Origin of the sequence: Lactiplantibacillus sp. 30.2.29, assembly GCF_018991255.1 — a bacterium.
GTDB classification, from domain to species: domain Bacteria; phylum Bacillota; class Bacilli; order Lactobacillales; family Lactobacillaceae; genus Lactiplantibacillus; species Lactiplantibacillus pentosus.
In genome coordinates this window covers 1-42700 of record NZ_JAGYGU010000026.1, presented here as the reverse complement: position 1 = coordinate 42700, position 42700 = coordinate 1, and the positions used below count along the sequence as shown (strand labels likewise).

The window sequence follows — 42700 nt, the reverse complement described above, 5'->3', positions numbered from 1 at the left end:
AGTAGTTATCTAGTCTTGGTTATTTGGCGAATGTTGGCTGGTGTTGGTATCGGCTTGACGTCGCTTATTACACCGCTGTATATTGCTGAAATGGCGCCTGCTGACGTACGAGGAAAGCTAGTTTCAGTAAATCAATTAGCAATTACCATCGGAATCTTTATTGTCTATTTTATTAATGCAGCAATTGCCTCAGGATCTGGTAATGCTTGGAACGTGTCTACTGGTTGGCGGTGGATGATGGGGATAGGCGTTATTCCGTCTGCGTTATTCCTTATTGCATTGATACCAGCAGGTGAAAGTCCTCGTTGGTTGGCACAGCATGGGAAAAAAGGCGAAGCACTAAAAGTATTAAAAAAAGTAGAATCGAACGAATTAGTGGCTAAGCAACAATTTGAAGAGATTCAAAAGGCTGAAACAGCAGTTGATGATACGAAGTTTAGTGATCTGTTTAATAAAACGTGGCTTCCAGTCTTAATTATTGGTGTTCTCTTAGCGCTATTTCAACAGTTTTCTGGCAGTAACGCGATTATGTACTATGCACCCGAAATCTTTAAAGGTGCTGGTTTTGGTCAAAATGGTGCGTTTATGGCGACGGTATCAATTGGAGTCATAAACATGGTGATTACGGTAGTTTCTTTGGGACTAGTTGATCGAATTGGCCGCAAAAAATTACTTGGTTGGGGCTCACTTGCCATGTCACTGTGATTGTTAGTTGTAGCAATTTGCTTCTTTACTCGAGCGTCAACAGCTATCACATTAACATTTATTTTGCTGGCAATTGCATCATATGCAATATCCTTAGCGCCAGTAACTTGGCTCCTTATTTCTGAAATATTCCCGTCTAAAATTCGAGGACGTGCGATGTCAATCTGTACAGTTGTTCTATGGTTAAGTGATTTCACACTCAGCTATACTTTCCCAATTTTAACTCAAAATATTGGTGAGGGATGGACATTTATGTTGTATGTGGTAGTTACGGCCTTGTCAGCTTTGTTTGTTTGGAAGATGGTACCTGAGACACAAGGGAAGTCGTTGGAAGAAATTGAAGGTTATTGGAATAATCGAGAAATGAAATAAACATTGGTACTAAAAGTGGATGACTTAATTTACCTGAAAATATTTTTCGTTCGCTAAACTAAAGAATTCATGGTAAAGTTTGACATGTTAGGGATTATAACATTTATGTGAGGGATGAGTTTCGTGCTTCACTTACAATTTAAGTAAATAATTCGCTAAATAAGTGTAAAATGTTTACAATAGTTAAAAATTTAGCAGTAGAATAAGAAAAATAGAATCAGGGGGCCAATCCATGGCGGCAACGCTAAAAGATATTGCGAATAAAGCCGGGGTATCGTTGGCAACGGTATCGCGGGTGTTGAATAAGGATCAATCACTGTCAGTCAGTGAGACCACGCGGAAGCGCATCCTCGATGCCGCAGAAGCGTTACAATATTCTAAAAATAAGCGGCATACTATTACGACCGCACGTAAACGACTCGCGATCGTTCAGTGGTATTCCGAATCTAAGGAACAAGACGATTTGTACTATATGTCAGTGCGGATGGGAATTGAACGGCGCGGTCAGGATAATCAGTTCGAAGTTACCCGGATTTTCCAAAATAACTTGCAGGAACTGGGCCCGGACGTGGATGCAGTGATTGCGGTCGGAAAATTCAGTCCGACTCAGGTTGATGATCTCGCTGCGGTGACCGACAACTTGGTCTTCGTTGATGACGACCAGTTTGACGCCGGCTTTGACAGTGTCATAACCGATTTTCGGCTAGCAACGGAAAAAGTTGTTGATTATTTCTGGCAACGCAACTTTCATCACATTGGCTTTATTCACGGTTCAGAAATGACGACCGACCATCAGCAGACCGTCGTCGACCGGCGAATGCTCGGCTTTCGGGCCGCGATGGAGCGCCGGCACGCCTTTGATCCCAAGTTTGTCTTTAAGGGCGACTACACCAGTGAGTCTGGTTTTAAAATGATGCAAAAGGCGATTCGAAGTCTGGGTGACCAATTGCCAGGCGCGTTCTTTGTTGCTAATGACCCGATGGCGGCCGGTGCACTGAAGGCCTTGCAAGCTAGTGGGATTCAGGTTCCAGAACGGGTCAAGCTATTTAGTTTTAATAACACGTCGTTAGCGACCTTTGTCTATCCTGAGTTGAGTGCGGTGAACGTGGATACCGAGCTCATGGGAGCGACTGCCGTGAGCCTGGTGATGAGCCGTTTAGCTGGGCGAACAACGACGCAACGCGTGGAATTAGGGACCAATCTAGTTGAACGTGCAAGCACTAAATAATCAGAAGTGAGACGTGAGCCGAATTATCGGCTCACGTCTTTTTAAGTAAAACTTTTACTCATCAGATGAAAAGTCTGGTATACTACTAAATGAAAGCGGTTTAAATAACACGGAGGTGGCATGTTTTGGAAACTAAAAAAACAGTATTTGATCAACTCGATGGCCAAGATGTCATGCGTTATACATTAGTTAATGACAAGCAGACGCGGATCTCAGTCTTGAGTTATGGCGGGACTTGGCAAGAATTTGTCGTTAACGAAGATGGCGTCGAGCATCCCCTGATCTGGGGCCTCGACAATATGGCCGATTATCAACGGGTCGGCTTCTGCCTTTGCCAATCAATCGGCCGGGTCGCTGGTCGGATCGGTGGCGCCAAGTTCAAGATCGACGGTCAGGATTACAATGTCGATATGAATGAACAGACTCATTCACTTCACGGTGGTAATCATGGTTTTAATACCTTGAATTTCGATGGTGAATTTAGCCAGGATGATGATAGTGTCAGCGTGACATTATCCAAGCATATCAAGTCAACTGACGATAATTACCCGGGAAATATGGACGTTAAAATCAAGTTTACCTTAGATAATCAAGACCAAGTCTCGATTGCCTTTACTGGTGATACTGACGCCGCAACGCTCTTCAACCCAACGAACCACGTTTACTGGAATACGACTGATGACCGGACGAGCTTAGCACAACAACAACTTCAAATTACCAGTGCTGCTCATCTCGAATTCAATAATGAAAAGGTCCCAACTGGCAAGAAGTTGGCAGTTAAGGGCACGGCCTATGACTTTAACCAAATTCAACCAGTCGAAAAGGCGTTAGCCCAATTGAAAGCTGAAAATGGTGGCATCGAATTCGATGATGCTTATGAAGTAACGCCGAGTGCCACGGAACCAATCGCAATCGTCGGTGATACTGCGGGTAAACGCCAAGTGAAACTTTACTCTGACCGGAATAGTCTGATTATTTTCACGGCGAACCCATTCGATCCAGACAAGCAAGACGCGCATGAATACAACGCGTTAGCAACTGAAGCGCAAACCTTGCCAGATGCCATTAATCATCCTGATTTTGGCGACATCGTCTTACGTCCTGGTCAACCAGTGACCCACACGATTCGTTACCAATACGAACGCTTGAACTAGAATTAACTCCTTGTGTGAAATCACGAGCGCCCTCAATCGTCGGGGGCGCTTTTTTGCATGCGTGAGTGACTAGTTTATCAAGTGGTAAACGTTGTTTAAAGCCGTAATGCTCGCTTGCCAGCACGGCCCTGATGACTAATTGGTAAATTTAATTGCCAGTCAGCGAATTGGACTAAACAAGTGATAAAAATTCCAATATTTCACGGGATTTAGTTGGTATTGGCTGAGCATTAAAATTGATACTATCAGGTGATTACTAAAACAATTAAGCAAATTTTACTAAAAATCATTGACAATGTCCTTGAAAACGATTACATTTAAACATGTAAATTATTCAAGAAAGATGTGAGGCGAGATTATGGATGCAGAACAAAAGCAGAGCAAAGGTCGGAAGATAACATCACGACTTGCTTATTCATTCGGGGCGTTCGGGCATGATGCCTTCTACGCAACGTTATCGACATACTTTATTATGTTTGTGACCTCCCACTTATTCGATAAGAGCAGTGGGGCACAAGGGACACAAATGATTGCATGGATCACCATGATTATTGCGGGCTTGCGGTTCGTGGAACTAGCAATTGACCCACTGATTGGGAACGCCATCGATAACACCAATTCACGTTGGGGCCACTTTAAGCCATGGATCGTGGTTGGTGGGATTATCGGTTCCGTCGTTCTAGCACTGTTATTCACGAGTTTAGGCGGCTTGAACACGTCAAACCCAATTTTATATTTAATTATTTTTGCAATTTTATACATCACGATGGATATCTTCTATTCATTTAAAGACGTGGGTTTCTGGTCAATGATCCCAGCGATCTCATTTGACTCAGCTGAACGTGAAAAGACGGCCACATACGCCCGGGTTGGTTCTAACATTGGTGCCAACATTGTTGGGGTTATCGTTATGCCAATCGTTCTGATGTTCTCTGTTAAATCTAACAGTGGTCAGGGTGATAATCGTGGTTGGATGGCCTTTGGGATTATCATTGCCGCCATCGCCTTGATTTCTGCCTTAGTCGTTGCATTAGGAACTAAGGAAAATGATTCTGAATTACGTAAGAACACTGAAAAGACGACTTTCAAAGAAGTCTTCAAAGTGTTGGCACGGAATGATCAATTAATGTGGTTATCACTGATGTATGGGATTTATACGGCAGGGATCGCCATCACTAACTCACTTGAACTTTACTACTTCACCTACATTTTAGGTGATGCATCGAAATTCACGATGCTTGGCTCTTTGAACGCCGTTATCGGGATCTTTGCCGTATTGGCCTTCCCACCATTAGCTAAGAAATTTAGCCGGCGGAAAGTGTTCTTCTTAGCCATCGTTATCATGATGATTTCATTGATCATGTTTGCTTTTGCTGGTCAATCATTACCAATGATCTTGGCTGCCGCTGTTCTGTTCTACATTCCACAACCATTGATTTTCTTAGTTGTTTTGATGGTCTTGAGTGATTCCGTTGAATATGGTCAATTGAAGTTCGGTCACCGTGACGAATCTTTGACCTTATCCGTTCGGCCATTGCTTGATAAATTAGGTGGCGCGATTTCTAACGGGGTCGTTGGTTTAACTGCCGTTTGGGCTGGGATGACTGCTGGTGCAACTGCCGGCGACGTGACTGCTCACGGACAAGCCATCTTCAAATTAATGATGTTTGGGGTTCCAGCTGCCATGATCCTGATTGGGACGTTCATCTTCTTCAAGAAGGTCAAATTGGACGAAAAGATGCATGCTGAAATCGTTGATGAACTTGAAAAGACTTGGTCAACTCACTTGGAAACTGATGAAACACCTGCCGAAGTTGAAGCCGAAGCTGATACTAAGACGACTGTTTATCAAGATCCAGTTGCTGGTCAATTGATCAGTTTAGATGAAGTCGCTGACGAAACTTTCGCTAACGGTAGCATGGGTAAAGGCTTTGCAATCAAACCAACTGATGGTCGCGTTTTAGCCCCATTTGATGGTGAAGTTGTTGCCACCTTCCCAACTCGGCATGCGATTGGGCTACGTTCTGACACCGGTATTTTGACGCTGATTCATATCGGGATTGGCACGGTCAAGATGCGCGGGACTGGCTTTGTTCAGTACGTCGAAAAGGGTGATCATGTCACACAAGGCCAAGAATTGATTGAATTCTGGCAACCAGCAATTGAAAAAGCTGGCCTGGATGATACCGTGATGGTCGTTATTACGAACTATAAAGATATGCCTGAATTTAAGTACCTGAAGACTTCAGGAACCACCATCCATGATGATGAAGATATTTTACAGTTATCGAATGTCGGCTTACCGGATCAAGCATAGTTTCTTGATGAGAAGAGCTATTAATGACGCGAGCCATTAATAGCTCTTTTTTTCAGTAGTCGTAGGGAATCGTGAAAGGAAGTATTTGATATGGCAGTGACGTTGCAGCAAACTTTGATTAATATTGACGAACAGCACCTGGTCTTTCATCTGCATAACGATCAGATTTCGTATATCTTAGGCGTTGAAACGGGTGGGGTCCTCGCACACTTGTACTTTGGCCCGCGGGTCCGTGGTTATCACGGCGAACGCCAGTATCCGCGAATTGACCGGGGATTTTCAGGCAATTTGCCGAACACCACGGACCGGACGTATTCGAAGGATGATCTCCCACAGGAATATGGTGGCAACAACACCGGTGACTACCGCCAACCAGCTGCGATTATTCGCGCCGCAAATGGGGCCCGGACCGTGGACTTTCGGTACCAAGATTGTCGGCTGGAAGCGGGTAAACCCGATTTGAAAGGCTTGCCACAGACGTACGTTGAAGCGGAAGATGAAGCTCAAACGTTGATCGTGACGATGCGTGACGCGACGTTAGGGGTGACCGCGGAACTGGCATACACCATCTATCGTGATCGGCCCGTCATCACGCGCAGTGTCCGTATCATCAATCATAGTGAGCAACCCGTTGATTTGGAGAAAGTTGCTTCAATGCAGATGGACCTGCCAACGCAGCCACTGGACGCCATCTCGTTGCCTGGTAGTTACGCGCGTGAGCGTCAAATGAGTCGTGAACGGCTTCATCGCGGCCTCACTCAGTTTGAAAGCCGCCGGGGTGCCAGTTCTCATCATATGAACCCGTTTGTGGCACTCGCTGATCCAGATACGAACGAATTTCGGGGCAACGTACTCGGGGCCTTGTTGATTTATTCTGGTAACCACCAATTCAGTCTGGAACGGGACCCAATCGGTCAGACCCGTCTGACGGTCGGCATCAACGAATATAACTTTGATTGGCAATTAGCGGCTGGTGACAGTTTCCAGACGCCAGAAGTGGCGATGGTTTATTCAACGACCGGCTTGAACGGCATGTCGCAAGTCTATCACGACTTATTGCGGGAACGCGTCGCACGGAGCCGTTACAAGCACGAACCACGGCCGATCCTGATCAATAACTGGGAAGCGACCTACTTTGACTTCGATGCGGATAAGATTCAGAGCATTTTGGATGCGGCCGCACCGTTGGGAATCGAAATGTTTGTGTTGGATGATGGCTGGTTCGGTCATCGGAATGATGATAACAGCTCACTGGGCGACTGGTTCGTCAACCGGGAGAAATTACCGGCGGGCTTAGCTGATATTAGCAAACGGACCCATGATAAGGGGATGCGTTTTGGTCTGTGGTTCGAACCGGAAAATATTTCGGCGGACTCGACCCTCTATCGGCAACATCCCGACTGGGTCTTAGGCGTCCCTGATCGTGGCCGGACCTTGTCACGGAACGAATATGTTCTTGATTTTAGCCAACCGGCAGTCGTTGACAACTTGTTTGAACAGATGACCGCGGTGCTGGATAAAGTGCCAATCGATTATATCAAGTGGGACATGAACCGGAACCTGACGGAAGTCTATTCGCCGCATAGCGCTTCTGAACATGAAGGTGAGACCAGTCACCGCTTTATTCTGGGCGTTTATGACCTGATGGAGCGTTTGACGAAACGCTATCCACAGATTTTGTTTGAAGGTTGCTCCGGTGGGGGTGGGCGTTTCGATGCCGGGCTAATGTACTACATGCCACAAAGCTGGCCATCAGATAACAATGACCCCATCGAACGCTTGAAGATTCAATACGGGACTTCGTTAGTTTACCCCATCTCTGCGATTACGGCGCACGTCGGGACGAGTCCTGACGAATTATTAGGTCGGTCGACCTCGATGAAGATGCGGAGTGCGGTCGCAATGAGCGGCACACTGGGCTATGAATTGGATGCGGCCCAGTTGAGTGATGCGGATAAGGCTGCCGTTAAGGAACAAGTGGCGTTCTACAAGCAACACCGTGATTTGATCCAATACGGCACGTTCTATCGTCTTGAAAGTCCATTCGACTCCAATACCGTGGCTTGGCAATTTGTCAGTCACGATCAACGTGAAGCCTTGTTGTTCACCTTTGTGATTTTAGGCGCCGTTCAGCCAGAACCCCATATTACTAAGATGGCGGGACTGGATCCTGAACAGACTTACGTTGAAGCCGACAGCCAGCGCACTTATGGCGGGGATGAACTCATGCAACTGGGACTCTACACGACGCCAGTTCAGACCAGCGATTTCACTGCTCAGATTCACTACTTCCGGGCAAAAGATTAGTGTGTGCATGATGGATTTGCACGGACGGCATGACGGCTGGACGAATAATTCCTAATCTGGCTGCTTGTTGGTCGTGAGGTAGGTCAGTAAAAAATTTCAAAATAAAATGGTCATTTACAGGCAGTTAATCCCTGTAAATGGCCATTTTTAGCTAGCGGAGCATTCCAGCTAGCCCATCCTAAACAACGCAAAAATGGCAGCCATTATCGAAAATGACTGCCATTTTAGTACCCTGATTTAGTTGTCATAGCAAGGCGAGCTAGCTATTACATTCGGTATCATCAGCCAATTTTAAAAATGGATATTGAAGCTGAAATCGATATCCTGATCAGCTGGAATGTGGTACTGGGATTCGACGTCGGTTCCCCAACTGTCGATCCCACCGACACCACGAACGGCACCGAAAATCGAGAGGACGGTCCGCCGAGCTAACGGTAGTTCTTCCATATGAGTGGCGTTTTCCAGTTCTGCGGCGGTATAAGGTAAGCAACTGAAGGCGAAGGGTACGTCAACTTGACTGAACGTCAGGCTGAAGGGTTCGCTGCTATGGTCAGCGTTGTTTTGCGTCGTTGACCGCGTCACCGTGACTTCTTCCGTCTGCATGTGCATGCCGCATTCTTGTGGCACCAGATAAGGGGTGACGGGTAGACTGTCAACGTGGAACTGGCCATGACTAGCGCCGGCTAAACGGTCAGGATAGGTTTCGCCTGATAGTCCGGTGTAATCGAAGCCGTTTGCGGTCGTTGGCATGATGAACCGCAACCCGAATGCTGGTAACTCCGGTAAGCCAGCTTTGCCAGCATAGTGCGTCGCCACGTTGATCTGACCATCGGCCGTCACGGTGTAGGTGACTGTGACCGTCGTGCTAGGAACGGTCGTCGTCACGAATTGATAAGCCAAGGAGACTTTCGTTGCCGTTTCATGGTCGGTGTAGCGATTGTTGAGCGGTGCGATCGGTAATGGCGTGATGGCTTGGTCATCAACCGTCAATTGAATGTCTTGGCAGGTTGAGAATTTGTCAGCCGCGTACCACTGCGCTGATTTAGTCGAAAAACCGCTCCCGTGATCATTGTCGGTGGTTGCGCGCCAGAAGACTGGTGTCGGCGTCCGATAAAGCCATTCCTTGCCGTTGACGAGTAGTGATTCGAGACCACCGCGCTCGTAACTGAATAGGTAGTGGAAGTTATCGCCGGCCAGGCCTAAGCTGCCATCACCGTAAATAACGTGTAACTGATTATTTGTGTAAGCCATAGTAATATTTCACCTCTTGCATTGCTGGTTTTGGCGACCGGTCGGCAAACATTAAGCCGTCACCGGAAAATTCATAGTCAGAATGGCGTTCATCGAAGTCGCCACCGTAACGAAGGACGTCTTGGTCAGTGACTGGATCATGAACGAACAGGGCTTGGTCGATAAAGTCCCAGATAAAGCCGCCTTGATACATTGGGTATTTATCAATCAAATCGTTGTAAGACTTCATGCCACCGAGTGAATTCCCCATATCATGCATATATTCGCAATCGAGGAATGGCTTGGCCGGATTGTCGTCCAAATAAGCGGCGATCTCGTCCGGCTTTTCGTACATCCGACTTTCGACATCTGAAATCCGGTCTTTTAGTTCAGGCGTGTGCACCACACCTTCGTAATGAACGAGTCGTGAATCGTCGTGTTGCTTGTAGAAGACTTGCATTGCGGCAATGTCTTCGCCAGCGAATGATTCGTTACCGAGTGACCAGAAAATGATGGATGGGTGATTCTTGAACCATTCGTAATTCGAACGGGCCCGGTCCACCACGGCTTCAAGCCAGTGTGGATTGTCGCCAGGGACGTTGTAGGACGGTTCGATTGCGCCCATCTTTTGCCAAGAACCGTGTGATTCCAAGTTGTTTTCAGCCATTAAATAGATGCCAGCTTCATCACAGAGTTGATACCATGGCAATTGGTCTGGGTAGTGGCAAGTCCGATCAGCGTTGATGTTATTCGCTAACATCGTCTGGATATCAGCCTTCATATCGGCCATCGTAATCACCCGACCAGTATGCGCATTCCATTCGTGTCGGTTGACGCCGTTGATGACCAGTCGTTGATTGTTGACGTAAATGACCTTGTCGTCACGGAGTTCAACGGTCCGGAAGCCAAACTTGTAAGGAACGACTTCTAAAAGCTCGTGATTAGCATCGTAAACTTCAATCAGTAATTGATAGAGATACGGTGAAGCTGGTGACCAGAGCTGAACTTGGTCAAAAGCCATTGCGTCAAATTTCACGGTGTCACTGCCCGTTTGGGTTTGCGTTGCAACAACTTGACCGTCCTGATCCTTAACGGTGAGTGCCAAAGTGGCCGCATCGCCAGTCAGCTTAGTGGTGACATTCAAGACACCGCTTTCAAAATCATCGTTGACGGTTGGACGCAGATCCAAGTCGTTGAGGTGAGTGGCAGGTTCAGCCAATAAATTGACGTTGCGGAAAATCCCGGAAAAGCGGAACATATCTTGGTCTTCGATAAAGGATGCCGTGCTTCGTTTGTAGACCCGAACGGCCAAGACGTTGTCGGTGTCTTGGATGTAGGGGGTTAAGTCGAATTCAGATGGTGTAAAACTATCTTCGGCGTAACCGACAAAGTGACCATTCAACCAAACGTATAGGGCTTCTTCAACCCCTTGGAATTGAATGATGACCCGTTGCCCTTTGAAGGTATCGTCTAAATCGAATGTTTTAAGGTATGAGCCGACAGTGTTGTCGTCAGCATCACTGAATAGGCCAGGCGTTAACTGATCCTGATTCAGGGTGTATGGTGGGCGCCGGTAAATTTTACCTTCCCACGGATAGAGCGTATTGATGTATTGAATCTGACCGTACCCGGCGAGTTCGATGTGGCCGGGGACTTGAATCGTGTCGAAGTCACTCGCATCAAAGTCCGGTTGATAGAAGTCAACGGGGCGTTCGGCCGGTGTCTTGGCAAAGTTGAAGCGCCAAGCACCATTTAAGGACTTAACGAAACGACTGCCAGTTTTGATTTCAGCTGCGTCGTGATAATAGTGATGGTCACTATGCGCAGGTAATTGGTTAACCCGGAACACTTCCGGGTCGTCTAACCATTGAAGATTAGCTTGCATGAGGAAGCTCCTTTCAAAATCGTTAATAAAAACGCTTACAACTATGATGATAAAACATTGTGGGGTATTTGTACACGATATTTTAGTTAAAATTTAACTAAATCAATTGATGGTAACGGGACAATAACATCGGAATAAATCGGAAATAAAGCCTAGATTCAGATAAAAAGGTAAAGCGTTACCATTTTTGCTATAAAAGGATTGTTAAGGTATTGACAGCGACCGCTAAAAGCATTATAGTCAAGTTAATAAAATTTTAGTAAAACTATTTACGGAGGGATTTTTCATGAAAACTAGCGACTTAAAACAGGAGTTTACCGAAGCCTTTGATACCACACCAGAACGGGTCTTCTTCTCACCTGGTCGGATTAACTTGATCGGTGAACATACTGATTACAACGGCGGTCACGTCTTCCCATGTGCGATTACGATTGGGACATACGGGGTCTACGCACCACGGACGGATACGACGGCTCGGATGTATTCCGCAAACATTCCAGATGCGGGCATCGTGACTTTCGACGTTAATGATTTAGCCTATGATAAAGCCGCTGGTTGGACGAACTATCCTAAAGGGATGATGAATGAAATCGCCAAGACTGGGGTCAAATTCGATCACGGGTTCGACTTCTACGTTCATGGCAACATGCCAGATGGCGCCGGCCTGTCTTCATCCGCTTCAATCGAATTATTGACCGGTATCATGTTGAACACTGGTTTTGACCTCAATATCAGCCAATTAGACTTAGTTAAGATTGGCCAAAAGTGTGAAAACAACTACGTGGGCGTTAACTCCGGGATCATGGACCAATTTGCCGTTGGAATGGGTAAAAAAGATCAAGCAATTTTACTAGATACCAACACGATGGACTATTCCTATGCGCCAGTTAAGCTTGGTAACAACGTCATCGTCATCATGAACACGAATAAACGCCGTGAATTAGCAGATTCCAAGTACAACGAACGTCGCTCAGAATGTGAAGAAGCACTGCGGCGCTTACAAACTAAGTTGGACATCAAGTCTCTCGGCGATTTGACCAACGACCAATTCGATGAAGCAGCTTACCTCATCAATGACGAAACCTTGATCAAACGCGCTCGTCACGCAGTCTTCGAAAACCAACGTGCGATTCGCGCAACTAAGGCGTTAGCTGATGATGATTTAACTACCTTTGGCGAATTAGTAACGGCTTCACACGTTTCATTACACTTTGACTACGAAGTAACTGGGAAAGAATTGGACACCTTAGCTGAAACGGCTTGGAAACAACCTGGCGTATTAGGTGCGCGGATGACTGGTGCCGGCTTTGGTGGCTGTGGCATTGCCATCGTTGACAAGGATAAGGTCGATGATTTCAAAGCTAACGTCGGCAAAGTTTACCGCGACACGATCGGCTACGACGCTGACTTCTACATCGCAGAAATCGCTGACGGCCCTAAGGAACTTTAATCGCGACGATTGGGACGTTAATCGTTAGAAAGTTAACGTTAATTTAGAAGATGCGCGTTAATCGCCAAAAAGTGAACGTTAATTTAGAAGATGAGCGTTAATCGTCAGAAAGTTAACGTTAATCAGAAGATGAGCGTTAATTACTAAAAAGTGAACGTTAATTTAGAAGATGAGCGTTAATCATCAAAAAATGAACGTTAACAGCATCATGATTTAAATCAGTTATATGCATTGAGAAATTTGAGGAGGAATTAGAATGGCAGTTTTAGTTTTAGGTGGTGCCGGTTACATCGGTTCACACGCGGTTGATCGGTTGATTGCAAAAGGGTACGATGTGGCGGTTGTTGACAACCTGGTCACTGGGCACCGAGCAGCGGTCAACGATCAAGCTCGATTTTATGAAGGTGATGTGCGGGATACGGCGTTCATGAATACCGTATTTGACCAAGAAAACGTTGAAGGTGTCATTCATTTCGCCGCATTCTCAGTGGTCCCAGAATCGATGAAGGATCCGCTCAAGTATTTTGACAACAATACGGCCGGCATGGTCAAGTTGTTGGAAGTTATGGCCAAACACGACGTTAAGCGGATCGTCTTCAGTTCAACGGCGGCAACGTACGGCGAACCTAAACAAGTGCCAATCAAGGAATCTGATCCCCAAGTGCCAACCAACCCTTATGGTGAAAGTAAATTGGCGATGGAAAAAATCATGCATTGGTCCGACTTAGCATACGGTATCAAGTTCGTGGCGCTTCGTTACTTTAACGTGGCTGGCGCTAAACCAGATGGCAGTATCGGTGAAGACCACGCCCCAGAAACGCACTTGGTTCCGATTATTTTACAAGTCGCTGCTGGCGAACGGGATCAATTACAGATCTTCGGTGATGACTATCCAACGCCTGATGGGACGAATGTGCGCGATTACGTTCACGTGGTCGATTTAGCAGACGCCCATATCTTGGCACTCGAATATCTCAATCAAGGTCATGACAGTGATGCGTTCAACCTCGGTTCTTCAACTGGCTTTTCTAACAAACAAATGCTGGATGCTGCGCGTGAAGTGACTGGGAAGCCAATTCCAGCCGTCATGGCACCGCGGCGTGCGGGTGACCCAAGTACCTTGGTTGCCGCTAGTGATAAAGCGCGGAAGGTCTTGGGCTGGAAGCCACAGTATGATGACGTCAAGGAAATTATTAAGACGGCTTGGACTTGGAAAGAAAGTCATCCAGCTGGCTATGACGATCGGGGAGGCCAGAACTAATGACGAGTTTAGATCAATTTGTTGATGCTGTGATTGCCTCACCATCACAATATACCGCGATGGACCGCATTTACGTGCACAATCGGGTCTTAGGACTCGTTGGTGAAGGCGAACCAGTCGCTGCGGCGGATGACCAGTTAACGAGTTTGACGGATGCGTTGGTCGAAACGGCGATCCAAAATGGCAAGATCGAAGCGTCCCAGTCGGATCGCGATATCTTGGCTGACCAGTTGATGGACTTAGTGACACCGTTGCCATCAGTCCTCAACCAACGTTTCTGGGACAAGTATCAAGACAGTCCCAAAGCGGCGACGGATTACTTCTTTAATTTGAGCAAAGCCAACGACTACATCAAGACGCGGGCGATTGCCAAAAACGTGGTCTTCCCAGCTAAAACGGCCTTCGGTGACCTAGAAATCACCATCAATCTCTCGAAGCCTGAAAAGGATCCCAAAGCGATTGCGGCCGCGCGGAATCAACCACAAGATAGTTATCCACTGTGTCAGTTATGTATGCAAAACGAAGGCTACTTAGGTCGCTTAGGTTATCCAGCACGGAGCAATCACCGCATCGTGCGGTTGACATTAGGTGGGGACACATGGGGCTTCCAATACTCTCCATATGCCTATTTCAATGAACATTCGATCTTCTTGGATCAAGAACACCGGCCAATGGTCATCAACCGGCAAACGTTCACGAACTTACTCGAAATCGTTCGTCAATTTCCACATTACTTTGTGGGCAGTAATGCGGACTTGCCGATCGTTGGTGGTTCGATGTTGTCACACGAACACTATCAAGGTGGTCGGCACGACTTTCCAATGATGAAGGCGCCAATCGCGCGGTCGATCGACTTAGGGATCGCCGGCGTCAAAGCGGGCATCGTTAAGTGGCCAATGTCGACGATTCGGTTATCCAGTCCGGACGTCTTGGCGTTGACGGATGCCGCTGTCAAGATTCATGACACGTGGATGAACTACTCAGACGAAAGCGTGGACGTCCGTGCCTATACGGATGGTACTCGCCATCACACGACGACACCCATCGCCCGTAAAGTTGGCGACGATTACGTCCTAGACATCGTGCTACGCGATAACCAGACGTCCGCTGAATTTCCTGATGGTATCTTCCATCCACATCAGGATGTGCAACATATCAAGAAGGAAAATATCGGTTTGATCGAAGTCATGGGCCGTGCTATTTTACCAGCACGTCTTAAGACGGAATTGGCCGAAGTGGGCAAATATTTGTTGGATCAACCAAATGAAATGGTTCCAATGCATCAAGCATGGGCCGACCAATTGAAGGCTGATAACACGATTACTGCTGATAATGTCACCACGGTGATCGACAAAGCAGTCGGCAATGTCTTTGCCCGCGTGCTGGCAGATGCCGGCGTCTTCAAGTGGGACGATCAAGGCGAAGCAGCGTTTGACCGGTTCATTGCGACACTCAAAGACTAAATTGTAAATTAAGCAAATAAAACGTGGGGCAACGGGGTGTTGCTATGTCACTGGCCAATCATCATTGGTCAGTGGTGCCAGTCCCCCGCGACCCCACGTTTGTCATTAGAAGGAGGCGAGACGATGGCCGTCACGTTAAAAGATATTGCCAACCGGGCGGATGTCTCGCTGGCAACGGTCTCGCGAGTGTTGAATTATGATCGCACGCTATCTGTGAGCGACCAGACGCGCCAACGGGTGTTTGCCATCGCCGCAGAGCTACGTTATAGCAAGCGCAAACGGCGAGACGTTAAAACGATGATGCGTAAGAATATTGCGGTGATTCAGTGGTATTCCAAGACGCAGGAGCACGATGATTTGTATTACTTAGCGATTCGCAAAGGAATTGAACGTCAAGCCCAGGTCTACGGTTTCACCACCACGAGCATTTTTCAAAACAAATTGGATCAGGTCGGTGATGATATCGATGCGGTGATTGCGGTGGGAAAGTTTAGCCCGACGCAAGTGCGTCAGTTGAGTGAATTGACCCCGCAACTCGTGTTTGTGGACGATGACCAGTTTGCGCAGGGCTTCAGTAGCGTCGTCACGGACTTCACGTTTGCCACGAGTCGGGTCGTCGACTATTTCTGGCGGCGCGGGATTCAAGATATTGGCATGATCTATGGTCAGGAGTGGTCGACGGATCAACAAGTTGAGATTCCAAATCAGCGCCAACAAAGCTTCAAGCAAGCGTTAGAGCGCCGCCATGCCTATCATCCTGAGTATGTCTTGGCTGGCGACTACACGAGTCAGTCTGGCTATGTAACGATGAAACGGGCGATTGCTGCGCTAGGGCCGCGTTTGCCACACGCTTTTTTCGTGGCGAATGACCCAATGGCGGCGGGGGCTTTGAAAGCCTTGCAGCAAGCCAAAATTGCCGTTCCTGGACGCGTCAAACTGTTTAGCTTCAACAACACCTCGTTGGCGGAATACGTATACCCTGAAATCAGCTCGGTCAACGTTGAGACCGAACTGATGGGCAAGACCGCCGTTGATCTGTTAGTCAGCCGATTCCAAGACGCCCACCAAGCGGCCCAACGAATCGAACTGGGAACGACACTGGTGGAACGGGAGAGTACGAAATAACGAAAAACATCCTGAGCTGTACTGCGGATTGCAGAGCGGCTCAGGATGGTTTAGTTTTAATGTTATTAATTTTATTATTCCGAATAGCGGATGCCGTAGTATGGGCGCTTAATTCGGTGCTGTTTTCGGGAGCGCTAATTTCATTTTTGCTCGTTGGCAGTAGCAACTGGCTTGAATTGGTGGCAGACTGTTAATACGTTCAAGGAACGTTAATATAAAGAATCTTAACGTTAAAGTTCATCATGCAGTATTAGGGGACAGGGACTGGTATAATGACGCTACTAAGTGTGAAATCTGTTAAGCAGAAATCCGGGGAACAGTTAGTGTTGGCTGGTGGGTAAATGTTGAACTGCTAAACGAGAAAGACGGACCGATTGACGATGACACAGGATATTACCATTCATTTTGATGGAAACCACTGAGACGTTATTGAGTGCGTATACGGCAGCGCATTATATCAATAAATAGCAAGCAGTTACTAAGAAATTGGCGGATTGGGTCGACGTACAGGCTGCTGATCACGCTTAACAGGAATGGAAGAAGAATCATTTTAAAATGATGAGTTGGCCAGAGACGGCGCAAGACCTCGGCCTTTAAATGTTGCAATTTGCAGTTTGGAAAATGAGATTAATGTTATTCGATTAAAAAATGGTTAGCGCGGATGAATTGCGTATCTATAAATTAAGAAGGCCCTGTTTACGATGGTTGATGTGTTCAGGAGAGAAAACTTGTAAGTCGAACAGTGCTACTGTTGAAGGGCACAATTTCAATGAGGTGATGATGAATGGAACAGTTCAAAAATATGAAGATTGAGACGCTTTCTCAGCATAATGCAGAAGCAATCGCCAATGATTGGCATTATGAGGGCGTCTATTCATTTTATGATATGACCGAAGACCCCGAGGATTTTGAAGAAATTATCTCGCCAGACTTAAGAGGAGACCGCTATTTTCAGGTTGTCAATGATGATGAGTTGACCGACTACTTTTGTATTGAGCCGTTATCAGCACGAAAGGCAGAAATCGGGTTGGGGCTTAAGCCTGATCTAACAGGTCAGGGGTTCGGGTTATCGTTTCTGAAGTTGATTGAATATTTTGTTTTGCAACATCAGAAGTATCAAACATTAGTTTTATCAGTGGTGGCGTTCAATGAACGAGCCATCAAGGTCTATATTAAGGCCGGTTATGTGAAAGTTGGTACTGAGATGGTTGCTTCTAATAATTCGGAATATGAATTTATTCTGATGGAAAAAAACGTCTCAAGGCAAGTTGATGAAATGAACCATTGAAATGGCCGCAAAGTCACTAATCTTTAGTGGCTTTTTGTGCCAATCGTTAAACATCGACAATGAACTAGATTTTATTCGATTTAAAAAATGGCAGCACCAATGAATTGCGTATCTAAATAATATGGCTTGCTTGTTATGAGTGGTGTGCTGGGGTGGCGCAAGTTCGTAAACAGGACGGATCTACCCTTGAAGGGTATAATAGTGGTGAGGTGATGGAAATGAAATCGACAGCGGCAACGCTCAAACAAATTCGGCAACATTACCGAATTAGTCAAGCCCAACTGGCGAAGCTACTCAACACATCAGTTCGAACGGTGCAACACTGGGAACAAGCAGACTATCAACCAAGTGGCGCCGCGGTGCGCTTGATTCAAATTTTGGCAGCGGATGATGCAGTTTTTCCTGCATTGACACAATTCAAGGAGGACGATCAAATTATGTATCTAGAACACGATGATCAAAAGCTGACGATTATGGACGTGCCATTTCGGAATCGCAAGGAGTATCGGGCAACTCTTAATGCCATTATCAGTAATATGTATGAGGGCTTTGAACCAACGAAGCGAGATATTGAGGATGCGAGTCGTTTTTATGAGGAAGGGCCAATCAGTGCACAAGAGATGCTAGCAGCAATTCAAGCCTCCGCCGAACGTAAAGCTGAATGAGAAAAGTCTGGGCGGACTACCTTCAACCAAATGGCACATTGCGTAATTTGTTGGGAATAACCAACGCGGCAACGTTACAGAAAATCGAGTACAAGATAAGCACGCAACAGCAACAAGCCTTGATTCAAAATCAATACAGGTTGCCCAATGGTCAGCAGTTGACCGGACGTAAGATTGAAGAAATGAAGCTAATCAATGCTTATTTACTGGATCAAATTTACGATTGGGCCGGCCACTATCGCGAAGTTGATTTCAACAAAACGATGGACGGGGTCGTCACGTTTTTTCATCCTGTTGCCTTGTTCGGCAATGCCGAATTAGATATTCAGCGCCAACTCGACGATTATGCACAATTGCCCGACGACCGTGAAAAAATCGCCCAGGCGTTAGGCAGTCTCGTGACTGAAATCAACATGTTTCATCCGTTCCGCGAAGGTAATGGGCGGACGCCCCGGCTATTCACGGCCGTTTTAGCGCGGCAACATGGCTTCGAGATCAATTATACTCAGGAACAACAAGCTGCTTATATGCGCGCTTCAGTGGCGGATGATGCGGCACTGATGGGCCAGGTGTTTTTGGCGGTGTTGGAAGGGTAATTTTTGTCGACACTGGTAAAGTAGTGCTGTTTCATTGATAATAGAGCGTACCAAACTAAATTTTAAATCAGCCAGACGAGGAGGATAATATATGCAGAAATATCGTGATTATCGAATGGCCATTGAAAAAACACTAGCCATGATTCAACCGACTGACGATGGCTTAGCAAGCGGCGCTGTGACCATTCAAGAAATTTTAAAATTAGCCGCATCCGAGACACCACTAGAACAGACAGAAAATAAAGAAGATACCCATTCAGAAGCACCCACACAGTCAAGACCGGAGCCGGCCGTTAAAAATGAAGCGACACTGAATACGGATCGGCCAACAATTGAGAAGACAAATACTGAGAAGCCAGCAACTGAGGAATCGACGACTGAAAAAACAACGACTGAGTTGGTCACTCAATCAACTAAACCATCTCCAGATGAACCTAACCATACCGTAATGCAAGTTAGACGGCGACTAAAAGGGTTTGATTTAATTGATCCAGATAATGACAAAGCACCGCATTACTATTACGATGAAATCCTAGCTAGACAATTAGAAATTCAAAATGGTGATTGGGTTCAAGTCGGAACAATGCAAAGAGGCAAGAATCATCCCTATATTGAAAAAATCTTGAGTCACGCGGAGGTTCCAAATTTAATTACCGTGGCCCCGCTCTACGTTGTAAACTACAACTCATTTGATGATACTTATCAGATTACCCAAAATTACCAAGGCACCCCATTAGCGAGTGTTAATCCCGCCGTTGAGACGTTTAAAATTTCAGGTCGCGACGCCTTGCGCCAACGGATCAATGATGGCCAGTTAGTCGACCTCGCTTGGTTTAATGAGCAGCCTGACAAACCAGTCGTTCGCTATGTCCATCATAGTCATCGGCCCCTGGGCGCACAGGCGAATCGACCTGAAAAACGGGTCAAGTCGACCACTTCTACCGGTCCGGCCGAACCAATTCAAACGTTAGCCTTTGATTTAAAAGCTCAAACGGTCGCCGTTGTCATGGGTGACGCCAACACCCGGCAGCAGCAGATCACCCAGTTGATTGATGAACACAACGGTCATGCACTACTGATTGACGCCTTCAAACATAGCAACAGCGCCAGCTTCTACAATCAACAACTCAGCCAAACAGATATTGTGGTCATGGTCCAAAACCAAAATAAGCATGCGACTTCCAAAGCATTGAGCAAGGCGGTCAAACAATATGACCTCAAAATGGCCATTGCCAATGGTGGCGGCCTGCAACAAATCGAACGGGCGATGTATCGTGCCGTTAAAGGCCTACCAGCTTTTGAAAGTGGTAATCTGATTACTTATCCGCAGGCGGAGGCACAATAGGCGGGCCAGTGGTTTGGCGATAGCTATTAAAGAAATTAGTAACTAGTCCGTTGCCAATCGGATAAACAGAAAATAGTGCAATCGCAAAGCAAGATTAGATTTACTTAAGCATTAATAAAAGACATTTTTAACACCAGTTCGTGCGAAAGGCCGCCAAACTGTTTGTCAAAAATGTCTTTTTTTGGTGGTATTTTACAAATTTAATCAGTGCTCGGCTTTAGAAAACTCTTACGATAGACTAATTTCGCATCGACTAAGACCATCCGTTTCTGAGGACGATCAAAGATGATGGTATCTTTAAGTGTCGCAATTGCCTGTGCCGCGATGTCATCCGTATCAATATGAAAAGTGGTCAATGGCGGTGAGACGTAGCGGGCAATGTCGATATCGTTGATGCTGATGATCGATGTGTCAGCGGGAACGGTAATCTTGTTTTCATTGAAAGCCTGTAAGACACCGACTGCTAGGGGGTCTGAACCGATTAGGAATCCTTTAGGGAGTGCCTGTCTGGACAACGATTGGACGACCTGCTGACCTAGTTGATAGCCACTGGCAACTGAAAAAGAGCCACCAACGAACATAAATCGTTCGTCGAAGAGCTGCAATTCACGCAAGCGACTTTCAAAGTACTTTTGTCGTGGGTCTTGATGATGGGTGACTTGTTGATCCTTACTCCAATAACCACCGTTAATGAGCCCAATTGGTGTCTTGCCGGCAGCGATTAATTGGTCGATCGCGTACTCAGTGATGGCTTGCAGATTTGGTTGAACCGAATTGAAATGTCGCGGATCCGGGTTGGAATCGACAAAGATCCGGTGAGGCGTCAGTTGCCGCAAGTGCTTGAGGGTTGGGGTGTCGAATTCACCGACCGCCATGACCCCATCGATATCGGCGGGGATGTGATCAATGTCAGGATAAAAAGTCAGGTCCAGATTAGCCTGTTTACCATGTTCCACTAGCCCTTGCCGGAGATTGCTGAAATAAATATCTTCTAATTCTTGTTTCGGCTGCACCGCAAAAATGACCGCAACCTGGTAAGTCAGGCCGTGAGTCGTGTTCGGCTGCTGATAATTTAAGTTTTGAGCCGTCTGGAGAATCTTTTGACGCGCGTGATCTGAGATTGAAAATGTCGGGTCGTTATTTAATAGCCGCGAGACAGTCGCTGGTGAGTAGCCAGCCTTAGCGGCAATTTCACGAATAGTTGGCATTGAAACACACCCCTCTCAATGTGGATTAATAAACAATTGGTTACTAATTGAAATACCTTCACAGTAATAATACGCTTTCATTCGCGAAAATAAAAGCAGTAACACTAATAAACGAAACGTAAATCTTGTTTACTCATATTTAGTAATTATTTTAGTAAAACGGGTTACATTCGGCAATGAAAGCGCTTATCATAAGAGCTGTTAAAGATAAATTGATTAGACAGAAAAGTGAGGGTGCGTTGCAAATGACCAATCCAATCAAGACCACTGAATTTTTACATGGTGGTGATTACAATCCAGATCAATGGCTGGACCAACCCGGCGTCATCAAACAAGATTTTAAAGCATTTAAGCAAGCCAAAATTAATACGGTAACGTTGGGTATTTTTGCTTGGGATAAGTTAGAGCCTTCTGAGGGGCATTATGACTTCAGTTGGCTGGATGAAATCTTTGATCAAGCTGAAGCGCAAGGAACCAAGATTATCCTGTCAACGCCAAGCGGTGCCCGGCCACGTTGGTTGGCTGAAAAGTATCCAGAAGTGTTGCGGGTCAATGAACAGGGCCAACGGAATCAATTTGGTGAGCGCCATAACCATTGTTTTACCTCTCCCATTTATCGTGAAAAGGTGCAAGCCATCAATCGGAAGCTAGCCGAACGATATGGTAAGCGACCGAGCTTGTTATTGTGGCATATCTCCAACGAATACGGTGGTGCTTGCTACTGTGACTTGTGTCAGGCAGCCTTTCGTCAGTGGATTCAACAAAAGTATCAGACCTTAGACCATTTGAATCACGCTTATTGGAATGACTTTTGGAGTCATGATTATACGAGCTGGGATCAGGTCCAAGCACCGTCACCATTAGGAGATACTGGGGTGATGGGCTTAAATCTGGATTGGCGCCGGTTTGTGACTGACCAGACGATTGATTTCTTTGAATCGGAAATCCAACCGCTACGTGAGCTCACACCGAACGTACCAGTTACGGCCAACTTTATGGGTGGCAATCCATCCGAGTCACACGTCTTCTACGACTTGGACTATCAAAAATTTGCTAAGCATGTCGATATTGTTAGCTGGGATTCTTATCCGAACTGGAGCAATGGCTATGAAAGCACCGCGCACTTAGCTATGAAGACTGCTTTGATGAATGATACGATGCGGAGCCTCAAGCATGATAACTACCTAATTATGGAAAGCACGCCATCGCAAGTCAATTGGCATCCGTACAACCGGGCCAAACGTCCTGGCATGCACGAAATGGGCAGCTTGCAACAGATTGCCCATGGCGCGGACTCCGTCTTATATTTCCAACTGCACCAATCATTGGGAGCTTCTGAAATGTTTCACGGGGCAGTCGTTACCAATCGTCGGGGAACTAAGACTCGGGCCTTCAAGGATGTCCAACAAGTGGGGCAAGATTTGCAACAGCTACAAGCGGCGCACGCAACGACGCGTTCGAGGGCGAAAGTCGGCATCGTTTTCGATTACGATAACATGTGGGCCCTGGATGATGCGCGCAATTATGCCAATGAGACCAAGCAATATTGGCGGACGATTCAGGAACATTATCAATATTTCTGGGAACATGACATTCCAGTCGAAATCCTCGCAACGACTGATGATCTATCCGCATATGACCTCATCATCGACCCGATGCACTTTATGATGAGTGCGGAATTTGCGGCCAAACTAAAGGCCTATGTTGAACAGGGTGGACACTTAGTCAGCACCTATATCACAGGCGTTGTTGACCGTGATTTCTTGGCCTACCAGGGTGATGGGTTAGCCGATTTACAAGCAACCTATGGCCTCAAGGTACAAGAAACGGATACGTTATATCCGCAACAGCACAATGCATTAACGGCCTATCATCAAGCTTATCAAATCAATGATTACTGTGATGTGATTGAGACGACGACGGCCGAGACGCTGGGCACTTACCAAAAGGATTTCTATGCCGGCACACCCGCAGTGACTAAAAACACGCTTGAAAATGGAAGCGCATACTATCTTGCGGCTCGAACAGATACTGACTTTTTGGCGGCCTTCTATGAACAATTGGCGATTCAACTTGAACTCAAGCCAAGCTTACCAATCACCAAAGCAACGCCAAAAGTCGCGATTCAAGTTCGCGAGAATGCAACGGAGCGCTATTATTTCGTGATTAATTTTAGTCACCAGCAGACCACTGTGACGTTGGCTCAACCGTTACACGCTGTATTCAGTGACCAATCGATACAGGGAGAACAAGCACTAGCCGGTTACGGTGTTCAAGTTTACACGATGCCAAAATAAATAAACGGGGTGAAACTAATGGAACAAAATGTGGAACAACAACCAGTGACGAAGAAGAAGCTGTCATGGCGCCAAATCAACGAAGGCGTGGCGTTTGGACTTGGTAATCTCGGTCATTCGGCCTTTTATGGCGCGTTAAGTACGTACTTTATCGTGTTCGTGACCAGCGGGATGTTTAGCGGGGTTGCACCGGCCATCGCCAATCGACTGATTGGGCTAATTACCGGATTAGTCGTTGTGATTCGGTTAGCGGAAGTCGTCGTCGACCCGATTCTTGGGAATATTGTTGATAATACCGAGACGCGCTGGGGCAAATTTACGCCGTGGCAAGTGATTGGGAGTATTGTTAGTTCAGTCTTATTAGTCGTGATCTTTTCAGGTATTTTTGGCTTAGCCAAAGTTAATTGGATTCTATTTGCTATTGTTTTCGTAATTTTATTTATTATTCTAGATGTTTTTTACTCATTAACTGACGTTTCATATTGGGGCATGGTTCCCGCAATCAGTGAAGACAGTCACGCCCGTGGGATTTATACCGCATTAGGTAGTTTTACTGGGACGATCGGGTGGAACGGCCTGACGATGGTCGTCGTACCGATTACGACTTACTTTACCTTTATGGCGACAGGAAAGCATACTCAGGGTCCTCAAGGTTGGTTAGCGTTTGCTATTATTGTCGGGATTGTGGCGATCCTGTCAGCGTTATGTGTGGCTTTTGGAACGAGTGAAAAACACAATGCAATTCGAGAAGCCGCTAAGCAGAAGACGACGATCAAAGGCGTCTTCATGGGAATCATTAAAAACGATCAGATCATGTGGGTCAGTCTCGGCTATCTGTTCTATTCTTTAGCTTATGTGACGACTAACGGTGTCTTGTTCTACCTCTTTAAATTTGTGATTGGGAAGCCCGGCGAATTCTGGATTGCTGGTGCCGTTGCAACGGTGATTGGCTTTGTTACCTCGCCACTATACCCAATCTTGAACCGGTTCATTCCACGGAAAGTCCTGTTTGCACTCGGCCAATGCTCAATGATTTTGGCTTACATTATCTTTATCGTGGCCCATACTAATTTGACGTTATTGATTATTGGGTTGGTCCTCTTCAACATCAATTTTGCCCAACTCGTCACGGTATTATCGATGACGGATGCCATCGAATACGGACAATTGAAGAATGGTAACCGGAATGAAGCCGTTGTCTTAGCTGTACGGCCAATGCTCGACAAGATCACGGGTGCCTTTTCCAACGGGATCGTGGGTGCGATTGCCTTAGTTGCCGGGATGACTGGCAGCGCCACTGCCGCTGATATGACCGCCAGCAACATCCACACGTTTGAATTACTGGCCTTCTACTTACCATTGGCTTGTGCGATTTTGTCATTACTCGTCTTCATGTTCAAAGTAACGATTACGGAGAAAAAACACGCTGAAATCGTCGAAGAACTGCAGACGAAGCTCGCAACTGGTGAAGTCGCGGATGCACCAGCGACGGTCGCAACCGTTGACGATGCACTGACAACGAAAGTATTAGCACCTGTCAGTGGTCAACCGATGATGCTTGAAGCGGTCAAAAACGGGAATCAAGGTCAAGGCTTACCAGGCGTTGGTTTTGCCATTCAACCAAATGATGGCCGGCTATACGCACCGTTTGACGGGACGATTCGGTTCACGTTCTCGACGAAACACACACTCGGAATTGTTTCTGACGCCGGACTTGAAACGATTATTCATGTCGGCTTAGGGACGGTCAACCTTCGTGGCGCTGGCTTTACGACTTATTACCAAGACGGTCAAGTTGTGCATGCGGGGGATCTACTGATGACTTTTGATTGTGACCTGATCAAGCAACATGGCTATGATGATGTCGTCGTCACTTTCTTCACGCAACCTGGGCGAATCACAGCTCGGACAGATGACTGGCCAACAACGATTCAACATGGACAGTCAGCGATGAAAGTTACCCTCAAACCAGAACCAAAATAACCCCTACACCCCAAATGAGCCCTGCCGGCAAACGCTGACAGGGCTCATTTCATATTTAAAAGGATTTCATCAAATATCGCACCAAAGTTAGTTTAAAGGCGCAGTTGCAATTATCAATCGCAACTAAATCTAATGTTTAACCGGCAATTCCATACCCATGCTGGCCTGATTTTGCCGCGTGACGAGGTAATGAACGGTCCCGAAGACGGCGCCGACTAGTGCAGGTACGAGCCAGTCCATTCCGCTGCTGGCTAGTGGCAAGTAGCTTTGGACGTGTGCCATGGCTTGACCAAAGGCACTTTGGCTAACGACTGCTGGAAACGCTGCGACCATGTCGAAGACGGCGGGAACAACGGTGAAGACGACGACCCAGACGTAAACGACGCGTGACTTATGGAAGAGCGGCGACAGGATGGATAAGAAGATCAAGGCCATCGCGAGTGGGTACAGGAACATCAAGACGGGTGTGGACCAGGCGATGATTTGATTGAGTCCGACGTTCGCCGTCAAGAATGAGGCGAGGCAGGTGATGCGTAACCAAGCTTTGTAGCTCAAGAAACCGAAATGTTTATGGAAGTCTTGGGCAAAGGCGGCGACTAAACCAATGGCGGTCGTCAAACAGGTCGTGACGATCAAGACGGCTAATACGGCCTGCCCGACTGTCCCCATGTAATGATTGACGATTTGGTCAAAAGCGACGCCACCATTATCTGATAATTTGAAACGACCGAGGGATTGTGCGCCTAATAAGATCAATAAGACGTAGATCAACCCTTCAAACGCCATTGAGAAGAAGCCGGCGCGGGCAGTCACCCAGGCAGCCTTGTTGGGATCCGTTTGGCCCATAAAGTTAACGGCCGTGACGATGGTGACCCCGAGTGCGAGACCAGCCAGGGCGTCCATCGTGTTGTAACCTTGCAAGAAACCGTTGGTGAACCCGGCACTCTGGTAAGCTGCGGTGGCAGTCGTGCTGCCAGCATGTGCTAAGGGACTACTAAAGGCGACGGCGAAGATTACCACGAGCAATAATAAGAATAATGGATTTAATAATTTGCCGACGCGGGCCATGATCTTGCTTTGCTCAACGGAGAGGTAGTAAGCCAGACCGAAGAATGCGGCTGAGAACAGCAGGAGTGCCAGTGATTGGTACTTGGCTGGGAAGAATGGCGCTAATCCAACGGTGAACGAAACGGTGGCCGTCCGCGGTGTCCCGAAGAAGGGCCCAATCGTGAAGTGAATCAGGACCATGAAGACGACCGCAAAAGTTGCACCGAGAGGCCGACCGATATCGTAGACGCCTTTTGATTTAGTGACACAAACGGCTAGAACGGAGAGTAACGGTAATAAAACGGCCGTTACGAGAAAGCCCACGGCAGCCATGCCCCAGTGTGAACCAGCTAATTGGCCGAGATGTAGCGGAAAAATCAGGTTACCAGCCCCGAAGAATAGGGCAAAAATCATTGAGCTTAAAGTGACATAATCACGTTTGGTCAAGTTGCGTTTTTGGATACGATTTAGCATAAAATCAGCACTCCTTTGTGTATTCGGGTCAACGATTGCTCGTCATGACGCCTTTAAAAAGTTGCGATTAACCAAAAAACGCCCTGATATCTGAGTTAGACTCAGAAACCAGGACGTTTTTACACGTGTTACCACCTTAGCTTTGTGACCGCATTGCTACGGACACCTCAGAAGGTACGGCAAGTGACCGGCCACTTGCGATACCCGGGCTCAATAATGGGAGCAACCAACAGCAACTAACGAGACGCTCGTCACTGCCACTCAGAACTGATTTTCAATTAGCTAGTCGTGATGTCATTTCACCAAGCTGACACTCTCTAAACACTGCCAGGAAATTTACTTTGTTCGTCAACGTGTTTGTTAACCGTTTTTTAATGTGGTTCTAACTTACAACCGTGAAGATTATTTGTCAATCTTTTTTTGAAAATTGATTGGAAAATGTCTTAGGGATACTGACGGGTCGCGGATTGTGGGCTGGGAGGGCTGGAGAGACGCGATTGGCGCCGCTGATTGGCACATTAGAACCTCAGATTATCAGGCGTTATTGGCAGTTGTCGCTAAGTTAGTAACTTCAACGTACAGGGCGTGGTCAGTGACATAAAAATAAGAATGTGTGTACAACATGCTATAATGTACACACGAAAATACGAGGAGGATTATCGATGAGCGAAAACAATTCAGATCACATCAAAATGTTCAAGAACGGCAATTCATTTGCTTTCCGGGTGTCTAAAAAAGACCGGGAAGCGCTAAACGCCACGAGTGAGACTAGTTTTGAAAAAATTGTTTCCCCTGACGGCCGGGAAATCACATTTCGCAAGGTAGCGGATGAGCAGACCGACCTGTTAGCGATGGCCGACCATATTCTGGACCAACACGGCGACTTATTGAAACGACTGGAGGACTTATGAGATACCTAAATAAGCAATTCCTCATTGACCTTAACCAAGATATTATCAAGCGTGCCGATAAGAAATATGGCGGTGTTCAGTATTCGCAGGGGCTTGAAATTGTGATTGAACAACCGCAACAGGTCTTGTTTGGCAAGGAATTGTATCCTAATATCTGGATCAAGGCCGCGTTTATGATTCAGAAAATAACGAAGAAGCATATCTTTGTGGATGGTAATAAACGGACCGCGTTCTTCAGCGGCATTATATTTTTGTACGCGAATGGCATTCAATTGAGTTATACCGATGATGAAGCTGTGGCGCTGATTCTGGACGTCACGACCAACCCCGACACGGATGAAGTGATGGTGGCGTTAGCGGAGTGGCTGAAGGCCCACCAAGTCCCCAATGAAGCTTAAATACTGAAACGCTATTCGCTACAAACTAGTGGATAGCGTTTTAAAATTGATTAATGACCACCGATAATCAATGTGCGCTAATTTTTTGTGAAAAAAACACGTTAGCAGGTGCGGAATCGGCTGGAAAGTTGGATAATAGCACTATCAAGTAATTTGTGAGGAGGAACCGCCGATGACGACTAGTGACGAACAGAAGCCGCAATGGCAAGTGAATCAGAACCGCCACACGCGTTTCCGGACGATCGTGAGTGTGTTGCGCAAGTACAATGTGCTGAGTAATCTGGCTCGTCAGAAGAATCCTGACCAGGTTCGCGCGGCATTCGAAGAACTGGGACCCACTTTTATTAAAATCGGGCAGATTCTGTCGTCACGAACGGATATCGTTAAGCCGGAGTTCGCCAATGAATTCAAAAAATTGCAGAATAATGTTCGCGCCGACGATTTCGACGTCGTCCAACAAACGATTGAGCGGCAGACGGGTAAGCCAATCGATGAAATGTTCGCCCAATTCGATGAGCAGCCGTTTGCATCCGCATCAATGGGGCAGACCCATCACGCGACCTTACTGAATGGTCAAAAAGTGGTGGTCAAGGTCCAGCACCCGGGCATCGATGCCGAAGTGGCACTAGATATTTCGCTGTTCGAACGGGCCTTACCACTGTTGCGCTACATTACGGAATCGTCGGTTGTCGACATGCAGGAAATGGTGGCGGAAATCAAGCGGTCGCTGTTTAACGAACTGGATACGAGCATTGAGGTCAAAAACGGCTCACGCTTTTACCGGTTGAATGACGGTGATGATATCATTCGCGTGCCGCGCGTCTACGGCAAGTACAGCACGCAAAAAGTTCTGGTCAATCAGTACATGTCAGGCACGACGATTCAACATTTCATGGCTAAGGTCCTGGCCGCAGATGAAGCGGGTGATCATCAATACGATGAAGAGCGCCGCTATCTAGCGAATGTGCTCGTCCAGAACTTTCTCAAGCAAGTGTTCCAAGATGGTTTCTTCCATGCGGACCCGCATCCTGGTAACATCTTGTTACGCGAGCTGCAGCCGAGCGATATCGGGTACAATGACACGGTCCCACAGCGCGTCGGTAAGCTTGGTAAACGCCAACTACCGCCGTATCGCCTAGTCTATTTAGACTTTGGCATGATGGGCGAAATCAGCCCGGCACTGATGGCGGGGATTGCGAATGTGGTCGTGGCCGTCACGACGGAGGACACCCATCAAGTCGGAAAGGCGATTTTGGCCATTTCCAATCGAACTGGCGCAGTTGATGAGGAAGCCTTCTTCAGTGAGCTCGCGCCGTTTTTGAGCCAATATTATAATTCGGGTTTGGGCGACATTGACTTTCAAGGGTTGTTATTTGAGATGGTCAAGGTTTGCCGGAGCAATAACATTCAGATGAATCCAGCAGTCACGATGCTAGGCAAGGCCTTTGGGACGATTGAAGGCATCGTTGAAACCTTAGACCCGACCTTGTCGATGATGGATGTGGCCCGCCCATTTGCCCGCAAGTACATTCGCGAAAACTTTAATCTACGCAATGAGCTAGAGGACGGTTTGTTGGCCAGTCTGCAGAGCTTACGGGATGCGCCCAAGATCCCGTCGCGCCTGCTGTCGGCTTTGGATACCTTTGAAAACGGACAGACCCGCGTTAACTTGGTGTTTTCACACCGCAAGCTATTCATTGACCGTATCGATTCAATGGTCAATAAAATCGTGCTCTCAGTGATTTTAGCCGCACTGATCGTCGGGTCCTCGTTACTCGTCCAGAGTCATCCGGATAATAGCTGGATCACGAACATCGGGATTTTCGGTTATGTGTCGGCGGTCGTCGTGATTATCGGCCTGCTGATTGGGACGCTGCACTCGTGGTATACCCATTGGCGGCGGAAATAGGCAAGTTTAGAGCCGAATGCGGTCTAAGTCGGCCTTGCTTGTGGATGGGCTCAATGGCAGGCAGTTATGACGTCATTATGGTAAACCAGTGTTTCAGCCGATAAAAATTAAAACTAAAAAAGTGCGGCCATGATTTCAATGACGAAATCATGGCCGCACAGTCGTTATCGGTCAATTAAATGGCTTAGTCTTCTGAACCCATGACGCGGGCACAAAAGGCAGCTAAGATGGCACCAACTTCTGGTGCTAAGATGTAGACCCATAGGTGTGATAAGGCGCTACCACCGGCGAAGATTGCGGGACCAATTGAACGGGCAGGGTTCAAAGACCCACCGGTCAAGTTGAGGGCAACGATGATCAGGAAGGCCAACGTTACACCAATCGTCAAACCGGCGAAGTCCGCGTTACCATGGTCGTTGCTGGTGACGTTCAAAATCACCAGTAAGAACAAGAAGGTAACGAGTGCTTCAACGAAGAAGGCCATCCCACTACCGATTTTTGGAAAATCAGTTTGTCCGAGTGACGTTGCGGATAAGCCTAACGCGCTGACGAAGGACTTAACAGCTGCGGAAGCGACGATTGCCCCAATAATTTGGGCGATGATGTAACCGACCGCGTCGGCGGCATCGATTCGGCGATTGATCAACATCGCGGTCGTTACAGCCGGGTTGAAGTGGCCACCTGAAATACCACCAAAGGCATAGGCGGAGACGGTGATGGCCAACCCAAAGGCTAATCCGATGGCGAGGACGTCACCCTTGGCGATCACAACGGTCGCGGTCCCTAAGAACACTAACATAAACGTGCCGAGAAATTCGGCGAGATACTTGCGCATATTTGCACACTCCCTTTTGGAATAATTGCTAACCTAACCTATTTTACAATAACTATCGGCTAAAACGAGGCTTTTTGCTCAATTAATGGCAACTTGCCGTAAGTTTTTGATAATTATATTTATTAGCTGGTTATATCCTTTGCCTTGATGTCATGGGATTTTGAGAAGTTTTCAGCGGATTTCAAAACCCGCATATGAAAAATTTGTTGTTTGCCAGCGATAATTACCACTGGTCAGTATGATGAGACACTGACCTAACGTGCTGTAACGGTTGATATTCGGCATGCAAGATACTTAGAACGCGCCAATTTCTCAGTTTAAAAGCAGTAGCTGTGACCCAGTTCCAGAAGTCGACAAACGAACAGCTAGCCAAATCAAAAATACGATTCTGTTCTATAATAGTAACGACAGTAGTTGCTAGCATTAATGAAAATCATTCAGTTTGTTTCACGTGAAACAGTAAAGGAAGGTTGAATTCATGGCGTTATCGTATCAAGCATTGTTAACGGCAGTTCCGGTGGTGTTAAAGGCGGGCAACGTGCCCAACATTGTCGGTGAAGCGGGCATTGGTAAATCAGCGCTCGTCGCGGATGTGGCGCGAAAGCTTGGGGCAAAACTATTTACGACGGTCGTCAGTCTTTCTGAAAAGGGCGATTTAGCGATTCCAGTGCCGCCGCTAACGAGTGACTCGTTTATTCAGACGCAACACTATGGTCAATTGGCGGATGTCCAATTTGGCTATTCTCACACGCTGATTGAAATCATTCAATACGCCGAAGCCCATCCGCAACAGCCAATCTTATGGCTGCTCGACGAGTTTAACCGTGGGACGCAGGCAGTTCAAAGTGAATTGATGAACCTCGTTTTACAACGTACGATCAATTCGTTACGGTTGCCTGAACAGGTCCAACTGATCCTTGCCGAAAATCCCGATGCCAGTATGACCGGCTTCGAACAGAGCACGTACGGCGTCGTTGCGGGGGACGCGGCCATCAAAGACCGGACCGTCCGTTTAGTGATGCGCGCGGACCCAGCGGACTGGCTAGCTTGGGCGCAACGTTCTGATGAACAGCATCAGCGGCCCAATATTCATCCGCTCGTCCAACAGTTTATTAGTGAAGATGTGACCCGCCTCAACCAAACGGATGTGCAGGCGGACTTAACGGCGACGCCCCGTGCCTGGGAACGTGTCTCAGCCAACCTATATGAACTCGAACAGTTGCCGGATGACCAACAAACGCTCGTCGCACTCGATATTTTTCAAGGTGATGTCGGCGCGACACTGGGGCTGGCCTTCTATCAATTTATCGAGCAGCAAGCCATTCACGTGACGCCGGCGATGCTGTACGAGGCCCAACCCGTCGGTGCCGTGGTCCCTGCCCCAGTCTTGAAACAGTTCACCGCGATGAGCGAGCTGCAAAAGAGTACGGTGCTGGCGAGTTGTTTGCAGCTGACGGCGACTTATCCGTTGACTGATGACCACAACGCCGGACGGTTTATGCAATTATTGCAAACGCTCAGCCAGGATGGTCAGTTCGCCCTGGTCCAACAGATTGGCCATCAGCGTGAGTTACTAAAACAGCTCTATACGGCCAACGTTGCCAAACAAAGTCCGTACGTCACGGCACTATATCAATATTTGCAACAAGTCGCGAGTTGGTCGAATCAATAGAAGGGGGTGCGGGCGATGCTGAATAACGCCGCGGAATATGCCAATTGGCGCCAAACGATGTTGACGACCGCGTCAACCCATCCGGCGCAGGAAGCTGCGACAATGCTCAGTCGTGCCATCATTGAGTTATTGGCGACGGACCAGTTTTATGGCGAATTGCTGACGCGCTTGCCCCGGCAACTGAATACTGAGTTGACCGCGCCGTTTGCCTTAAGTTGGGTGAACAATCAGCTCCTCTTACAGTATGCCCCGCAAGCCTTAGCTCAGACGTTTACCCGGTTCGACCAATTACAAGCCGGCCTCAAACACGTCGCGTTGCACGTGGTATGGCAGCATCCATTGCGTTACCGCAATCAAGTCGCCACGCAACAACGACTCGTGACGTTAGCGACGGATTTGGCCGTGAATCAGTATGTGAGCGGGTTGCCCGCAACGGCGATTTCGCTTGCCCAGATGCAGGCGCAGGTGCCCATCACGTTACCGCAACACGCGGATTCGGGGACTTATTTACGATTATTGCGCCAACAACAGTCAACCGATCCAGAACGGCCGAATGCGGGCCAGACGACTCAATCCACACCACAAGGGCCGCAACACCGCCAACCAAGTACGGGCCGGGAGTCGCTGCCAGCTACTGGCGCCATTGATGATACTCGTCAATGGTCGGCAAGCGGCCAGTTGACGAACCCTAATCTGGCGCAATCACGCCTGCGCCAACTAGCCAAAGACGCGTGGCAACAAACGACTGAAGCCGGTCGGGGCTTGGTTGCGGGCCACGTCGCCGCACAATTGGATGTCCTTAGTCAGCCGGCACAAATCGACTGGCGGCAATTATTAGTCCGAGGATTAGGCCAAATTCCGAGTGGCAAGAAGGCCTCACACGCCCGCTTTAATCGGCGCCAACCTGCTCGCATGGAATTGCCCGGTCAGATCAGTGATACTCGTTTGGATTTACAAGTCTACGTTGACCAGTCGGGGTCCATCAGTGATGCCTTATTACGCCAGTTGTTGGCCCAGGCCGCCACGTTGACACAACTGTTAACGGCAACGATTACGATCAAACCGTTTGATGCGATCGTCCAACCAGGTCAAACGTATCAGGTCAGTTTTCCACAACAGGTGCGGTTTGCTCGCCATGGTGGTGGGGGAACGGCCTACCAGCCGATTTTTGACGACTTGGCCCGGCATCATCAAACGGCTGCGACAACGCTGGCGCTCATCTTGACGGACGGTCGGGGTGAGGCTCAGATTGACGCGCATCATTTTACCAATGTCATTTGGTTATTGGCGCGGCCAACTGACAAGTTATCGATTCACCCCGTCGTTGGCCAGGTCGTTAATTTGAATTTAGGAGATGATCCCGATGGCTCAGCCACTTAATCCAGATGATATGCAATCATTATTGACACATGACCGCCGTTATCAGCGTGCGGCCGCAATTCTTCACGACCAGTGGCAACGCGTCTCGGCGGAAGAAGACCTCGCTTATCGCCAGCAGATCACGGTCGACGATCTACGGTTTGCCAAGGCGTTACTAGCTAGTGAAACGCTGACGAGCCCCTTTGACTTCGACCATTACGCCGGTGCCCAACAACTGCGCCAGCACTATGGTAGCCAGCTGACTAGCGCCGCGCAAAATTGGTTGGTTCAGAAATATGTCTGATAATGTTCAGTTTACTGGCCATGAATGATTAACAGCAATCAATAGGATAAAAACGTAACTACTAAAAAACACAGCTTTCCCATTCATCGGATAAAGGCTGTGTTTTTAGTAGGCGCAGTTATTAACGCGCTAAAAATTGGCGCCAAGCTTGTTCACGCAGCGTAATATCTGGGTGAGCGCCCTGACGAAGACGAGTTTGGAGGCCAATCCGGGCTTCGAGTAAGGCCTGGGCAAGGGCAGTGCTGGAGGGCGTGTTGATAATCTGCTGACTCGCTTGACCCTTTAAGATGACGGCTGACATCAAGGTCAAGTAATCATTATAGAACCAATCAACGGCTTGCTGGACATCCGTATCAGTCGTCCCGAATTCAGCGACCGCGTTGGCCATCAGATCACCAGCTGGCTGGTCAGCGTTAGTTAAATCACGGCTAAACAGCATGCTGAGCACCGTCAACGCATCAGCGCCACTTTGTTCGAGCTGTTGCATCGCTTGCGTACAGCTTGTGAGCGTTTGTTGATGGTAGCGACTTAGCGCGCGGAGGTAGAGCGTATGCTTGTCACCAATGGCATTATAGAGACTTTGCTTTTTGACCCCACTAGTCGCGACGATTTCATCCATCGACGTGTGGTAGTAGCCTTGTTGCCAAAATAAAGACATAATTTTTTCAATAACTTGATCATCTTGAAATGTTTTCTCAGCGGGCAAAATCGAGGCCGCCTTTCTGGTTAGAAATAAGTATTTCAAGTATACCATAGCCGGATTAGTGATTTGGTAAATATAATTGAACGGCTAAAATCGTTTGCTCAAAGGGACTTTACTGTTTTGAAATTGGATTTTAATTGAGCACAATTAGTTGCATTTGGAAATTAAATAAAATTAGGGTTATTAAATCGATTACATCAGTTTATAAATTGAAGATAAGTTAAACAAACGGCGTAGCGTTGCGGGACTATTCCAAATTGATATAGCAGTTCAATAGTTATAAATATCAGAACTTTTACCTAATGTTACTTCTCATTAAAGTCTAACAACAATATAATGTTGATGACTTATTTAGTTAAGGCGGGTAACTACTAGCGATTATTTGACCATAAATGGCAGGCTGAAAAGCTTGATGTTAAACTGATTGCAGTAGTTTATATCAAAATATTTGTATTCGTCATAATATTAGAAACGGCTCAGAGGTCCGTTAAAAAGGCACTTTTAATCAATGATTAAGGGGCAACATTAATTGACAGCGATTCCAATACCATGATATATTTTCGTTGCTGATAGGGTTACTCACAACGATTCACTATTAGTACCAAGAGTTAATTAGATTAATCAAACGTCAGTCAATTACTGGAAAGGAGTGGTCGTATCAAATGGCAATCTGGCGGATTAATAATCGGGCTCAGCCAACTTATTAGCATTCCGGTGCTGGCTGATACCCAAACTGGAACTTACCATTTAACGGTCACTTCTAATTCAGGTGTGACTGGCAATCCCGTCAAAGGACCGCTACAAGGAATCTTACCGCAGATGAATGAAGTACAGCAGTGGATTCTACTCGTTATCGGGGTCTGCGGACTAAGTTTGTTAATATTCTTAATTCTAATCTGGTGGCGCAACCGTCAAACAATAAAGGAGCAACCAAAATGAAAAAATATATTGGAACACTTGTTGCAGGCATGACACTTATGGCAGGCTTACCACTCGTTGGGCAAGCAGCTGATAAAACGACTGAAGCACAAGTGAAGTTGGAACAAGATGAAAATAACAAGGACATTACGTTAGATGAAGCCCCAGCCTTGGATATGGGAACGGTTACAATCGATAACACGACGCAAACCAAGACTGCAGACGCGGTCACAGGTAGTGTGAAGGTGACTAACCCCGGTAATACGGATGGCTGGAGTGTTCAAGTCGCGGGCTCCAAGTTTTTAAATGGCAGTCAGGAATTACGGGGCGCCGCATTAACATTCAAGAATGCCAGTGTGACGGCTGATGATGAAGCCAACGCTTCTAAGAACCCAACCGCACCCGACGTAACGGTGAACGAATCTAACCAAATGATTTTAGGCGCCGTTGCCAATGAAGGAATCGGTAAGTTTACGAGTGCTTATGCCAAGACGGACGTTTCCCTGTTAGTACCTGCTGGTAACTCAGCTGGAACTTACACTTCTACGCTGACTTGGACATTAGGCAACGCCCCTAGCTAATTAAGAACCAATGAACCAAAGGAGAGCTGAGGTGTGACCGATGAGAATGGGATTGTTGGTGACAGGTCGGTTACTAATGGTGGCCGTTAGTGGGCTGATTATTAGTAATTGGGGCTGGAGCGTGACAACGCAAGCTGCAGATAGACAGTCACAGGTGCAGGTTAAGTTGACCCCGTCGGACGATGACGACGCAGTTTCTCCGGTCGATCCTGATGATCCCAGTAAGCCATACCCTGGTGATCCGGCAGATGAAGGTAACGTGACCGGAACAGGCTCACGGGGCAAGTTAACCATCGATTTCGTCAGTAATCTTAAGTTTAAACCCGTCACGACAGCTGGTGGACCCGCTACGGTGACGGCACAAAATGAGCGAGCGATGATTCAGGTCACTGATCGGCGTGCATCGGCAGCTGGCTGGACACTACAAGTAACGCCCAGCCCGTTACAAAGTGGTCAGCAGCAGTTAACGACCTCGTTGAAGTTAGGCAGTGTCCAACTCAAACCGGGAACGGGCAATGTCAGTGCCGCCCCGAACGTGGTCAACACCGGCGAGCTCGTGACAGGTATTGCGAACAACGTCGTCACTGCCCAACCGCAATCGGGCTTAGGCACGTGGTTAGTTATTTTGAATCGGGGCGATGAACTGACACAACTCCAGATTCATGACCGGCAACTCAGTGCGGGTGATTACACCGGTACGTTAGCCTGGTCATTAAACAATGCACCTAGTTGAATGGTTTGATTGAAGCTGCTACTCGTCAAGAATGGCAGCTTCAATCATACATAGCACGTCACTTACCGTTGAAAAAAGGAAGGGTAACCCATATGAAAAAAATATTTTGGCAGTTAATGGCAGTTGTTGCTGTGATTGGGGCCGGCTGGACGATGCGCGCTCAGGCCGACGATTTGAACTATACGGTTCAAGCTGATTTGCCTAACAATCAGATCAATCAAAAAGTCTCTTACTTTGATTTAAAAGTGACCCCAGGCCAAAAACAAAATCTGACGTTGCATATTAAAAATAGCGATAGTAAAGAACACCGCTACACCGTCTCACCTAACTTAGCGGTGACGAATGATAACGGGATCATCGACTACAGTCAGGCCAACGCGAAGGCGGATGATTCACTGAAGTTTAACATCAAGACTGCGCTTTCCAAGAAGCAGGTCGTCACGGTGCCTGCTAAGTCGAGCCAGGCAGTGACCATCCAGCTGAATATCCCTGAAAAAACATTTAAGGGTGTGGCACTCGGCGGGATCAACATTGTTCAAGAGTTGAGTGGTAAGAAGCAACAGGCTAGTAGCGGGATGGCCATCAATAATCAGTACGCCTATGTGATTGGCCTCCAGTTACAAGAATCTGATAAGACGACTATCAAGCCGAACATGAAGTTACATTCCGTGAAAGCCGAACAACGCAATTACCGGAACTATGTCTCGGCGAACTTGCAAAATGATCAGCCGGTCATCATGCACGGACTTAAGATCAAGAGTTACGTGACTAAGGCCGGGAGTTCTAAGAAAGTGTTAACGACGAACAAAGAAAACATGTCGATGGCACCGAATAGTAACTTTAACTTTGCAATTGGTGATGGCAACAAACAGCTCAAAGCTGGCAAGTACACGTTACATTTAACAGCGACAGCGGATAAGGGCAAGTGGCAATTCACTAAGAACTTCACCATTACGGACAAGACGGCTAAAGCACTCAATGATACGGCTGTGACCGAAAAACAAACGAACTATTTCTGGTGGTTTGTGGCACTCGGTGTCGTCATCATTGCCCTATTAGGCGCAATTATCTGGCTACTATTGAAAAACCGCCGCCGTCAGGATTAACTAGCGAGAGGAGTTTTCAACATGTGGAAGGGACCGAAACAAATACTTGTTGCATTAGCGGCATTAACCGGGTTATGGGCCGGGACCGCCCAGATTCAAGCTGCGGACGAAGCGTCGTTAGCAACGGCACCGTCTGGCTTGAATCAGTTGGATAAACTCTTCACGCTTCCTGCCGCATTCAATAGCGGGGTGACGAATAGCGCTAGTATCGCGAACGTCACTAATGCCAGCTCGCCAAATACGCAGGCGATTCAAGTGATCAATGGCAAGAAACAAATGGGTGGCTTTTGGTCAAATGATGCCAACCGTTTTGACATTAACAAGGATGCCACCTTCAAGATGTGGCTATACTTGGGGTCATCAACGAGTACCAGTAAGGCCGGTGACGGGATGGCCTTCGTCTTGCAAAATGATCCGAACGGGACGACGGCTTCTGCCAAGGTCAGTTCATCGAGTATTATTGGGGAGACCCTCGGCGTGTGGGGCGTCGATACCAATAATAAATTACAGGATGGCGATGAGTTTGCCAAAACTGCCATCCAGAATAGTTGGGCCTTAGAGTTTGACACCTATACCAATACATCGACTGGTTATAGCGATGCGGGTAAGGGTGACGCCTTTGATAATGGGATCAAGAAACAACATATTGCGACCGGCTACCCGGGTAGTGCGAGCCAATATATCAATAATTCAGTCAAGAGTCTCGATATCACGGGGATTATCTGGTCAACGCGGTACTTCTTTACGCAGACTCACCATAATTTAGTCACCAACATGACGCTGGGTGACAGTAAGTGGCACCACCTCGTAATGAACTGGAATGCCGCTAGTAAGACGATGACTTACACGTTTGACGATGTGAATCCGGACGGCTCGGCAACTGGTGGTGGCTTTACTCAGAGTGAAGTACTCGACACTAGCAAGTTCAACAGCAGTGATGGCTTGATGCGCTGGGGCTTCATGGGCGCGACTGGGAGTAATTCCGGGAACAACATGGTCGTGATCGAGAGTGCGCCTAATCTCGTCGATGCGAGTGCGGCGGTCAAAGTGACGGATAAAACTAAGAACCGCGAAATCACGACCGGCAGTCAGCTAAAGGCTAAGCACAAGGTCCAATATGACTATCAACTCACGTATCAGAGTGGCCAATTAGATTGGGACAATATCACGGCCGAGCTGAATTTGCCGAAGTACGTGACGTTTGATCGCGCAAAAGTGACGTATGCGGATGGCAGCGAACAAGCCTTGACCGCGCCAACTGCGGACGCCACTAAGGTCGACTATAGCTTGAATAAAGCCTTGTCAGCCAGTCAGAAGACGGCGACCATCACGCTTACCGGGACGGCCAACGATGTGACGGTCAACCAAAATACGACGGTCACCAGCGCGACGTTCAAGAATAAGGTCTTCGAGACGTCAACTGAGGCGCCGGATTATCTGATCACGGTCGACCAGCCGATGGGGATTTATATTCGAAACAATCCTTACACCGTTGCTAATGGTGAGGATGTCACGATCAAAGGAATCGTGGCCGTTGAAAACTCCGAACAATTGACGAACGATAAGGTGACGTTACATCCCACGGTCAATGGCCAAGAAATGCCGACGGTGCAGATGAGTAACGACGAAGAATCCGGGTTCTTTAGCTATAAGATCAAAGCCAGTCAGTTACATGTCGGCAATGATAATAAGCTTGAGATCTGGGCGTCAGACCCTTATGAAAACGAGTCGCCAGTCGGTGTTGCCAATATCACGGTGACCGGTGGTGAATTGAGTTTTAAGAGTGTCTCCAAGAACAGTACGTTCAAATCGATCACGCTTGATGGGCAAGCCCAAACCACTGATCGTGAAGACGACTGGCAACTGGTCGTCCGCGACAGTCGTGGTAAGGGGTCTAGCTGGCAATTACAGGCAAGCGCGACTAACTTCAAAACGACGGGTGGTCAGACGTTAGCGGGTGACGTGCTCTTCCGCGAAGGTGATAAGACAACGGTTCTGAATAGTAACGGCACCGTAATTGACAGCCATACGACGACCAGTGATAATGACGATTATGACGTCTTATCTGACTGGACGAGTAAGTCGGGTATTCTGTATAGGAGTAACGCCGGGGCCGTTCCCGGTTCATACACCGGTGACATCACGTGGACGTTGACGGATGCACCAAAGTAACTAGTGGTTGGTGAATAAAAGAGAAGATGAAAGCTCTTACAAGTGAACGCTTGTGAGAGCTTTTTCTTATCGTTTGATGATTAGTTTAAGGGCAGTCATGATTTTTATTAACGACCCCTGTTAATCGAATTAATAAACGGGTTAATTCCCATAAATGCTGTAATATCGGCAATTCGTTATCACCTGATTAGTGAAAAAAGTGCGTTTTTTGCGTGTTTTTGGTTGCGTTTTCTTTTTCATTTAGTACAATGTAATTGTTACCAAATACATGTTGCACAAATATGATTGTGAATATAAACACATTTAAGGAGCGCGTTTAATATGAAAGTTATCGTAATTGGTTGTACTCATGCCGGAACTGCTGCTGTAAATCAAATCTTGGCGTCAAATCCAGAAACAGACGTCACGATTTATGAACGGAATGACAATGTGTCATTTCTCTCCTGTGGGATTGCCCTCTATCTTGGTGGCGAAGTTGCCGATCCACAAGGGCTCTTCTATTCCAGTCCAGAACAATTAGCCAAATTAGGCGCGAATGTTCATATGCAACATGATGTGACCGACGTGGATACCGAAAATCATGAAATTACCGTTACTGATTTGAAGACCGGCGAATCCAAGAAAGATCATTACGACAAATTAGTTGTCACAACTGGTTCATGGCCTGTAATTCCACCAATCGATGGTATCGACAGCCCGAACGTTTACCTCTGCAAGAACTGGACGCATGCCCAAAGTTTATGGGAAGCTGCCAAGCCAGCTAAGCGCGTCATCGTTATCGGTGGGGGCTACATTGGGACTGAATTAGTCGAAGCTTATCAGAAGCAAGGTAAGGAAGTTACCTTAATCGATGGCTTACCACGGATTTTAAACAAGTATTTAGACAAAGGCTTCACTGACCGGGTCGAAAAAGACTTCGTTGACCATGGCATCAAGATGGCCTTAAATCAAATGGTTAAAGGCTTCAGTGATGATGGCAAGGAAGTTACCGTTAAGACTGACAAGGGCAGCTACACCGCTGATATGGCGATTCTATGTGTTGGTTTCCGGCCAAACACCAGCCTATTAAAGGGCAAAGTTGACATGAACCCGAATGGCTCCATCAAGACGAACGACTACATGCAAACATCTGACCCTGATATCTACGGTGCCGGTGATTCCGTTGCGGTTCACTACAACCCAACTAAGAAGGATGCTTACATTCCATTAGCCACTAACGCGGTTCGTCAAGGGACTTTAGTTGGTTTGAACATCTTTAAGCCAACCCGGAAGTACATGGGGACGCAATCAACTTCTGGTTTAATGTTATTTGGCAAGACGATCGTTTCTTCAGGGATGACCTTGGAACATGCTCAAGCTGAAAAGGTACCTGCAGAAGCCGTTACCTTTGAAGATAACTATCGTCCAGAATTCATGCCAACCACGAAACCAGTTCTGATGCAATTGGTTTACAACCCAGAGACGCGTGAAATCTTAGGGGCCCAATTCATGAGTGAACATGACGTTTCACAATCAGCCAACGTAATCTCAGTGATGATTCAAAATCACAACACGATCGATGACTTAGGCTTCGTTGACATGTTCTTCCAGCCAATCTATGACCGTCCATTCAACTACTTGAACTTATTAGGCCAAGCAGCCATCGCTCATGCGGCTGAAAAAGTGACTGAATAATTGAATTAAACGAGTTATTTTGACT

At 47.2% G+C, this 42700-nt stretch carries 31 protein-coding genes, 1 pseudogene and 1 other annotated feature; of the genes and pseudogenes, 26 read left to right on the top strand and 6 right to left on the bottom strand.

Annotated elements, in window-relative coordinates:
* Positions 1-15 precede the first annotated feature (15 nt).
* The 5 genes and pseudogenes from KGF65_RS13180 to KGF65_RS13160 all read left to right on the top strand — a co-directional run bounded on the left by KGF65_RS13180 (position 16) and on the right by KGF65_RS13160 (position 8083).
* Positions 16-1077, top strand: a pseudogene (locus KGF65_RS13180) (sugar porter family MFS transporter).
* A 232-nt stretch (positions 1078-1309) separates the two neighbouring features.
* A complete protein-coding gene (locus KGF65_RS13175) occupies positions 1310-2305 on the top strand; it encodes a LacI family DNA-binding transcriptional regulator (protein WP_050338230.1) in 996 nt (331 codons plus the stop codon).
* 125 nt (positions 2306-2430) lie between these two features.
* Positions 2431-3459 carry an aldose epimerase family protein gene (locus KGF65_RS13170; RefSeq protein ID WP_181185295.1) on the top strand — a complete coding sequence of 343 codons (1029 nt, stop codon included), beginning with the start codon at positions 2431-2433 and terminating at the stop codon, positions 3457-3459.
* A gap of 358 nt (positions 3460-3817) precedes the next feature.
* Positions 3818-5776, top strand: coding sequence for a PTS sugar transporter subunit IIA (locus KGF65_RS13165; protein ID WP_105919544.1), 1959 nt, complete (start codon positions 3818-3820; stop codon positions 5774-5776).
* Positions 5777-5866: 90 nt separating this feature from the next.
* Positions 5867-8083: an alpha-galactosidase gene (locus tag KGF65_RS13160; protein ID WP_216748071.1), complete on the top strand. Its 2217-nt coding sequence runs from the start codon at positions 5867-5869 to the stop codon at positions 8081-8083.
* A 291-nt stretch (positions 8084-8374) separates the two neighbouring features.
* Here KGF65_RS13160 and KGF65_RS13155 read toward each other — a convergent pair whose 3' ends face one another.
* Both KGF65_RS13155 and KGF65_RS13150 read right to left on the bottom strand, forming a co-directional pair.
* Complete coding sequence (locus tag KGF65_RS13155; RefSeq protein ID WP_050338233.1) at positions 8375-9334, bottom strand: beta-galactosidase small subunit; 960 nt, start codon at positions 9332-9334, stop codon at positions 8375-8377.
* Entirely contained in the window at positions 9318-11198 is a 1881-nt protein-coding gene (locus KGF65_RS13150) for a glycoside hydrolase family 2 TIM barrel-domain containing protein (protein WP_105923348.1), read from the bottom strand. Before KGF65_RS13150 ends, KGF65_RS13155 begins: the two co-directional genes overlap by 17 nt.
* 286 nt (positions 11199-11484) lie before the next feature.
* Here KGF65_RS13150 and KGF65_RS13145 point away from each other — a divergent pair, with 286 nt between their 5' ends.
* The 8 genes from KGF65_RS13145 (at position 11485) to KGF65_RS13110 (ending at position 20391) form a co-directional block, all read left to right on the top strand.
* The gene (locus KGF65_RS13145; RefSeq protein ID WP_216748072.1) at positions 11485-12648 is read left to right on the top strand and encodes a galactokinase; all 1164 of its coding nucleotides are present in this window, start codon (positions 11485-11487) and stop codon (positions 12646-12648) included.
* Positions 12649-12904: 256 nt separating this feature from the next.
* Complete coding sequence (gene galE, locus KGF65_RS13140) at positions 12905-13909, top strand: UDP-glucose 4-epimerase GalE (RefSeq protein ID WP_101874209.1); 1005 nt, start codon at positions 12905-12907, stop codon at positions 13907-13909.
* Complete coding sequence (locus tag KGF65_RS13135; protein WP_216748073.1) at positions 13909-15372, top strand: UDP-glucose--hexose-1-phosphate uridylyltransferase; 1464 nt, start codon at positions 13909-13911, stop codon at positions 15370-15372. The genes galE and KGF65_RS13135 overlap by 1 nt, the downstream gene beginning before the upstream one ends.
* Positions 15373-15495: 123 nt before the next feature.
* The gene (locus tag KGF65_RS13130; RefSeq protein ID WP_105923349.1) at positions 15496-16497 is read left to right on the top strand and encodes a LacI family DNA-binding transcriptional regulator; all 1002 of its coding nucleotides are present in this window, start codon (positions 15496-15498) and stop codon (positions 16495-16497) included.
* A 784-nt stretch (positions 16498-17281) separates the two neighbouring features.
* The gene (locus KGF65_RS13125) at positions 17282-17785 is read left to right on the top strand and encodes a GNAT family N-acetyltransferase (RefSeq protein WP_216748074.1); all 504 of its coding nucleotides are present in this window, start codon (positions 17282-17284) and stop codon (positions 17783-17785) included.
* A gap of 218 nt (positions 17786-18003) precedes the next feature.
* Positions 18004-18450, top strand: coding sequence for a helix-turn-helix domain-containing protein (locus KGF65_RS13120; RefSeq protein ID WP_101874205.1), 447 nt, complete (start codon positions 18004-18006; stop codon positions 18448-18450).
* Positions 18447-19046, top strand: a complete 600-nt coding sequence (locus KGF65_RS13115; protein WP_101874204.1) for a Fic family protein — start codon at positions 18447-18449, stop codon at positions 19044-19046. Before KGF65_RS13120 ends, KGF65_RS13115 begins: the two co-directional genes overlap by 4 nt.
* Positions 19047-19137: 91 nt before the next feature.
* Positions 19138-20391 (top strand): DUF2325 domain-containing protein, encoded by a 1254-nt coding sequence (locus KGF65_RS13110; RefSeq protein ID WP_105923352.1) that lies wholly within the window; start codon positions 19138-19140, stop codon positions 20389-20391.
* Positions 20392-20591: 200 nt separating this feature from the next.
* Here the strand turns inward: KGF65_RS13110 and KGF65_RS13105 are convergent, their stop codons facing one another.
* Positions 20592-21599, bottom strand: coding sequence for a LacI family DNA-binding transcriptional regulator (locus KGF65_RS13105; RefSeq protein WP_088770484.1), 1008 nt, complete (start codon positions 21597-21599; stop codon positions 20592-20594).
* Between the two features lie 245 nt (positions 21600-21844).
* Between KGF65_RS13105 and KGF65_RS13100 the strand changes: the two genes are divergently transcribed.
* The gene (locus tag KGF65_RS13100) at positions 21845-23896 is read left to right on the top strand and encodes a beta-galactosidase (RefSeq protein ID WP_216748075.1); all 2052 of its coding nucleotides are present in this window, start codon (positions 21845-21847) and stop codon (positions 23894-23896) included.
* An 18-nt stretch (positions 23897-23914) separates the two neighbouring features.
* On the top strand, positions 23915-25879 hold the full coding sequence (locus tag KGF65_RS13095) for a PTS sugar transporter subunit IIA (protein WP_213472467.1): 1965 nt from the start codon (positions 23915-23917) through the stop codon (positions 25877-25879).
* 129 nt (positions 25880-26008) lie between these two features.
* On the opposite strand, the gene brnQ is transcribed toward KGF65_RS13095, so the two are convergent.
* Complete coding sequence (gene brnQ / locus KGF65_RS13090; RefSeq protein ID WP_050338247.1) at positions 26009-27400, bottom strand: branched-chain amino acid transport system II carrier protein; 1392 nt, start codon at positions 27398-27400, stop codon at positions 26009-26011.
* 106 nt (positions 27401-27506) lie between these two features.
* Positions 27507-27761, bottom strand: a binding site (T-box leader).
* 301 nt (positions 27762-28062) lie between these two features.
* On the opposite strand from brnQ, the gene KGF65_RS13085 reads away from it, so the two are divergent.
* From KGF65_RS13085 to KGF65_RS13075, 3 genes are all read left to right on the top strand, one after another.
* Positions 28063-28311, top strand: a complete 249-nt coding sequence (locus KGF65_RS13085; RefSeq protein ID WP_050338248.1) for an AbrB family transcriptional regulator — start codon at positions 28063-28065, stop codon at positions 28309-28311.
* Positions 28308-28709, top strand: a complete 402-nt coding sequence (locus tag KGF65_RS13080; protein WP_101874201.1) for a type II toxin-antitoxin system death-on-curing family toxin — start codon at positions 28308-28310, stop codon at positions 28707-28709. The genes KGF65_RS13085 and KGF65_RS13080 overlap by 4 nt, the downstream gene beginning before the upstream one ends.
* A gap of 172 nt (positions 28710-28881) precedes the next feature.
* Positions 28882-30618, top strand: coding sequence for an AarF/ABC1/UbiB kinase family protein (locus KGF65_RS13075; RefSeq protein ID WP_216748076.1), 1737 nt, complete (start codon positions 28882-28884; stop codon positions 30616-30618).
* Positions 30619-30802: 184 nt separating this feature from the next.
* On the opposite strand, the gene KGF65_RS13070 is transcribed toward KGF65_RS13075, so the two are convergent.
* Entirely contained in the window at positions 30803-31453 is a 651-nt protein-coding gene (locus KGF65_RS13070) for an MIP/aquaporin family protein (protein WP_050338251.1), read from the bottom strand.
* A gap of 478 nt (positions 31454-31931) precedes the next feature.
* On the opposite strand from KGF65_RS13070, the gene KGF65_RS13065 reads away from it, so the two are divergent.
* From KGF65_RS13065 to KGF65_RS13055, 3 genes are read left to right on the top strand one after another with little or no spacing between them, the layout of a single operon-like run.
* Positions 31932-33125: an ATP-binding protein gene (locus KGF65_RS13065; protein ID WP_101874200.1), complete on the top strand. Its 1194-nt coding sequence runs from the start codon at positions 31932-31934 to the stop codon at positions 33123-33125.
* 15 nt (positions 33126-33140) lie between these two features.
* The gene (locus KGF65_RS13060; protein WP_101874199.1) at positions 33141-34505 is read left to right on the top strand and encodes a VWA-like domain-containing protein; all 1365 of its coding nucleotides are present in this window, start codon (positions 33141-33143) and stop codon (positions 34503-34505) included.
* On the top strand, positions 34489-34788 hold the full coding sequence (locus tag KGF65_RS13055) for a hypothetical protein (RefSeq protein WP_050338254.1): 300 nt from the start codon (positions 34489-34491) through the stop codon (positions 34786-34788). Before KGF65_RS13060 ends, KGF65_RS13055 begins: the two co-directional genes overlap by 17 nt.
* A gap of 121 nt (positions 34789-34909) precedes the next feature.
* Here the strand turns inward: KGF65_RS13055 and KGF65_RS13050 are convergent, their stop codons facing one another.
* Positions 34910-35494, bottom strand: a complete 585-nt coding sequence (locus KGF65_RS13050) for a TetR/AcrR family transcriptional regulator (protein ID WP_216748077.1) — start codon at positions 35492-35494, stop codon at positions 34910-34912.
* Between the two features lie 932 nt (positions 35495-36426).
* On the opposite strand from KGF65_RS13050, the gene KGF65_RS13045 reads away from it, so the two are divergent.
* The 5 genes from KGF65_RS13045 to KGF65_RS13025 all read left to right on the top strand — a co-directional run bounded on the left by KGF65_RS13045 (position 36427) and on the right by KGF65_RS13025 (position 42675).
* Complete coding sequence (locus KGF65_RS13045) at positions 36427-36990, top strand: WxL domain-containing protein (RefSeq protein ID WP_050338256.1); 564 nt, start codon at positions 36427-36429, stop codon at positions 36988-36990.
* A gap of 40 nt (positions 36991-37030) precedes the next feature.
* Positions 37031-37723, top strand: a complete 693-nt coding sequence (locus tag KGF65_RS13040; RefSeq protein ID WP_050338257.1) for a WxL domain-containing protein — start codon at positions 37031-37033, stop codon at positions 37721-37723.
* A 92-nt stretch (positions 37724-37815) separates the two neighbouring features.
* Positions 37816-38829: a DUF916 and DUF3324 domain-containing protein gene (locus KGF65_RS13035; protein WP_101874197.1), complete on the top strand. Its 1014-nt coding sequence runs from the start codon at positions 37816-37818 to the stop codon at positions 38827-38829.
* A gap of 21 nt (positions 38830-38850) precedes the next feature.
* On the top strand, positions 38851-41001 hold the full coding sequence (locus tag KGF65_RS13030) for a cell surface protein (protein WP_101874196.1): 2151 nt from the start codon (positions 38851-38853) through the stop codon (positions 40999-41001).
* A 321-nt stretch (positions 41002-41322) separates the two neighbouring features.
* A complete protein-coding gene (locus tag KGF65_RS13025; protein ID WP_003640011.1) occupies positions 41323-42675 on the top strand; it encodes an FAD-dependent oxidoreductase in 1353 nt (450 codons plus the stop codon).
* The last annotated feature ends 25 nt before the right edge of the window (positions 42676-42700 follow it).

What these genes read in the sequence shown, in the direction of transcription:
- KGF65_RS13150 (WP_105923348.1), bottom strand. Translation starts at nt 11,198, where the DNA reads ATGCAAGCTAATCTTCAATGGTTAGACGACCCGGAAGTGTTCCGGGTT.
- KGF65_RS13145 (WP_216748072.1), top strand. Translation starts at nt 11,485, where the DNA reads ATGAAAACTAGCGACTTAAAACAGGAGTTTACCGAAGCCTTTGATACC.
- KGF65_RS13120 (WP_101874205.1), top strand. Translation starts at nt 18,004, where the DNA reads ATGAAATCGACAGCGGCAACGCTCAAACAAATTCGGCAACATTACCGA.
- KGF65_RS13115 (WP_101874204.1), top strand. Translation starts at nt 18,447, where the DNA reads ATGAGAAAAGTCTGGGCGGACTACCTTCAACCAAATGGCACATTGCGT.
- KGF65_RS13110 (WP_105923352.1), top strand. Translation starts at nt 19,138, where the DNA reads ATGCAGAAATATCGTGATTATCGAATGGCCATTGAAAAAACACTAGCC.
- KGF65_RS13025 (WP_003640011.1), top strand. Translation starts at nt 41,323, where the DNA reads ATGAAAGTTATCGTAATTGGTTGTACTCATGCCGGAACTGCTGCTGTA.
- KGF65_RS13060 (WP_101874199.1), top strand. Translation starts at nt 33,141, where the DNA reads ATGCTGAATAACGCCGCGGAATATGCCAATTGGCGCCAAACGATGTTG.
- KGF65_RS13155 (WP_050338233.1), bottom strand. Translation starts at nt 9,334, where the DNA reads ATGGCTTACACAAATAATCAGTTACACGTTATTTACGGTGATGGCAGC.
- KGF65_RS13175 (WP_050338230.1), top strand. Translation starts at nt 1,310, where the DNA reads ATGGCGGCAACGCTAAAAGATATTGCGAATAAAGCCGGGGTATCGTTG.
- KGF65_RS13080 (WP_101874201.1), top strand. Translation starts at nt 28,308, where the DNA reads ATGAGATACCTAAATAAGCAATTCCTCATTGACCTTAACCAAGATATT.
- KGF65_RS13165 (WP_105919544.1), top strand. Translation starts at nt 3,818, where the DNA reads ATGGATGCAGAACAAAAGCAGAGCAAAGGTCGGAAGATAACATCACGA.
- KGF65_RS13070 (WP_050338251.1), bottom strand. Translation starts at nt 31,453, where the DNA reads ATGCGCAAGTATCTCGCCGAATTTCTCGGCACGTTTATGTTAGTGTTC.
- KGF65_RS13095 (WP_213472467.1), top strand. Translation starts at nt 23,915, where the DNA reads ATGGAACAAAATGTGGAACAACAACCAGTGACGAAGAAGAAGCTGTCA.
- KGF65_RS13075 (WP_216748076.1), top strand. Translation starts at nt 28,882, where the DNA reads ATGACGACTAGTGACGAACAGAAGCCGCAATGGCAAGTGAATCAGAAC.
- KGF65_RS13125 (WP_216748074.1), top strand. Translation starts at nt 17,282, where the DNA reads ATGGAACAGTTCAAAAATATGAAGATTGAGACGCTTTCTCAGCATAAT.
- KGF65_RS13085 (WP_050338248.1), top strand. Translation starts at nt 28,063, where the DNA reads ATGAGCGAAAACAATTCAGATCACATCAAAATGTTCAAGAACGGCAAT.
- KGF65_RS13130 (WP_105923349.1), top strand. Translation starts at nt 15,496, where the DNA reads ATGGCCGTCACGTTAAAAGATATTGCCAACCGGGCGGATGTCTCGCTG.
- KGF65_RS13045 (WP_050338256.1), top strand. Translation starts at nt 36,427, where the DNA reads ATGAAAAAATATATTGGAACACTTGTTGCAGGCATGACACTTATGGCA.
- KGF65_RS13040 (WP_050338257.1), top strand. Translation starts at nt 37,031, where the DNA reads ATGAGAATGGGATTGTTGGTGACAGGTCGGTTACTAATGGTGGCCGTT.
- KGF65_RS13135 (WP_216748073.1), top strand. Translation starts at nt 13,909, where the DNA reads ATGACGAGTTTAGATCAATTTGTTGATGCTGTGATTGCCTCACCATCA.
- KGF65_RS13160 (WP_216748071.1), top strand. Translation starts at nt 5,867, where the DNA reads ATGGCAGTGACGTTGCAGCAAACTTTGATTAATATTGACGAACAGCAC.
- KGF65_RS13035 (WP_101874197.1), top strand. Translation starts at nt 37,816, where the DNA reads ATGAAAAAAATATTTTGGCAGTTAATGGCAGTTGTTGCTGTGATTGGG.
- galE (WP_101874209.1), top strand. Translation starts at nt 12,905, where the DNA reads ATGGCAGTTTTAGTTTTAGGTGGTGCCGGTTACATCGGTTCACACGCG.
- KGF65_RS13055 (WP_050338254.1), top strand. Translation starts at nt 34,489, where the DNA reads ATGGCTCAGCCACTTAATCCAGATGATATGCAATCATTATTGACACAT.
- KGF65_RS13030 (WP_101874196.1), top strand. Translation starts at nt 38,851, where the DNA reads ATGTGGAAGGGACCGAAACAAATACTTGTTGCATTAGCGGCATTAACC.
- KGF65_RS13100 (WP_216748075.1), top strand. Translation starts at nt 21,845, where the DNA reads ATGACCAATCCAATCAAGACCACTGAATTTTTACATGGTGGTGATTAC.
- KGF65_RS13105 (WP_088770484.1), bottom strand. Translation starts at nt 21,599, where the DNA reads ATGCCAACTATTCGTGAAATTGCCGCTAAGGCTGGCTACTCACCAGCG.
- KGF65_RS13065 (WP_101874200.1), top strand. Translation starts at nt 31,932, where the DNA reads ATGGCGTTATCGTATCAAGCATTGTTAACGGCAGTTCCGGTGGTGTTA.
- brnQ (WP_050338247.1), bottom strand. Translation starts at nt 27,400, where the DNA reads ATGCTAAATCGTATCCAAAAACGCAACTTGACCAAACGTGATTATGTC.